Annotated in this window: 53 protein-coding genes (1 of these 53 cut by a window edge); 17 read left to right on the top strand and 36 right to left on the bottom strand. The window is 72.4% G+C overall.

Going from position 1 to position 54850, the window contains the following annotated elements:
* Positions 1 to 108, top strand: partial view of a LysR family transcriptional regulator gene (locus ACZ6X9_RS25525; protein WP_469780320.1) — the end only. Its footprint begins 756 nt before the window's first position; 108 of the gene's 864 nt are visible here — the last part of the coding sequence; its start codon lies beyond the left edge, outside the window; its stop codon occupies positions 106 to 108.
* Between the two features lie 59 nt (positions 109 to 167).
* Positions 168 to 728: an HXXEE domain-containing protein gene (locus ACZ6X9_RS25520; protein WP_469780319.1), complete on the top strand. Its 561-nt coding sequence runs from the start codon at positions 168 to 170 to the stop codon at positions 726 to 728.
* Positions 729 to 749: 21 nt separating this feature from the next.
* On the opposite strand, the gene ACZ6X9_RS25515 is transcribed toward ACZ6X9_RS25520, so the two are convergent.
* Both ACZ6X9_RS25515 and ACZ6X9_RS25510 read right to left on the bottom strand, forming a co-directional pair.
* A complete protein-coding gene (locus ACZ6X9_RS25515; RefSeq protein ID WP_469780318.1) occupies positions 750 to 1427 on the bottom strand; it encodes a response regulator in 678 nt (225 codons plus the stop codon).
* A gap of 82 nt (positions 1428 to 1509) precedes the next feature.
* Positions 1510 to 2715, bottom strand: a complete 1206-nt coding sequence (locus tag ACZ6X9_RS25510; RefSeq protein ID WP_469780317.1) for a sensor histidine kinase — start codon at positions 2713 to 2715, stop codon at positions 1510 to 1512.
* Between the two features lie 173 nt (positions 2716 to 2888).
* Between ACZ6X9_RS25510 and ACZ6X9_RS25505 the strand changes: the two genes are divergently transcribed.
* Both ACZ6X9_RS25505 and ACZ6X9_RS25500 read left to right on the top strand, forming a co-directional pair.
* The gene (locus tag ACZ6X9_RS25505) at positions 2889 to 3908 is read left to right on the top strand and encodes an SAM-dependent methyltransferase (protein WP_469780316.1); all 1020 of its coding nucleotides are present in this window, start codon (positions 2889 to 2891) and stop codon (positions 3906 to 3908) included.
* 12 nt (positions 3909 to 3920) lie between these two features.
* Positions 3921 to 5063, top strand: a complete 1143-nt coding sequence (locus ACZ6X9_RS25500; RefSeq protein WP_469780315.1) for an NADH-quinone oxidoreductase subunit D — start codon at positions 3921 to 3923, stop codon at positions 5061 to 5063.
* A gap of 136 nt (positions 5064 to 5199) precedes the next feature.
* Here the strand turns inward: ACZ6X9_RS25500 and ACZ6X9_RS25495 are convergent, their stop codons facing one another.
* From ACZ6X9_RS25495 to ACZ6X9_RS25480, 4 genes are all read right to left on the bottom strand, one after another.
* Entirely contained in the window at positions 5200 to 6489 is a 1290-nt protein-coding gene (locus ACZ6X9_RS25495) for a hypothetical protein (protein ID WP_469780314.1), read from the bottom strand.
* Positions 6490 to 6620: 131 nt separating this feature from the next.
* Positions 6621 to 7607: an ABC transporter substrate-binding protein gene (locus ACZ6X9_RS25490; RefSeq protein ID WP_469780313.1), complete on the bottom strand. Its 987-nt coding sequence runs from the start codon at positions 7605 to 7607 to the stop codon at positions 6621 to 6623.
* A 126-nt stretch (positions 7608 to 7733) separates the two neighbouring features.
* Positions 7734 to 8480 (bottom strand): ABC transporter permease, encoded by a 747-nt coding sequence (locus ACZ6X9_RS25485; RefSeq protein ID WP_469780312.1) that lies wholly within the window; start codon positions 8478 to 8480, stop codon positions 7734 to 7736.
* Positions 8480 to 9268: an ABC transporter permease gene (locus tag ACZ6X9_RS25480; RefSeq protein WP_469780311.1), complete on the bottom strand. Its 789-nt coding sequence runs from the start codon at positions 9266 to 9268 to the stop codon at positions 8480 to 8482. Before ACZ6X9_RS25480 ends, ACZ6X9_RS25485 begins: the two co-directional genes overlap by 1 nt.
* A 139-nt stretch (positions 9269 to 9407) precedes the next feature.
* Between ACZ6X9_RS25480 and ACZ6X9_RS25475 the strand changes: the two genes are divergently transcribed.
* Positions 9408 to 10586, top strand: coding sequence for an ABC transporter ATP-binding protein (locus ACZ6X9_RS25475; protein ID WP_469780310.1), 1179 nt, complete (start codon positions 9408 to 9410; stop codon positions 10584 to 10586).
* Positions 10587 to 10624: 38 nt separating this feature from the next.
* On the opposite strand, the gene ACZ6X9_RS25470 is transcribed toward ACZ6X9_RS25475, so the two are convergent.
* The 6 genes from ACZ6X9_RS25470 to ACZ6X9_RS25445 all read right to left on the bottom strand — a co-directional run bounded on the left by ACZ6X9_RS25470 (position 10625) and on the right by ACZ6X9_RS25445 (position 15935).
* Positions 10625 to 11113: a DUF3180 domain-containing protein gene (locus tag ACZ6X9_RS25470; RefSeq protein ID WP_469780309.1), complete on the bottom strand. Its 489-nt coding sequence runs from the start codon at positions 11111 to 11113 to the stop codon at positions 10625 to 10627.
* Between the two features lie 119 nt (positions 11114 to 11232).
* On the bottom strand, positions 11233 to 11826 hold the full coding sequence (folK, locus tag ACZ6X9_RS25465) for a 2-amino-4-hydroxy-6-hydroxymethyldihydropteridine diphosphokinase (protein ID WP_433021857.1): 594 nt from the start codon (positions 11824 to 11826) through the stop codon (positions 11233 to 11235).
* A complete protein-coding gene (gene folB, locus ACZ6X9_RS25460; RefSeq protein ID WP_469780308.1) occupies positions 11823 to 12182 on the bottom strand; it encodes a dihydroneopterin aldolase in 360 nt (119 codons plus the stop codon). Before folB ends, folK begins: the two co-directional genes overlap by 4 nt.
* 387 nt (positions 12183 to 12569) lie before the next feature.
* Positions 12570 to 13079, bottom strand: coding sequence for a nuclear transport factor 2 family protein (locus tag ACZ6X9_RS25455; protein ID WP_469780307.1), 510 nt, complete (start codon positions 13077 to 13079; stop codon positions 12570 to 12572).
* Entirely contained in the window at positions 13076 to 13963 is an 888-nt protein-coding gene (folP, locus tag ACZ6X9_RS25450; protein ID WP_469780306.1) for a dihydropteroate synthase, read from the bottom strand. Before folP ends, ACZ6X9_RS25455 begins: the two co-directional genes overlap by 4 nt.
* 118 nt (positions 13964 to 14081) lie before the next feature.
* Positions 14082 to 15935 carry a phosphatidylglycerol lysyltransferase domain-containing protein gene (locus ACZ6X9_RS25445; protein ID WP_469780305.1) on the bottom strand — a complete coding sequence of 618 codons (1854 nt, stop codon included), beginning with the start codon at positions 15933 to 15935 and terminating at the stop codon, positions 14082 to 14084.
* A gap of 170 nt (positions 15936 to 16105) precedes the next feature.
* Here ACZ6X9_RS25445 and ACZ6X9_RS25440 point away from each other — a divergent pair, with 170 nt between their 5' ends.
* Positions 16106 to 17218 carry an alpha/beta hydrolase gene (locus ACZ6X9_RS25440; protein ID WP_469780304.1) on the top strand — a complete coding sequence of 371 codons (1113 nt, stop codon included), beginning with the start codon at positions 16106 to 16108 and terminating at the stop codon, positions 17216 to 17218.
* A gap of 69 nt (positions 17219 to 17287) precedes the next feature.
* Here the strand turns inward: ACZ6X9_RS25440 and folE are convergent, their stop codons facing one another.
* From folE to dacB, 6 genes are all read right to left on the bottom strand, one after another.
* Entirely contained in the window at positions 17288 to 17896 is a 609-nt protein-coding gene (gene folE / locus ACZ6X9_RS25435) for a GTP cyclohydrolase I FolE (RefSeq protein ID WP_469780303.1), read from the bottom strand.
* A 155-nt stretch (positions 17897 to 18051) separates the two neighbouring features.
* Positions 18052 to 20064: an ATP-dependent zinc metalloprotease FtsH gene (ftsH, locus tag ACZ6X9_RS25430; protein WP_436781622.1), complete on the bottom strand. Its 2013-nt coding sequence runs from the start codon at positions 20062 to 20064 to the stop codon at positions 18052 to 18054.
* Positions 20065 to 20366: 302 nt separating this feature from the next.
* Complete coding sequence (gene hpt, locus ACZ6X9_RS25425) at positions 20367 to 20906, bottom strand: hypoxanthine phosphoribosyltransferase (protein WP_185942466.1); 540 nt, start codon at positions 20904 to 20906, stop codon at positions 20367 to 20369.
* 118 nt (positions 20907 to 21024) lie between these two features.
* On the bottom strand, positions 21025 to 22053 hold the full coding sequence (gene tilS / locus ACZ6X9_RS25420) for a tRNA lysidine(34) synthetase TilS (protein WP_469780302.1): 1029 nt from the start codon (positions 22051 to 22053) through the stop codon (positions 21025 to 21027).
* 194 nt (positions 22054 to 22247) lie between these two features.
* Complete coding sequence (locus ACZ6X9_RS25415; RefSeq protein WP_469780301.1) at positions 22248 to 23375, bottom strand: zinc-dependent metalloprotease; 1128 nt, start codon at positions 23373 to 23375, stop codon at positions 22248 to 22250.
* Positions 23376 to 23581: 206 nt separating this feature from the next.
* Positions 23582 to 25090: a D-alanyl-D-alanine carboxypeptidase/D-alanyl-D-alanine endopeptidase gene (gene dacB / locus ACZ6X9_RS25410; RefSeq protein ID WP_469780300.1), complete on the bottom strand. Its 1509-nt coding sequence runs from the start codon at positions 25088 to 25090 to the stop codon at positions 23582 to 23584.
* An 86-nt stretch (positions 25091 to 25176) separates the two neighbouring features.
* Between dacB and ACZ6X9_RS25405 the strand changes: the two genes are divergently transcribed.
* The gene (locus ACZ6X9_RS25405) at positions 25177 to 25674 is read left to right on the top strand and encodes an inorganic diphosphatase (RefSeq protein ID WP_004940362.1); all 498 of its coding nucleotides are present in this window, start codon (positions 25177 to 25179) and stop codon (positions 25672 to 25674) included.
* 130 nt (positions 25675 to 25804) lie between these two features.
* Here the strand turns inward: ACZ6X9_RS25405 and ACZ6X9_RS25400 are convergent, their stop codons facing one another.
* Both ACZ6X9_RS25400 and ACZ6X9_RS25395 read right to left on the bottom strand, forming a co-directional pair.
* Positions 25805 to 27466: a threonine/serine exporter family protein gene (locus ACZ6X9_RS25400; RefSeq protein WP_469780299.1), complete on the bottom strand. Its 1662-nt coding sequence runs from the start codon at positions 27464 to 27466 to the stop codon at positions 25805 to 25807.
* Between the two features lie 174 nt (positions 27467 to 27640).
* Positions 27641 to 29062 carry a DedA family protein gene (locus ACZ6X9_RS25395; protein ID WP_469780298.1) on the bottom strand — a complete coding sequence of 474 codons (1422 nt, stop codon included), beginning with the start codon at positions 29060 to 29062 and terminating at the stop codon, positions 27641 to 27643.
* 250 nt (positions 29063 to 29312) lie between these two features.
* Between ACZ6X9_RS25395 and ACZ6X9_RS25390 the strand changes: the two genes are divergently transcribed.
* Positions 29313 to 29681: a YbjQ family protein gene (locus ACZ6X9_RS25390; protein WP_004940357.1), complete on the top strand. Its 369-nt coding sequence runs from the start codon at positions 29313 to 29315 to the stop codon at positions 29679 to 29681.
* An 86-nt stretch (positions 29682 to 29767) separates the two neighbouring features.
* Here the strand turns inward: ACZ6X9_RS25390 and ACZ6X9_RS25385 are convergent, their stop codons facing one another.
* A complete protein-coding gene (locus ACZ6X9_RS25385; protein WP_469780297.1) occupies positions 29768 to 30592 on the bottom strand; it encodes a MerR family transcriptional regulator in 825 nt (274 codons plus the stop codon).
* Positions 30593 to 30745: 153 nt separating this feature from the next.
* On the opposite strand from ACZ6X9_RS25385, the gene ACZ6X9_RS25380 reads away from it, so the two are divergent.
* Positions 30746 to 32161, top strand: a complete 1416-nt coding sequence (locus tag ACZ6X9_RS25380; protein WP_469780296.1) for a glutamate decarboxylase — start codon at positions 30746 to 30748, stop codon at positions 32159 to 32161.
* 99 nt (positions 32162 to 32260) lie between these two features.
* Here ACZ6X9_RS25380 and ACZ6X9_RS25375 read toward each other — a convergent pair whose 3' ends face one another.
* The 3 genes from ACZ6X9_RS25375 to ACZ6X9_RS25365 form a co-directional block, all read right to left on the bottom strand.
* Positions 32261 to 32812, bottom strand: a complete 552-nt coding sequence (locus ACZ6X9_RS25375) for a DinB family protein (RefSeq protein ID WP_469780295.1) — start codon at positions 32810 to 32812, stop codon at positions 32261 to 32263.
* A 130-nt stretch (positions 32813 to 32942) separates the two neighbouring features.
* Entirely contained in the window at positions 32943 to 34409 is a 1467-nt protein-coding gene (locus tag ACZ6X9_RS25370) for an aldehyde dehydrogenase family protein (protein WP_469780294.1), read from the bottom strand.
* An 80-nt stretch (positions 34410 to 34489) separates the two neighbouring features.
* Positions 34490 to 35353: a helix-turn-helix domain-containing protein gene (locus tag ACZ6X9_RS25365; protein ID WP_469780293.1), complete on the bottom strand. Its 864-nt coding sequence runs from the start codon at positions 35351 to 35353 to the stop codon at positions 34490 to 34492.
* Between the two features lie 317 nt (positions 35354 to 35670).
* Here ACZ6X9_RS25365 and ACZ6X9_RS25360 point away from each other — a divergent pair, with 317 nt between their 5' ends.
* Positions 35671 to 36159, top strand: coding sequence for an ATP-binding protein (locus ACZ6X9_RS25360; protein ID WP_469780292.1), 489 nt, complete (start codon positions 35671 to 35673; stop codon positions 36157 to 36159).
* Between the two features lie 13 nt (positions 36160 to 36172).
* Here the strand turns inward: ACZ6X9_RS25360 and ACZ6X9_RS25355 are convergent, their stop codons facing one another.
* Together ACZ6X9_RS25355 and ACZ6X9_RS25350 are read right to left on the bottom strand one after the other, a co-directional pair.
* Positions 36173 to 36412 carry a DUF397 domain-containing protein gene (locus tag ACZ6X9_RS25355; RefSeq protein WP_436778620.1) on the bottom strand — a complete coding sequence of 80 codons (240 nt, stop codon included), beginning with the start codon at positions 36410 to 36412 and terminating at the stop codon, positions 36173 to 36175.
* 353 nt (positions 36413 to 36765) lie between these two features.
* A complete protein-coding gene (locus tag ACZ6X9_RS25350) occupies positions 36766 to 37653 on the bottom strand; it encodes an NAD(P)-dependent oxidoreductase (protein WP_469780291.1) in 888 nt (295 codons plus the stop codon).
* A 157-nt stretch (positions 37654 to 37810) separates the two neighbouring features.
* On the opposite strand from ACZ6X9_RS25350, the gene ACZ6X9_RS25345 reads away from it, so the two are divergent.
* Positions 37811 to 37951 (top strand): hypothetical protein, encoded by a 141-nt coding sequence (locus tag ACZ6X9_RS25345; protein WP_469780290.1) that lies wholly within the window; start codon positions 37811 to 37813, stop codon positions 37949 to 37951.
* Here the strand turns inward: ACZ6X9_RS25345 and ACZ6X9_RS25340 are convergent.
* Positions 37918 to 38277: a UBP-type zinc finger domain-containing protein gene (locus tag ACZ6X9_RS25340; RefSeq protein WP_469780289.1), complete on the bottom strand. Its 360-nt coding sequence runs from the start codon at positions 38275 to 38277 to the stop codon at positions 37918 to 37920. The genes ACZ6X9_RS25345 and ACZ6X9_RS25340 overlap by 34 nt on opposite strands.
* Positions 38278 to 38583: 306 nt before the next feature.
* Here ACZ6X9_RS25340 and ACZ6X9_RS25335 point away from each other — a divergent pair, with 306 nt between their 5' ends.
* Positions 38584 to 39618 (top strand): rod shape-determining protein, encoded by a 1035-nt coding sequence (locus tag ACZ6X9_RS25335; RefSeq protein ID WP_469780368.1) that lies wholly within the window; start codon positions 38584 to 38586, stop codon positions 39616 to 39618.
* A 177-nt stretch (positions 39619 to 39795) separates the two neighbouring features.
* Positions 39796 to 40251 (top strand): tellurite resistance TerB family protein, encoded by a 456-nt coding sequence (locus ACZ6X9_RS25330; RefSeq protein WP_469780288.1) that lies wholly within the window; start codon positions 39796 to 39798, stop codon positions 40249 to 40251.
* Between the two features lie 58 nt (positions 40252 to 40309).
* On the opposite strand, the gene ACZ6X9_RS25325 is transcribed toward ACZ6X9_RS25330, so the two are convergent.
* The 6 genes from ACZ6X9_RS25325 to ACZ6X9_RS25300 all read right to left on the bottom strand — a co-directional run bounded on the left by ACZ6X9_RS25325 (position 40310) and on the right by ACZ6X9_RS25300 (position 47795).
* A complete protein-coding gene (locus ACZ6X9_RS25325) occupies positions 40310 to 41428 on the bottom strand; it encodes a type III polyketide synthase (protein ID WP_469780287.1) in 1119 nt (372 codons plus the stop codon).
* Between the two features lie 11 nt (positions 41429 to 41439).
* Positions 41440 to 42648, bottom strand: a complete 1209-nt coding sequence (locus ACZ6X9_RS25320) for a cytochrome P450 (RefSeq protein ID WP_469780286.1) — start codon at positions 42646 to 42648, stop codon at positions 41440 to 41442.
* A 460-nt stretch (positions 42649 to 43108) separates the two neighbouring features.
* A complete protein-coding gene (locus ACZ6X9_RS25315) occupies positions 43109 to 43381 on the bottom strand; it encodes a DUF1876 domain-containing protein (protein ID WP_469780285.1) in 273 nt (90 codons plus the stop codon).
* A gap of 717 nt (positions 43382 to 44098) precedes the next feature.
* The gene (locus ACZ6X9_RS25310; RefSeq protein ID WP_469780284.1) at positions 44099 to 44590 is read right to left on the bottom strand and encodes a GNAT family N-acetyltransferase; all 492 of its coding nucleotides are present in this window, start codon (positions 44588 to 44590) and stop codon (positions 44099 to 44101) included.
* 120 nt (positions 44591 to 44710) lie between these two features.
* Entirely contained in the window at positions 44711 to 45832 is a 1122-nt protein-coding gene (locus ACZ6X9_RS25305) for a cation diffusion facilitator family transporter (RefSeq protein WP_469780283.1), read from the bottom strand.
* Positions 45833 to 45926: 94 nt separating this feature from the next.
* On the bottom strand, positions 45927 to 47795 hold the full coding sequence (locus ACZ6X9_RS25300) for an IucA/IucC family protein (protein ID WP_469780282.1): 1869 nt from the start codon (positions 47793 to 47795) through the stop codon (positions 45927 to 45929).
* A 42-nt stretch (positions 47796 to 47837) separates the two neighbouring features.
* Between ACZ6X9_RS25300 and ACZ6X9_RS25295 the strand changes: the two genes are divergently transcribed.
* Positions 47838 to 49400, top strand: coding sequence for an IucA/IucC family protein (locus ACZ6X9_RS25295; protein ID WP_469780281.1), 1563 nt, complete (start codon positions 47838 to 47840; stop codon positions 49398 to 49400).
* 37 nt (positions 49401 to 49437) lie between these two features.
* Here the strand turns inward: ACZ6X9_RS25295 and sigJ are convergent, their stop codons facing one another.
* Positions 49438 to 50343, bottom strand: a complete 906-nt coding sequence (gene sigJ, locus ACZ6X9_RS25290) for an RNA polymerase sigma factor SigJ (RefSeq protein WP_469780280.1) — start codon at positions 50341 to 50343, stop codon at positions 49438 to 49440.
* Positions 50344 to 50443: 100 nt separating this feature from the next.
* Here sigJ and ACZ6X9_RS25285 point away from each other — a divergent pair, with 100 nt between their 5' ends.
* From ACZ6X9_RS25285 to ACZ6X9_RS25275, 3 genes are all read left to right on the top strand, one after another.
* Positions 50444 to 51217, top strand: coding sequence for an SDR family oxidoreductase (locus tag ACZ6X9_RS25285; protein WP_469780279.1), 774 nt, complete (start codon positions 50444 to 50446; stop codon positions 51215 to 51217).
* Positions 51218 to 51280: 63 nt separating this feature from the next.
* Positions 51281 to 51994, top strand: a complete 714-nt coding sequence (locus tag ACZ6X9_RS25280) for an SMI1/KNR4 family protein (protein ID WP_469780278.1) — start codon at positions 51281 to 51283, stop codon at positions 51992 to 51994.
* Positions 51995 to 52201: 207 nt separating this feature from the next.
* Complete coding sequence (locus ACZ6X9_RS25275) at positions 52202 to 53389, top strand: GDSL-type esterase/lipase family protein (protein WP_469780277.1); 1188 nt, start codon at positions 52202 to 52204, stop codon at positions 53387 to 53389.
* A gap of 165 nt (positions 53390 to 53554) precedes the next feature.
* Here ACZ6X9_RS25275 and ACZ6X9_RS25270 read toward each other — a convergent pair whose 3' ends face one another.
* Both ACZ6X9_RS25270 and ACZ6X9_RS25265 read right to left on the bottom strand, forming a co-directional pair.
* Complete coding sequence (locus ACZ6X9_RS25270) at positions 53555 to 54175, bottom strand: hypothetical protein (protein WP_469780276.1); 621 nt, start codon at positions 54173 to 54175, stop codon at positions 53555 to 53557.
* Positions 54176 to 54286: 111 nt separating this feature from the next.
* Entirely contained in the window at positions 54287 to 54652 is a 366-nt protein-coding gene (locus tag ACZ6X9_RS25265) for a hypothetical protein (protein WP_469780275.1), read from the bottom strand.
* Positions 54653 to 54850: the final 198 nt, after the last annotated feature.

Genomic DNA, 54850 nt, shown 5'->3' with positions numbered 1-54850 from the left:
GCGGAGGCGGCCACCGTGTACCTCGCCCACCCCGCGCAGCCCACGCATCCGAGCACACACGATCTGGTGGTGGCGGTGAAGGAGCTGGTGAGCGGTCCCGTGGTGTGAGCAACGACCGGGACGCCAGGGGATGACGATCCCGAACGGGCTTGCCAGAGTGGCCGTTCATGACGGATCACACCATCAGAACGGACCCGGCGGGAGCCCTCGCCCCCGCGGTCACCCTCGGCCTCCTCGCCGCCTGGGCCGTGCACGACGCCGAGGAACTGGCGACGATGAACCGCTTCGTCCGCGCCCGGATCCCCCGGCTGCGGGCCCGCCACCCGCGCGTACCCGAACGGCTCTGGCGCGCGGCCGGGTCCGCGGGCGGCCGGGAGTTCCCCGTCGCCGTCGCGGCGATGGCCGTGTTCGTCGGCGCCGCGGCGGCCGAAGGACACCGGACGGACGGCCGTTCCGCCTTCTACCAGACCGCTCTGGACGGCTTCGGCCTGCACGGCCTGGTCCACCTGGCCCAGGCGGCGGTCACCCGCGGCTACACGCCCGGCGTCGTCACCACCCCGCTGGTCGTCCTGCCGTTCACGGTGTGGGCCCGGGGGCGGTTGCGCCGGGCGGGGGTGCTGCGGCCGGGGAGCCCCCGGCGCGCGGCGGCCGGCCTGGCCGTCGCCGGGGTGGCGGCCGTCGGCTCGCACGCACTGGCGCGGCGGGTCCTGCGGGCGGCCGGGCGCTGAATCCCGGCCCGGCGGACCGTCTCAGCCCGCGCCCCCGCCGGCCCGCACCAGGCCGCTCTCGTAGGCCATCACCACCACCTGCACCCGGTCCCGCAGCCCGAGCTTGGTCAGGATGCGTCCGACGTGCGTCTTGACCGTGGCCTCCGAGAGGACGAGCCGCGCCGCGATCTCGCCGTTCGACAGCCCCTGGGCGACGAGCAGCATCACCTCGCGCTCACGGCCCGTCAGCCGGTCGAGGTCGGCGTTGGCGGGTTCGCGGGCGGAGCCGGGCAGCATGGGGGTGAAACGGTCCAGCAACCGGCGGGTGGTGCTGGGGGCCACCACCGCGTCGCCGCTGTACACCGAGCGGATGGCGCCCAGCAGCTCGGCGGGCGGCACGTCCTTGAGCATGAAGCCGCTGGCCCCGACCTTGAGCGCCGAGAACGCGTACTCGTCGAGGTCGAAGGTGGTCAGGATCAGCACCTTCGGCGCGCCCTCCCCCTGGGCGCAGATGCGGCGGGTGGCCTCGACGCCGTCCATCCGCGGCATGCGGACGTCCATCAGCACCACGTCCACCTCGCTGCCCGCCAGCACCTCAAGGGCCTCCGCGCCGTCGCCGGCCTCGGCGACGACCTCCATGTCGGGCTGGGCGGCCAGCACCATGCGGAAGCCGGTGCGCAGCAGCACCTGGTCGTCGACGAGCATCACGCGGATCGCCATGCGGGGTCCCTTTCCCAAGGATCGTGCGGAGGTGAAGGCCAGAGGTAAAGATCAGAGGTGAAGCGGAGGGGATGCGGGGCGCTCAGCGGCCCGGTTTCGCGGGCAGGAGCACACTGATCCGGAATCCTCCGCCGGGACGCGGCCCCGCGTCCAGCGTGCCCCCGACCATGCCGACGCGCTCCCGCATCCCGATCAGCCCGTGGCCCATGCCGTCGGCGCCGCCCGACTCGTACAGCTCGTGCTGCGCGCCCCGGCCGTCGTCCTCGACGAGCAGCCCGAGCCCGTCGTCGAAGTAGGTGAGCCGGACGCTGGCGCCGGCGTCGGGACCGCCGTGCTTGCGGGTGTTGGTCAGCGCCTCCTGCACGATGCGGTACGCGGTCAGCTCCACGCCGCTCGGCAGCGGCCGGGCGCTGCCCTCGACCCGGTAGTCGACCGGCAGGCCGGCGCCGCGCACCTGCTCGACGAGTTCCTCGATCTGCTCGACGTCGGGCTGCGGCACGTACTCGCCGGCCGGCGCGGAACCGTCCTCGGTGCGCAGCACGCCCAGCAGCCGGCGCATCTCGGCGAGCGCCTGGCGGCCGGTGCCCGAGATGGTCTCCAGCGCCTGTTTGGCCTGCTCGGGGGAGGAGTCGAGGACGTAGGCGGCGCCGTCCGCCTGCACCACCATGACCGAGACGTTGTGGGCGACGACGTCGTGCAGCTCGCGGGCGATCCGGGCGCGCTCGGCGGTCACCGCCATCTTCGCCTGCTGCTCGCGTTCCTTCTCCAGCCGGGCGGCCCGCTCCTCCAGTTGGTCCCAGTAGGCGCGGCGGGTCCGCATCCGGTCGCCGAGCACCCAGGAGAGCAGGAAGGGGAAGGCGGCGAAGGCGAGCCCTATGAGGTCGTGGGTGACCGAGTCGCTCGACTGGTCGGGCCAGCGCCAGAAGTACAGGACGGGCGCCAGCAGACCGCCGGCCAGCGCCACCCGGGAGGCCCAACGGCGGGTGCCGGACGCCACCGTGTAGACGATCACCAGCATGGGGACGTCGTAGATGCTGACCTCGACGCGGAACGCGAGCTGGAACAGCCCGACGAGGATCGCCAGGACCAGCATCTTCTCCGGCATCCGGCGCCGCAGCGCCAGCACCGTGCACATGAGCAGCGAGACACCGACCGCAGCGGCCCGCTGGGCCGCGCTCGTCGCCCCTTCCTCGGCCAGCGTCAGGGCGCACAGCCCCAGCAGCAACACGGCCCAGAAGCTGTCCACACCTGTGGGGTGTCTGCGGAGGAATTCGTAGAGGCGGTGCACGTCACCCAGCGTAGGCACCCCGCCCGCGTGCCGGGGTCCCTCCGGCGATCGATCCCGGTCCGCCCTGCCTACTCCCCAAGGTGGAGGGAGGCGGGGGGCGGCGGGCGAGGCGCGGAGGAGGCGCAGGGGGACGCGAGGGGATACGGCTCGCCGAAGGCGCATAGCGTGGGGACATGACACCCGGGACGCGCACCTGGCGGGCGGCGGCGGAAGCCGCCCTGTACGGACCCCACGGCTTCTACCGACGCCCCGAGGGCCCCGCCGGTCACTTCCGCACCTCCGTGCACGCCTCCCCGCTGTACGCGGGCGCGGTCGCCGAGCTGCTGCGGAGGGTCGACCATGCCCTGGGCTCGCCGGAGGAACTGGCCTTCGTCGACATGGCCTCCGGGCGCGGCGAGCTCGTCGCCGGGGTGCTCGCCCAGTGCCCGCCCGAACTGGCCGGGCGGCTCCGCCCGTACGCCGTGGAGCGCGCCGCCCGCCCCGAGGGCCTCGACGAGCGCGTCGTCTGGCGGGACGCACCACCCGAAGGGGTGACCGGCCTCCTCTTCGCCAACGAGTGGCTGGACAACGTCCCGGTGGACGTCGTCGAGACGGACGGCGGCGGCACCCCGCGCCAGGTGCTCGTCCAGGAGGACGGCGAGGAGCTGCCGGGCGACCCGGTGACGGGCGCGGACGCCGAGTGGCTCGCCCGCTGGTGGCCGCTGGAGGGCGCGCCGCCGGGCAGCCGCGCGGAGATCGGCCGGACGCGGGACGAGGCGTGGGCCCGCGCGGTCGGCACCCTGCGGTCCGGCCTGGCCGTGGCCGCCGACTACGCGCACGAGCGCGCCACCCGCCCGCCGTTCGGCACCCTCACCGGCTTCCGGGAGGGCCGGGAGGTCCGCCCGGTGCCCGACGGCACCTGCGACATCACCGCGCACGTGGCCCTCGACGCCTGCGCCGGACCCGGCGCGACCCTGCTCAGCCAGCGCGCCGCGCTCCGCGCCCTCGGCGTGGACGGCCGCCGGCCGCCGCTCACCCTGGCCTCCTCCGACCCGGCCGGCTACGTCCGCGCCCTGGGCGCGGCGAGCGAGGCGGGCGAACTCACCTCGCCGGGCGGCATGGGCGGCTTCCGCTGGCTGCTCCAGCCCGTCGGCCCGGAGTGCGCGGACCTCCTCACGGAGGACACGAGCGCGCGACCGCCCTGGCCCGGCTGAGAAACTGTTCCCATGACGGAGACGACAGTCGGCATCGGCGGCGCGGCGGAGAGCACCGACATGGTGCTCAACATCGGCCCGCAGCACCCCTCCACCCACGGAGTGCTGCGGCTGCGCCTCGTCCTCGACGGGGAGCGCGTGCGCAGCGCCGAACCGGTGATCGGCTACATGCACCGCGGCGCGGAGAAGCTCTTCGAGGCCCGCGACTACCGCCAGATCGTCATGCTCGCCAACCGCCACGACTGGCTGTCCGCGTTCTCCAACGAGCTCGGCGTCGTCATGGCCGTCGAGCGCATGCTGGGCATGGAGGTGCCCGAGCGCGCGGTGTGGCTCCGCACCCTGCTCGCCGAGCTGAACCGGGTCCTCAACCACCTGATGTTCCTCGGCTCCTACCCGCTGGAGCTCGGCGGCATCACCCCCGTCTTCCACGCCTTCCGCGAGCGCGAGGTGCTCCAGGCGGTACTGGAAGAGGTGTCCGGCGGCCGGATGCACTACATGTTCAACCGCGTCGGCGGCCTCAAGGAGGACCTGCCCGCCAACTGGACGGGCCGCGCCCGGCAGGCGATCGCCGAGGTCCGCTCCCGCATGGACGTCCACGAGCGCCTGGTGCTCGGCAACGAGATCTTCCGCGGCCGGACGCGCGGCGTCGGCGTCCTGTCCCGCGAGGCCGTGCACGCCTACGGGGTGAGCGGCCCCATCGCCCGCGCCTCGGGCGTCGACTTCGACCTCCGGCGCGACGAGCCGTACCTGGCCTACGGGGAGCTGGCCGACGTCCTGAAGGTCGTCACCCGCGAGGAGGGCGACTGCCTGGCCCGCTTCGAGTGCCTCCTGGACCAGACGCACAACGCTCTCGAACTGGCCGACGCCTGCCTCGACCGACTCGCCGACCTCCCGCCCGGCCCGGTCAACCAGCGCCTTCCCAAGGTCCTCAAGGCCCCGGAGGGCGCCACGTACGCCTGGACGGAGAACCCGCTCGGTCTCAACGGGTACTACCTGGTGTCCAAGGGCGAGAAGACGCCGTACCGGCTGAAGCTGCGGTCGGCTTCGTACAACAACATCCAGGCGCTGGTGGAGCTGCTGCCGGGGACGCTGGTGGCGGACATGGTGGCGATTCTGGGGTCGTTGTTCTTCGTGGTGGGGGACATCGACAAGTAGACGGCGAACGCCGGGCGGGCTATTCGGCCCGTCCGGCGTTTGAGGACGAGCGGCGGAGCCGCGATCAGGGGGTCTGGGGCGCAGCCCCAGGAATCGGCGAAGGCGAGGGACCGGGGCACGGCCCGCCGCAGGCACCTCAGATCGCGTCGCGCAGCTCCACCACGTCGATCTGCTCGGTCTCGTCATGAGCCGTCAGATCGATGACCCGCTCGTCGGCGGTCGCCCGCCCGGCACGGCCGCGCTCGGCGGCCAACGCCTCCTCGCCCACCACATCGGCGAGGTCCTGCTCCTCGACAGCCGCCTTCGCCGCGGCAGCGGCCTGCTTGGCCCGGTGCTGCGTACCGAAGAAGTCGAACCCGCCGGTCCGCCGCTGCACGGGCGGCGCCGGACGGCGCACGGGCATGGCCGGCCGGGTGTCCACGACGCCGCCACGGGGATCGCGCACGGCGACGGCCGCCTCGGGCCGCACCTCGGCTTCGGGACCGGCGGCCTCAGGGCGCGCGGTCTCGGGGCCTGCGGTCTCAGGGCCCGTAGGCGCGACGGGCTCGGGCACGACAGGCACCTCGGGCACGACAGGCGCGGAGGCGCCCGCCTCGGACGCGTCAGGCGTGGGAGCGGCCGGCGCGGTCGGCTCGACGTGCTGCGCCGCCGGCACAGTCGGCACGACAGGCCGCGCGGTCGGCACGACGGGCGCCGGCACAGGCCCGAGAGCCGCCGGCCCCGACCCCGCAGAAGCCCGCTCCTCGGCCTCCCGCTGCACGGCCCCGTTCCGCGAGAGATCCCGCAGCGCGTCCGCCGCCCTGCGGTACTCCCGCTCGCCGACCCGCCCGTCCGAACGGGCCCGCACCAGCGTGCGGGCCTGCATCGCGGACTCCAGGGCGCGCGCGGCCTTCGGCACCCCGGCCTTCTCGTCCGTCTCGCCGGCGGGCCCGGCCACGCCGGCTTCCGAGGCCTCGCCCGCGGCGCCGGCGGTGCGGCCGTTCTCCAACAGCCGCCGCCCCTCCAGGGCGCTGGCCCGCTGGGTCTCGGCGGTGGCGTAGCGGCGCAGCAGGTCGGCGTGCTCGGTGCGGAGCCGGGCCAGCTCGGCGCGCTTGCCGCGGAGCTTGGCCTCCAGGCGGGCGCGGGCCTGGCGGGTCTCCTCCAGGTCCGTTTCGAGCTCGGCGAGACGCTCGTCCGTCTTCCACTCGTCGCGGGCGCGGGCCGCGGTGAGCTGGGCGACCCGCTTGCCCGCCGACCGGTCCCAACGGCGCATCAGCACCGAGCCGACCACGGCCGCCACGGCGGCACCCGCGGCGAGCCCGCGTATGACGACCGTTTCGCCCACCGTCCAGGCCCCGGCCGCGCAGGCGACCGAGGTCGCGGCGACCAGCGAAGAGGGAAGAAGCCGATGCAGGGATGTGGAATGGCGGTGGCGTCCTCGTGGCATGGCCAGAAACTTACCGTGCGTTGCGGCGAAAGTGTGACTCCGGCACCAAACCGTTCCCTTCATCTTACTTGTTCCCTACGCGCCTCACCCGGCTCCCACTTGCGCCTCTCTTCTTCCCCGCCACTTCCCGGCTACTTCCCCACCAGCCCCTTGTCCTTGAGGTACCGCGCGGCCACATCCGCCGGCTTGAGCCGCTGGGCGTCCACCTTCTTGTTGAGTTCGGTGAGGTCCTCGGTGGTCAGCACCTTGTTGAGTTTGCCGAGCGCTTCCACGACCTGCGACGAACCCGCCTTCCGCGCATTCACCACCGGCAGCACGTTGTCGGAGTTCTGCAGTTTCTTGTCGTCTTCAAGCACGACAAGACCGAACTGTTCCAGCGTGGCGTCGGTGGTCGTCGTGAGGACCATCTGGTCCTTGCCGTTCCTGACCGCCTGCTTGGCCTGGGTACTGCCGACCTCCAAGGGGTCTATGCCCGTGACGCGGATGCCGTAGGTCTTCTCCAGGCCCGGCTTGCAGAAGGGCCGTCCGGTGCACTCGTCCCCCGCCGCGAGCTTGATCGACTCCTTCGACGCGCCGAGGTCCGAAAGCGTCTTGAGCTGGTGTTTCCTCGCGAAGTCGGCCGACACGGCGAACGCGTTCTGGTCCACGGCCCGGCCGGCGTCCAGCACCTTGAGTCCCCGCGGTTCGGCGAGTTTCCGCAGCGCCTTCAGCGTGGTGTCCGAGTCCGCCGAGGCGACCTGCGGGGCGTCCTTCCCGTTCTGCTTCTTGTTCAGGAATTCGGCGAGCGTCGCCGCGTACTCCGGGACGACATCGATCTGCCCCTTCTCCAGCGCCGGTTCATACAGCTCCCGCGCGTCCACCGTCTTGATCGAGGGGGAATATCCGGCGTCCTTCAACAGGCCCGCGTATATTTCCGCGAGCACCTTCGACTCGGTGAACGAGGCGGATCCGATCACCAGGGATCCCCGGCCCGACGCGGTGGATCCCCCGTCACCGCCCCCGGACTTCTCCAGGCTGTCCCCGCCGCACGCGGCCAGGCCCGCCGTCAGGGCGGCGACTCCCGCCGCCGCCAGCGCTGCGCGCGCGGTCCGCGCGCGGCGGGGGGTGGTGCTGGTCATGGGGCTCTCCATCCATGTCGGCGAACGCCCGGCACGGCCGGCACCCCGGCCGCCGGTACGTCCTCGGTATGACGTTGCATCAGTTGACGGTTCGTCAGCTCACTTGCCCGGCCGGAGCTCCCGCACTCAGGCGGGGCCGCCGGCGGCCGGCAAGGCGTCGGACGAGGCATCGGGGGAGGCGTCCGGTATCCGGCCCGTCCCGGCGGCCGCACGCCGCCGTCGGCGTCCCAGCCACCGCTCCAGCAGCACGAACAATCCCTCCACCATCAGGGCGAGGGCGGCCACCAGCAGGGCGCCGGCCACCACCTGCGGGGTGTCGGTGAGGCGGAAACCGGCGGTGATGATCCGCCCCAGCCCGCCGCCGCCGACCATCGCGGCGATGGAGACGGTCGCCACCACCTGCACGGCTGCCGACCGCACGCCGGTCATCACCATCGGCATCGCCAGCGGCAGTTCGACCCGGCCGATCACCTGCCGCCCCGACATCCCCATCCCCCGGGCGGCCTCCACCACATCGCGGTCCACCTCGCGCATGCCCACGTAGGCGTTCGTCAGCAGCGGGGGTATCGCGAACAGGACGAGGGCGATGACGGTGGGCCATGAGTCGTACGTACCCAGCGGGCCCAGGGTCAGCAGGACCAGCACCGCGAACGTGGGCACCGCCCGGCCCGCGTTGGAGAGGTTGACGGCCAGCGCGCCGCCCCGGCCGGTGTGCCCCAGCACCACGGCGAGGGGCAGGGCGATGGCACAGGAGAGGACCAGGCACACCACGGTCAACTGGAGGTGCTCGGCGAGACGGTGCCAGACCCCGTCCGGGCCGGACCAGTGCGCACCGGTGGAGAGCCACGTCCACGTCCTGGTGACGACGTCCATCAGGCCACCGCCTTCCGCTCGTCACGCGCCGGCCGCGCCGTCCGCGCTTCGCCGGACAGGCCCCGCCGCCCCCGCCCCCACCGTCCCCGTGGTCCACGCGATCCGCGTGACCCACGCTGCTTCCGCGTCCACGGCGTCAGCAGCCGCTGGAGCCCCAGCAGCAGGACGTCCGCCACGACGGCCAGCAGGACGCAGAGCACCGAGGCGGTCAGCACCTGGGCCTTGAAGATGCTGTGCATCCCCTCGTAGATCAGGTTGCCCAGCCCGCCGTAGCCGGTGAGCGCGCCGACGGTGGTCAGTGAGACCGTGGACACGGTGGCGATCCGGACGCCCGCCATCACCGCCGGCAGGGCGAGCGGCAGCTCCACCCCGAACAGCATCCGCACCGGCCCGTACCCCATGCCGCGCGCCGCCTCCCGGGCCTCCTCCGGCACGGCGGCCAGGCCGGCCAGGATGTTCCGCACCAGGATCGTCAGCGAGTAGAGCACCAGACCGGTGACCACCACGGCCGCCGAGAGCCCGAAGACGGGCACCAGCAGCGAGAACATGGCCAGCGAGGGGATCGTGTAGAGCACCGTGGTCAGCCCGAGCACCGGGCCCGCGACACCGCGCCAGCGGCGGGCCGCCAGCGCCAGCGGGAACGCGATGAGCAGCCCGATGCCGACGGACGCCAGCGTGATGCCGATGTGCTGCAGGGTCGCGTCCACGAGCTCCTGGCTCCGCGTCCGCACGTACTCGCCGCAGATCCAGTCATTGTCGATCAGGCAGTTGCCGCCCTGCTCCGCCATGCGCGCTCACCTCCCCCTTGGCCTTCACCGACGGTCACTGGCGACCCTAACGCCCACCACTGACAATCGCCTGTGGGCCGTCGCACAGCCGGGCGGCCGACCCGTCACGACCGGGGAGGTTGTGGCAACAATGGGGGGCGTGATCCGATTCGAGCACGTCACCAAGCGCTACGCCGATGGCACGACCGCCGTGGACGACCTGTCCTTCGAAGTGGCGGAGGGCGAGCTGGTCACGCTCGTCGGGCCGTCCGGCTGCGGCAAGACCACCACGATGAAGATGGTCAACCGGCTGATCGAACCCACCGAGGGCCGCATCCTGCTGGACGGCGCGGACATCGCGGAGACCGACCCGGTCGCCCTCCGCCGGCGCATCGGCTACGTGATCCAGCAGGTCGGGCTGTTCCCGCACAAGACGGTGCTCGACAACACCGCCACCGTGCCGCACCTGCTCGGCTGGCAGCGCAAGAAGGCCCGCGACCGCGCCGCCGAGCTGCTGGAGCTGGTCGGTCTCGACCCCGCCGTGCACGGCGGCCGCTACCCCGACCAGCTCTCCGGCGGTCAGCGGCAGCGCGTCGGCGTCGCCCGGGCCCTCGCCGCCGACCCGCCCGTCCTCCTGATGGACGAACCGTTCGGCGCGGTCGACCCGGTCGTCCGCGAACGCCTCCAGAACGAATTCCTGCGGCTTCAGTCACAGGTGCGCAAGACCGTGCTCTTCGTCACCCATGACATCGAGGAGGCGGTCCGGCTGGGCGACCGCATAGCGGTCTACGGCCACGGCCGCATCGAACAGCTTGACGCGCCCTCGGTGGTGCTCGGCGCCCCCGCCACGCCCTACGTCGCCGACTTCGTCGGTGCCGACCGCGGTCTGAAGCGGCTCTCCGTCACCCCGATCGAACGCGGCGACCTGGAGCAGCCTCCCGTCGTCCACCTGGACGACCCGGTGGAGGCCGCCCTCGGCGTGCTCGCCGGCGAGCACGCCGACTGGGCCGTCGTGCTCGACGACGGAGAGCGGCTGCACGGCTGGGTGGCCGCGGACGCGATCGTCCGGGCGAGCGGCGGCACCGTGCGGGACCACGCCCGGCACATGGACGCCTGGCTGCCGCTGGGGGCCTCGCTGAAGCAGGCGTTCAGCACCATGCTCCAGCACGACGCCGGGTGGATCGCCGTGCTCGACGGCGACCGCAGGGACCACTTCCTCGGCGTCCTCACCCCGACGAGCCTGCACGGCGCCCTGCGCCGCTCGGTCGGGGACGACGCACGGCGGGCCGGCCGGGCAAAGCCGTCCGGCGGGGACCTGCGGGCCGCCTCGCCGAGCTGAGCCCGCCGGAACCCGCCGGACAGGGGAGGAGCGGGAGCCTAGGCGGGCTTCCCCTCCCCCGGCCCCTCGTCGTCGTCCTCCGGCAGCTTGCAGACCCGCTCCATGAAGAACGCCGCGGCCACCACACAGGCACCGGCCAGCACCGAGGCCCCGGCGTAGATCGTCTGCTCCCGTCGGGCATCGGTCTCCATGCCGTCCAGCAGCAGGAAGACCCCCACCCCGCCGTACGCGCCGGACACCAGCGCCGCGACGAGGGCGCTGGCCTGGCCGAACACCACGGCCCTGGCCGCCAGCAGCGGGTCGACGCCCTTGGCGCCGGGACGGCGCTCGCGCTGGGCGCGCAGCCGGGCGCGGAGCGAGACGGCCGTCGCGAAGAGGACGACGGCGATCACGGCCAGCACGATCGGCGCCGCGACCGGCACGCTCGGCAGCGTGTCGAAGGCGTCCCAGAGGCGGGCACCCGCCCAGGACAGCACTCCGGCCGCGGCGAACAGGCCGAGCAGCACCCCGATCCGAAGTTGCTTCACCGAGCCGTCAGCCCCTCGTCGTCTGCGTCGTCTGTGTCGTCTTCATCGGTCTGTATCGGTCTTTACCGGTCATAGCCGTACATACGCCCGTGGCACTCGTGCCGCCACTCGCCCAACGGCTACTCGGGCAGCCGGAGTTCCAGGTCCACCCGCGGCCGTACGCCCTCGCGGGCCAGCCCGGCCAGCAGGTCGGCCACCGGCCCGCGTCCCGGAACAACAGCATCCGGATCCACGTCGTACCACGGAACCAGTACGAAGGCACGCTCGTGCGCGCGCGGATGCGGAAGCGTCAGCAGCGGATCGTCGGAAATCACGTCCTGGTAGGTGACGATGTCCACGTCGATGGTGCGCGGCCCCCAGCGCTCGTCGCGCACCCGCTCGAACGCCTCTTCGATGGCGTGCCCGCGCTCCAGCAGCGAGGCCGGCGGGAGCGTGGTCTTCACCAGCACCACGGCGTTGAAGTAGGCAGGCTGCGAGCCGGGCTCGACACCCCAGGGCTCCGTCTCGTAGACCGGGGAGACCGCCTTCACCCGCAGGCCGGGCGTGTCCTCCAGGGCGTCGACGGCACCCTGCAGCGTCTCCAGGCGGTTGCCCAGGTTGCTGCCGAGCGACAGCACGGCCCACTGCGGGTTGCTCAGGGTCACGTCGGCGGCGTCCACCTGCTCCACCACGGAGGCGGGCACCGGCTGCACGGTCGGGTCGCTGCTGCTCATACTCGGCTCCGGGTGATCGTTACGGTCACGTCGTCGAAGGGCACGGTGATCGGGGCGTCCGGCTTGTGGACGACCACCTCGACCTCCCGCACCGGCTCGTGCTTCAGGCACTGCTCGGCGATCCGCTCGGCGAGGGTCTCGATGAGGTCGACCGGCTCGCCCTGCACGATGCCGACGACCTCCTCGGCCACGATGCCGTAGTGGACGGTCTTCGTGAGGTCGTCGCCGGCCGCGGCGGGCCGGGTGTCCAGGCTCAGCACGAGATCCACGACGAAGGTCTGGCCTTCCTCGCGTTCTCGGGGGAAGACCCCATGGTGCCCGCGAGCCTTCAAGCCGCGCAGCGCGACACGGTCCACACGAATCACTCCTGCTGGTCGTCGGTGACGGGTACCTCCCGTGCCCTCGCGGCCACGGGGGAGGGACGCCCGGCGGCGGCCGGAGCGTCACCCGTCCCCGGCCTTCGACCGGGATACCCAACGTCGAATCTACCTGCGAGCACCGACAGCGTCCGGCCGCGGGGGCTCCGGCCCGGACGCCGCCGTGACGCTGGTCACCGGCGTCCGCCGCGTTCCCCGGCCGGTGTACGAGCACCCATACCCGCCCTGGAAGCAGCTCGAACGAGTGGTCACGGATCCATCACACTGACGCGTGACGATGACGCGCCGGCCCCCGCGCGCCACGGCCGAGCGCCCCCCGCGGGCCCCGGGATCCGGCTCGAACACAACCGTCCGCGCGGGCGGCCCTCAGCCGAGCGGCCCGACCGGCCCGGAGCCGCCGTCCAGGTCCTCCGGACCCTCCTCGCGCTCCGCGTAGTCCTCGTCGTCCCGGCCCGCCAGCACCGGTGAACCGTGGTGCGACCACACCTTCCACTCCGACCCCACCCGGCGGAAGACGTTGGTCGCCACGACCAGTTGGCCCACCAGCGGGCCCAGCTCCCCCTCGGACTCGGCGGGCGCCCCGCTGAGGATGTTCTCGGTGCAGGTCACCAGGGCCGTGTCACCGGCCACCGACACCTCGACATCGGTCAGGAAGAACTGGATGTAGTCGGTGCTCGCCATGATCAGCGCGTAGGACCGCAGTACCTCGCCCCGGCCGCGCAGCACCGGCCAGCCCGGGTGCACGCACGAGACCTCGGTACCGGGGTCGTCCAGCCACATCCGGTGCATGGCCTCGGTGTCGCCGCGCTCCACCGCCTCGTAGAGGGCCGTGTTGGCGAGCTCGACCCGCTCGGCGTCCGTGCGCGCCGAGCTCACACCGCCCCCTCGGGGGCTCCGGTGCGCGCGGCTTCCACGGCGCTCACCACGCGCACGGCGTCCGCGCTCGCGCCCACCTCGTGCACGCGCACCGCCCACGCACCCTCACGCGCGGCCAGCGCGGAGACCGCGGCGGTCGCCGCGTCCCGTTCCCGGGCCGGCGGCGGGGTGCCGTCCGGGCCCGCCAGCACCCGGCCCAGGAAGCGCTTGCGGGAGGCCGCCACCAGCAACGGCAGCCCCAGCTCCGCCCGCAGCCGGTCCAGTCGGGCGACCAGCGCCAGGTCGTGCCCGGCGTTCTTGGCGAAGCCCAGCCCCGGGTCGACCACCAGCCGCTCCGGCTCGACACCGCCCGCCACCACCGCGTCCACCCGCCGCCGCAGCTCGTCGACCACCTCGCCGACCACGTCGTCGTAGACCGCCCGGCTGTTCATGTCCGCGCTGAAGCCGCGCCAGTGCATCACCACGAACGGCACCCGGGCCTGCGCCGCCATCGGGACCATCGCCGGGTCGGCGAGCCCGCCGCTCACGTCGTTGACCAGCCCGGCGCCGGCCTCCAGGGCCGCCTCCGCGACCGAGGCCCGCATGGTGTCGACCGAGACCACGACGCCCTCACCGGCCAGCTCGCGCACCACCGGGACCACCCGGCGCCGCTCCTCGGCCTCGTCCACCCGCGTGGCACCCGGCCGGGTGGACTCGCCGCCCACGTCGACCAGGTCGGCACCCCCGGCGACGAGGTCCAGGCCCCGCTTGACCGCCTCGGCGGGGTCGAACCAGCGGCCCCCGTCGGAGAACGAGTCGGGCGTCACGTTGACCACGCCCATCACCGCGCAGCGGTCCCACCGCGGCAGACCGACGGGCCCGATCCGAGCGTGCAAGGTACTCATGCCCACCAGCGTAGGCCGTGGGCCGGAAGCGGCGACGACCGGCCGACACGGCGAGAGCCCTCCCCGGATGCGGTTCCGGGAAGGGCTCTCGAAGCACCGGCGAAGGGCCGGCGGGCACTCACGCGGCGCGCGTGACCTCCGCCTGCTCCACCGTCGAGTCGTCGTCGACGAAGCTCGGCTTGGGCGGGGCCGGGCGGCGGCGCAGCAGCCGCGGCAGCTCCAGGAAGCCCTCCGCCTGCATCATCGCGAAGCCGATGCGCGGCAGGTCGCGGCTGTTCGGGAAGACGATGAAGCGCGGCTCCCAGCGCGGCCGGAACTTCTCGTTGAACTTGTACAGCGACTCGATCTGGAACCAGCGCGACAGGAAGATCAGCACCCCGCGCTGGATCCGGACGACCGGGCCGGCGCCCAGCTTGCTCCCGCGCTCCAGGGCGGAGCGGAAGAACGCGAAGTTCAGCGACAGGCGCTTGATCTTCAGCTCGGGGGCCGCCTGGAGGAAGGCGACGATCAGCAGCTCGTTCATGCCCGGGTCGGCGCTGCGGTCGCGGCGCATCAGCTCCAGGGAGCTGCCGTCCTTGCCCCACGGCACGTAGTGCTGCATGGCCCGCAGGTCGCCGAAGGGCGCGTTCTCGCCCTCCTCGACGTCCTTGTGGGCGGTGGCGATGATGGCGTCCAGGTCCTTGGGGTCGCCGATGCGGCCGAGCGCCATGGAGAAGCCGCGCTCCTCCTCGGTGTCGCGCCAGGCGTTGGCGGCCTTCTGGACGACCGCGAGCTCCTCGGGGCTCAGGTCGCCGACGCGCCGGACCTTGGTGGTGTAGCCGTTGCGCTCGATGCGCTTGACCATCTGGCGGACGTTGCGCATGGCCCGGCCGCTGAGGCTGAAGTCGGCGACCTCGACGATGGCCTCGTCGCCCATCTCCAGGGCGTCGAGACCGGTCTCGCGGGTCCAGACCTCGCCACCGGTCTCGCTGCATCCGTTGACGGCCGGGGTCCAGGAGTGGCGCTTGGCCAGCTCCATGAACTTCTCGATCGCGCCCGGCCACGCCTCGACGTCGCCGATCGGGTCACCGCTGGCGAGCATGACGCCGGAGACCACGCGGTAGGAGACGGCGGCCTTGCCCGACGGGGAGAAGACGACGCTCTTGTCGCGGCGGAGCGCGAAGTGGCCCAGCGAGTCGCGGTCGCCGTGCTTGGCCAGCAGCTCGCGCAGCCGGTCCTCGTCCTCCTCGGTGAGGACGGCCGCCGGGTACTCCGGTCGGAAGGCCAGGAACGCGGTGGTGGCCACGGTCAGCAGGCCGAGGGCGCCGAGCGAGTAGCCGACGACGTAGTCGACGCCGCCGGTGTAGCGGATCGAGCCCTCGAAGCCGAAGAGGCCCCACAGGACGTGCTCGATCTGCTCGGTGACCGGCGGGTCGCCGACCATCTGATTGGGGTGCGAGCCCACGATCACCCAGCCGAGGGCGAAGCTGGCGCCGCCCATGAGGATGAAGTTGGCCAGCGCCTTCCAGCGGCTGCGCGGGTCGGGCAGCGCGGTGAACGCGTTCCGGTGCCGCACCAGGTAGGCGAAGAGCAGCAGCGAGAAGACGGCGCCCACGATGGAGTGCCGGTAGATCAGGTGGGCGGCGGCGCCCACCGGCAGCACGACGACCGCGGCCCACCAGGCACGCGACTTCGCGCGCTTGAGGCCGTGGGCGAGCAGCAGCAGCAGGATGCCGACGACGATCGACGCCGCGGCGGCCAGTTGGGTGACCGCGCCGGGCAGCACCTCGGCCAGCGTGTGAATCTTGCTGAAGCGGAACCTCGGGATGACGCCGGCGACGATGTCCATCAGACCGATGACCGCCGCGACCGTGCCTACGACGGCCGGAACACGCTCCGGCCGAGGCCCCTTGGCCATGCGGGCAAGCACCGACAGCCACTTCGGACCCGAAGGAACCTCATCGGACTTTTTGCCATCTTCCCTGACAGACATCTCTTCCCGTCGTCCATGTCGAGTGGGCATACGGCATCTGGCCGTACCGCTCCGGACAATGTGCGCCCTGTAGGACGACGGTTTCGGGGCGGAGGTTCCGCCGTCGGCGGGCCCGGATAGAAGTAACCATTCCGCGACCCGGCGCCGGGTCGCTCGGCAGAAAGCACCTCATGGGTCTCACCAGCAAGACAGTCCTGCTGTTGGCCGCTGTGCTGGCGGTCGTGCTCTTCGCGCTGACCGTCTGGCTCTGGCCGCGGCTCGGCAAGCGGAGCGTGGGCTCCATCCTGGGCCGCGTCGGCATGCTGCTCGTCACCCAGTTGTCCCTGTTCGCCGCCATCGGCCTCTACGCGAACTACTCCTTCGGCTTCTACGCCTCCTGGGCCGACCTCTTCGGCCAGGAGCAGGACCAGGGCGTCGTGGTCGACCACAGCTCCGGCGCCCACCGGGTCCAGGTGGTGGGCACCCAGCAGGTGAACGTGCCCCGGGCCTCGGTGCCCCGGGTGGCCGGCCGGATCGAGAAGGTGAACATCCAGGGCCCCGAGTCGCGGATCGCCAGCCCGGCCTACGTGTACCTGCCGCCGGAGTACTTCCAGCCGGAGTTCGCCCACCGCAAGTTTCCGGCCTCCGTCGTGCTGACCGGCTACCCGGGCACCGCCGAAGCGCTGATCAAGGGCCTGCACTACCCGCAGACGGCGCACAAGCTGGCCAAGGACAAGAAGATGCAGCCCACCATCCTCGTGATGATGCGGCCGACCGTCGCCCCGCCCCGGGACACCGAGTGCATGGACATACCCGACGGCCCCAAGACCGAGACCTTCTTCACCAAGGACCTCCGCAAGGCGCTCTCGCAGCAGTACCGGATCGGCACCAAGGCCGCCAACTGGGGCATGATCGGCGACTCGACCGGCGGCTACTGCGCGCTGAAGCTCGCCATGCGCCACCCGGAGGCGTACGGCGCCGCCGCCGCGCTGTCCGGTTACTACAAGGCCCCTCAGGACCCCACCACCGGTTCCCTCTTCGGCGGCAGCAAGAAGCTGGAGCAGGAGAACAACCTGATCTGGCGGCTGAAGCACAAGCCGCTGCCCAAGATCTCGATGCTGGTCACCAGCAGCAAGCAGGGCGAGCACAACTACAAGGACACGATGAAGTTCATCGACCTCGCCGCGAAGCACCCCACCCGGGTCTCCTCGATGATCCTGGAGAGCGGCGGTCACAACTTCAACACCTGGCGCCGTGAGATCCCCGGCACCCTGCAGTGGATGGGCAGCCGCCTCAGCGCGTGACGCCCGCCCGACTCCCCCCAGGCCGCCCGCGGAGCAGCGGGCGGCCTTCGTGTTCCCGGAGCCGGAGGCTCAGCGGCCCGCCATGATGAGGCTCATGGCCTCCGCCCGGGACGCCGGGTCCCGCAACTGGCCCCGCACCGCGGACGTGATCGTCTTCGCGCCGGGCTTCCGGATCCCCCGCATCGACATGCACATGTGCTCGCACTCGATCACCACGACGACGCCCCGCGCCTCCAGGATCTCCACCAGCGAGTCCGCGATCTGCGTGGTGAGCCGCTCCTGCACCTGCGGGCGGCGGGCGTAGACGTCCACCAGCCGGGCCAGCTTCGACAGGCCGGTGATCTTCCCGCTGGTCGCGGGGATGTAGCCGATGTGCGCCACGCCGTGGAACGGGACGAGGTGGTGCTCGCAGGTGCTGTAGACCTCGATGTCCCGGACCAGCACCATCTCGTCGTGGCCCAGATCGAAGGTGGTGGTCAGCACGTCGGCCGGCTCCTGCCGCAGGCCCGCGAATATCTCCTTGTAGGCGCGCGCCACACGGGCGGGGGTCTCCCGCAGGCCCTCCCGGTCCGGGTCCTCGCCGACGGCGATGAGCAGTTCGCGGACGGCCTGCTCGGCCCGCTTCTCGTCGAACGGCCCGATGGTTCGCTCGCCGTCCAGGGTCACCGGATCGATCATGTTGCCTCGTTCTCTCGTGCGTACGCGCCGTTCGGCGGCCCTCCCCCGTTCACCCGGCGGTTCACCCGACCGGAGGAGCGCGCACATGCGCGAATGCCGCGCCCCCAGGCTAGAACCTGGGAGACGCGGCATCCATTCCGGGCCCCGCGGCCCTGCTACTCGGGGCGGATGTCCTCCGGGAGGTCCACCGAGTCGACGCCGGTGGCACCGGCGGCACCGTTGCTGCTCGGGGCGAGCTCCTTGGGAGAGAGCACCGGCGGGCGGCTGGACGGCGTACGCCGCGAGGAGCCGGTCCACGCCGGGCGGGCCGGGCGCTTCACGACGTGCTTGAAGATCTCGGCGATCTCCTCCTTGTTCAGCGTCTCCTTCTCCAGGAGGGCCAGAACCAGGTTGTCGAGGATGTCGCGGTTCTCGACCAGGATCTCCCACGCCTCGTTGTGCGCGGTCTCGATCAGCTTCTTGACCTCTTCGTCGACCAGCGCGGCGACCTCTTCCGAGTAGTCCCGCTGGTGCGACATCTCGCGGCCCAGGAAGGGCTCGGAGTTGTCGGAGCCGAACTTGATCGCGCCGAGCCGCTCGGTCATGCCGTACTGGGTGACCATCGCGCGGGCCGTGGCGGTGGCCTTCTCGATGTCGTTCGCGGCGCCCGTGGTCGGGTCGTGGAAGACCAGCTCCTCGGCCGCGCGGCCGCCCAGCATGTAGGCCAACTGGTCGAGCATCTCGTTGCGCGTGGTCGAGTACTTGTCCTCGTCCGGCAGCACCATGGTGTAGCCGAGCGCGCGGCCCCGGGACAGGATGGTGATCTTGTGGACCGGGTCGGAGTTGGGGGAAGCCGCCGCGACCAGGGCGTGTCCGCCCTCGTGGTACGCGGTGATCTTCTTCTCCTTGTCGCTCATGATCCGGGTCCGCTTCTGCGGTCCGGCCACGACACGGTCGATCGCCTCGTCCAGCATGTGGTTGTCGATCAGTTTCTTGTCGCTGCGGGCCGTCAGCAGGGCGGCCTCGTTCAGCACGTTGGAGAGATCGGCACCGGTGAAGCCGGGGGTGCGGCGGGCGACGGCCGCGAGGTCGACGTCCGGGGCGACCGGCTTGCCCTTCTGGTGGACCTTGAGGATCTCCAGACGGCCCTGCATGTCCGGGCGGTCGACGGCGATCTGCCGGTCGAAGCGGCCCGGGCGGAGCAGCGCCGGGTCGAGGATGTCGGGCCGGTTGGTGGCCGCGATCAGGATGACGCCGCCCTTGACGTCGAAGCCGTCCATCTCCACCAGGAGCTGGTTCAGCGTCTGCTCGCGCTCGTCGTGACCGCCGCCGAGGCCCGCGCCGCGGTGCCGGCCGACGGCGTCGATCTCGTCGACGAAGACGATGGCCGGGGCGTTGGCCTTGGCCTGCTCGAACAGGTCACGGACCCGGGAGGCACCGACACCGACGAACATCTCGACGAAGTCGGAACCGGAGATCGAGTAGAACGGGACCCCGGCCTCACCCGCGACGGCGCGCGCCAGCAGCGTCTTGCCGGTACCGGGCGGGCCGTAGAGCAGCACACCCTTGGGGATCTTGGCGCCGACGGCCTGGAACTTGGCGGGCTCCTGGAGGAACTCCTTGATCTCGTGGAGCTCCTCGACGGCCTCGTCGGACCCGGCCACGTCGGCGAACGTCGTCTTCGGCGTGTCCTTGGTGATCAGCTTGGCCTTGGACTTCCCGAAGTTCATCACCCGGGAGCCGCCGCCCTGCATCTGATTCATCAGGAACAGGAAGACGACGACGATGAGAACGAAGGGCAGCAGAGACAGCAGGACCCCGATGAAGGGGTTCTGCTTGGACGTCGCCACGTTGTAGCCCTCGGGGAGGACGTCCTTGTTCTTCTGGTCGACCGCGTCCTGCAGCATCTTGGAGAGCTGGACGCCCTGGTCGCCGATGTAGTTGGCCTGGACCTTGCTGCTGCCCTTGATCTTCTGGCCGCTCTTGAGCTCGACCTTGATCTTGTTTTCGTCGCCCGTGGTCAGCTCGGCCGATTTCACCCTGTCGTCACGGATGGCCGCGACGACCTGACTGGTGTCCACCGACTTGTAGCCGCCGGACGAACCGACGACCTGCATCAACACGACCACGGCGAGGACGGCCAGCACGATCCACATGACCGGCCCACGGAAGTAGCGCTTCACGTCCATCCATACGGGGCGCGAGCGCCCCGTCCCTCCTGCCACAGTGAGGCACGGTGCCCCTCGATCGGGGTTCCTGTGCGTACGGTGTTCTGCTCGACCTTGCAGTGCTTGCTTGCGGTGCTTGCTAAAGAATGCTTGAAAAGACTGACCTTCGGACGGTACCCCAGCATTGTCACCCGACGCCGCCACAGACGGTCAACAAATCCGTCTTCCCCTCCTCCAACGGCGGAAAACCGTGAAGGGTTCCCGGTGGCCCGGCAATCGCCGGGCCCTTCGGGGGCAATACCGTCCTCCCAGGTCGGGGAGGGTCAGCCGCCGTAGACGTGCGGCGCCAGGGTGCCCACGAAGGGCAGGTTGCGGTACTTCTCCGCGAAGTCGAGACCGTAACCGACGACGAACTCGTTCGGGATGTCGAAACCGACCCACTTCACGTCGATGGCGACCTTGGCCGCCTCCGGCTTGCGCAGCAGGGTGACGACGTTGAGGGACGCCGGCTCGCGGGAGCCGAGGTTCGACAGCAGCCACGACAGGGTCAGGCCGGAGTCGATGATGTCCTCGACGATCAGGACGTGCTTGCCCTTGATGTCGGTGTCGAGGTCCTTGAGGATGCGGACCACGCCGGAGGACTGGGTGCCCGCGCCGTAGGAGGACACGGCCATCCAGTCCATGGTGACGGGGGTGGACAGCGCGCGCGCCAGGTCCGCCATCACCATCACGGCGCCCTTGAGGACACCGACGATGAGCAGGTCCTTGCCCGCGTACTCCGCGTCGATCTTCGCGGCCAGCTCGGCCAGCTTCGCGTCGATCTCTTCCTTGGTGATGAGCACCGACTTGAGGTCGGTGCCCATGTCCTTCTCGTCCACCCGCGCCACTCTCGTTCGATTGGGGCTCATCCGGCCGTCCGGGCGCCTGCCGCCCGGCCAGGTTCCGGCCGGGCCGGCCCGCGGTCACCCACGGTCGTTCGATTCAGCCCTGCCGAAGGACCAGTCTGCCACCATGCCGGTGGACCGCGACGCGCCCGGGGAGGTTGATGGCCCGCTGACCGCGCCAGCCGGTGATCAGACGGTCGACCTCCTCGATGTGCCGCGCGAAGAGGGACCCGGCCGGGGAACCGGCCTCGATGGCCGCCCGGCGCAGCACCCGACGGCGGACGGCGGGCGGCAGCGCGTAGAGCTTGGCGACCTCCAGGGCGCCCGTGTCGTCCCGCACGGACGGCTCCACGGCGACGGCCCAGGAGTCGAGGGCGTCCGCGTCGTCGCGGGACAACTGGGCGGTCCGGGCCAGCGCCTCGACGACGCCCTTGCCCAGCGCCTTCTCCAGGACCGGCAGGGCCTCGTGGCGGACCCGGGAGCGGGTGTAAGCCGGGTCGGTGTTGTGCGGGTCGTCCCAGACGGGCAGCGACTGCACCATGCACGCCTTGCGGGCGGTCTGCCGGTCGAGGCCCAGGAACGGCCTGCGGTAGCGGCCCCCGACACCGGAGGCCACGGCCATCCCGGACAGCGAGCGGGTGCCGGAGCCGCGGGCCAGCCCCAGGAGCACGGTCTCGGCCTGGTCGTCCCGGGTGTGACCGAGGAGCACGGCCGCGGCGCCGTGGCGCTCGGCGGCCTCGTCCAGGGCGGCGTAGCGGGCGTAGCGGGCGGCGGCCTCGGGACCGCCCTCCCGGCCGACGGTCACGGGGAGCGCCTCGACGGGATCGAGGCCGAGGGCGAGGAGGCGGCTGACCACCTCGGCGGCGCGGAGGTCGGAGCCCTCCTGGAGGCCGTGGTCGACGGTGACGCCGCCGGCGCGGAGGCCGAGCCGGGGGGCCTCGAAGGCGAGGGCGGAGGCGAGCGCCATGGAGTCGGCGCCGCCTGAACAGGCGGCCAGGACGAGCGGGGGCCTGGAGGCGCCGGAGGCGCTTGCGGTTGCGGTTTCGGACGGAGCGAGGGTGAGGACGTCGTGGAGTACGCGGCGGACCGCCAGGCGTATCGCCGCGACCGCGGGGTGTGGACCCATGTCCGAGTGTCCAATCGTTCCAACGAGGAGCTGACGGGAAGGGGTTGTGGGGACGTGCGGGCTGCGCCGTCACGCTGTGTGCGTAGATGGTGACAGAGACGAGCCTTTACCCGAGCATCGCACGCCCACCCCTGGCACACGGTCCCTCGGACGGGTGATTACGGGAGCGTTCGTCCGTCAGGGGCGTGGGGCCGTCACCCGTCGGCCCGGCTGTGCACCCGCGCGACCCAGTCCGCGGGTTTGGCGATCTCGGCCTTGGTCGGCAGGGTGTTCGGCGAGGTCCAGACCCTGTTGAAGCCCTCCATGCCGACCTGGTCCACCACCGCCCGGACGAACCGCTCGCCATCACGGTACTGCCGCAGCTTGGCGTCCAGGCCCAGCAGCTTGCGCAGCGCCTGGTCCAGCTTGCCCGCGCCGCTGGCCCGGCGCTGCTGGAACTTCTCGCGGATCTCGGTGACGGACGGCACGACCCGCGGGCCCACCCCGTCCATGACGTAGTCCGCGTGCCCCTCCAGCAGGGACATCACCGCCGTCAGCCGCCCCAGCACCTCCCGCTGGGCGGGGGTCTGCACCAGCTCGACGATGCTGCGCCCGCCCCGCTCCTCGCCGTCCTCCGGCGGCCGCCCGCCGGCCAGCGACTGGAGGGCCTCGCGCAGCCGTTCCAGCAGGGTGGCCGGGTCGATGTCGGTCTCGGCGAGGAACGCCTGGACCTCGCCCTCGATATGGTCGCGCAGCCACGGCACACCGGTGAACTGGGTGCGGTGGGTCTCCTCGTGCAGGCACACCCACAGCCTGAAGTCGTGCGGGTCGACCTCCAGTTCGCGCTCCACGTGCACGATGTTCGGCGCCACCAGCAGCAGCCGGCCGCCGCCCGCACCGCCCGGCAGGTCGCGGGTGGCCGGCGCGAACGTCTCGTACTGGCCCAGCACCCGCGAGGCCAGGAACGACAGCAGCATGCCCAGCTCCACGCCGGTCACCTTGCCGCCGACCGCCCCCAGCACGGCGCCGCCCGGCAGACCGCCCCGGCGCTTCTCCATCTTCTCCAGCAGCGGCCCGAGCACCGCGCGGAACCCGGCCACGTTCGCCCGGATCCAGCCCGCCCGGTCCACCACCAGCACCGGGGTGTCCGATCCGGCACCCGACGGCGTCATCCCGGTGAACTCCCGGACGTGCTCCTCCGACGCCTTGGCGTGCCGCCGCAACTCCGCGACCACCGCGCGGGCCTCGTCCCGGCTGACCTCCGGCCCCGGCCGCACAAGCCGCGTCGCGGTCGCCACCGCGAGCTTCCAGTCGACCATCTCCGCACCACCGATGCTCGTCATGAGTTCACGGTACGTGGTGCGGCGCGGTTGCGGAGGGGGGCGGTTGCCCCGGCCCCACCCCTTCGCCGCTTCCCGGGGGCTGCGCCCCAGACCCCCTGATCGCGGCTCCGCCGCTCGTCCTCAAACGCCGGACGGGCTGAATCGGCCCGCCCGGGGGCGCGGGGGCCGGCCCGCAGGAAACGGGAAGGGGCGGGACAGGGGCACCCTTAACGGGCGGCGGCGACCGCCGCCGCCAGCGCGTCCAGCGCCCACTGCGCGCCCTCCGATTCCGACGTCGCGTCCGCCAGGAAAGCGAACGTCAGCAACCGTCCGCCCCCTGTGACGGCCGTCCCGGCCAAGGCGTTCACCCCAGTCAACGTGCCCGTCTTGGCCCGCACCACCCCCCGGCCACCGGCCACACGCCCCTGAAGCGTCCCGTTGAACCCGGCCACCGGCAGCCCCGTGAGCACCGCCCGCAACCCTGGCGATCCCCGGTCGCCGGCACGCGCCAGCAGTTGGGCCAAGAGGTCGGCGGACACGCGATCGGCCCGGTCGAGGCCGCTGCCGTCGGCGAAGTGAGCGCCGGCCGTCGGCAGGCCGAGCCGCGCCAGCCGGGCGGCCACCGCCCGCCCCGCGCCCTCGAAGCTCGCGGGCTGCCCGTCGGCGAGGGCGGTCTGCCGGGCCAGCGCCTCGGCGATGTCGTTGTCGCTGTGGGTCAGGGCCCGCTCGACGAGGTCGGAGAGCGGGGCGGAGGAGACGGCGGCCAGCCGCCGGGCGCCGGCGGGCGAGCGGCCCTCGGCGGGCTCGCCCTCGACGCGTACGCCCCGCTCCCCCAGCAGGGCGGCGAACTTCCGTGCGGCGTCCCCGGCGGGGTCGGCCGTCCGGTCCGCGGGGCCGTGGTCGCTGTCGTCCAGCCGGCCCTCGTCCACCATGAGGGCGCTGACCGGTGCGAGGTTCTCGTTGGGGCCGATCGCGTGTGCCACGGGCCCGGTGTAGCGCGAGACGTCGTAACGGAGCGCCGTGTGGTCGGTGCCGAGGGCCTTCACGGCGCGGGCCGTGGCGTCGGCGAGGGCCGGGAGGCCGGTCGGCTCCCGGCCGGGAAGGGAGGGGCGGGCGGTGAGGGTGGGGTCGCCGCCGCCGACGAGGACGATGCCGTCGGTGCCGAGCGTCACCGAGGTCTCGATGCGGTGGTCCGGACCGAGTGCCGAGAGCGCCGCGACGGAGGTGGCGAGCTTGACGGTGGAGGCGGGAGTGACCGCCGCCCCCTCGTTCGCCCCGAACAGCCGGTCGCCGGTGGCCACGTCGACGACGGACGCCGATACACGGGGCCCCAGCGCGTCGTCGGCGAGCAGCGGTTCGAGCGCGGCGGCGAGGCCGGCCGCTCCCACCGGACTCCCCGGCCCGCCGGCCCCGGAATTCCCGGAAGCCCCCGCGGAACCCGCCGCCCCATCGGACTCCGCCGCCCCCGCGGCCGTCCCGGGCACCCCGGCGAGCACGGCCCCGGCCCGGGAGGACCCGTGAGGGGCGTCCCCCAGGGACGACGCCCGGTCGGCGGCTGCGGCACGGACCCGTTCGGCCGTACGCTGTCCGCCGTCCCAGGGCCCGGAAACGGCCACCGCCCCGGTCGCGGCCAGCAGTCCCACCACGGTGGAGACCGCGACCAACCGCCCGGTGGCGGACAGCGGAGGCAGGGCGCCGGGCCGCCACCGGCCCGGCCGCCGGACGCTCTCGGGCATGACGGACCAGCCCCTTTCGCCACCACACACCTGCGTAGGGGACACTTAATCACCAGACGTATGTGTTGATCATGAAGGAGCCACTCGTGGAGTTCGACGTCACCATCGAGATTCCGAAGGGTTCGCGGAACAAGTACGAGGTGGACCACGAGACCGGTCGCATCCGTCTGGACCGCCGTCTCTTCACCTCCACCAGCTACCCCGCCGACTACGGATTCGTCGAGAACACCCTCGGCGAGGACGGCGACCCGCTGGACGCCCTTGTCATCCTGGACGAGCCCACCTTCCCGGGCTGCCTCATCACCTGCCGCGCCATCGGCATGTTCCGCATGACGGACGAGGCGGGCGGCGACGACAAGCTGCTCTGCGTCCCGGCCAACGACCCGCGCGTCGAGCACCTGCGCGACATCCACCACGTGTCGGAGTTCGACCGCCTGGAGATCCAGCACTTCTTCGAGGTCTACAAGGACCTGGAGCCGGGCAAGTCGGTCGAGGGCGCCGAGTGGGTCGGCCGCGCGGAGGCCGAGGCCGAGATCGAGGCGTCCTACAAGCGCCTGGAGGCCGCGGGCGGCTCCCACCACTGATCCGTGGTGATCTAGACGCGCCGAACGGAACGCGCGGCTCCTGAGGGCCCCTGACGGGCTCCTCGGCGGCCGCGCGTCCGCGTTCCCGGCCCCGGCCCCGGCCGCCTGGTGCGACCGACGGCCGGGCGGTTCAGAACCCGCGCGTCCGCTTCGCCGCGCGCCGCGACGCCGCACCGCCCGGCACCACCAGGAACATCCGGGCCATCTCCGACCCGAGATTCACCCCGATGGCGATGGCGAGGGCCAGGGCCGCCGCCTTGGTGAGGCTGGCCATGCCGGTGTCCAGCTCGTTCTGGGCGAAGTTCAGCAGCGCGAAGTACACCGCGCTACCGGGCAGCAGCGGCCCGATCGCCGCCGTGACGTACGGCAGCGCGGACGTGTGCTGGTAGCGCGAGAACAACTGGCCGAACAGGCCGACCAGCCCGGCGGCGATGGCCGTGGCGGGCACCGGGTCGAGGCCGCCGGTGTCGGCGAGCGCCCCGTAGACCACCCAGGCGACGCCGCCGTTCAGCGTCGCGTAGAGCACGGTGTGACGTTCCTGCTGGAGCAGCAGCGCGAACGCGAAGACCAGCAGCATCGAGGCGATGATCTGGATCACCGGACGTTCCTGGCGCTGGAGGGCCGCTTCCGGGTCGAGCGTGGTCCCGCCCACCCGGACGCCGCCGTAAAGCACCATCATCACGCCGCAGACGATGCCGACGATCAGGTACATCACTTCCAGCAGCCGGGCCGAGGCGGTGATGTAGTAACCGGTCAGGCCGTCCTGGACGCCCGCGACCAGCGCCCGCCCGGGGATTAGCGCGAACAGCCCACCCGTGATCACGGCGGACGCCTGGACGTGCACCTGGTCCTGGGCCGTGCTCAGCGCCACGCCCATCGCCGCGGGCGGCATCGCGGCCACCACGAACTGGTAGAACTCCGGCAGTCCGCGCCCCGAGGCGAGCCAGGCCAGCCGGTCGCCCAGCATCGCGCCGGCCGCCGCGGCCAGGAACACCACCACCCCGCCGCCGACCAGCATGCTCGCCGCGCCGGCGAGCAGCCCGGCGGCCAAGGTCAGTGTCCAGCCGGGGTACGGGTGCCGGTTGCGACGGATCTCCGCGAGGCCGCGGTACGCCTCCTCCAGGGTGAGCCCGTGGGACGTGATGTCGTGGACGAGCCGGAAGACGGCCGAGAGCCGGGTGTAGTCCGTGCCACGCCTGCGCACCGTACGGCTGGCCGTGACGGGATCGTCCACGAGGGACGGCTGGTAGCTGACGGACAGCAGGGTGAACGTCACGTTCGGCTCGCACCGGTGCAGCCCGTAGGCGTGCGCGACGCCGTACATCGCCGCCTCGACGTCCTCGGCGCCCTCGCCGCCCGCGAGCAGCAGCTCGCCGATGCGCAGGGTCAGGTCGAGCACGCGCGGGACGGCAGGACCGGTCTCCTCTTCCTCCTTGACCGCGCGCTCGGGCAGCGGCCGCTCGCCGACCGGCATCCGGACCATGGTCCGCATCCGGTCCTGCCAGGACGCGTCCTTCGTGAGGCTGACGAGGGGCGTACCGAGCGGCGGGGTGATCTCCGGGTACGACAGGGAGGCGGGCCGGCTGAAGGCCGACCCTTCCGGACGCCGGTCCTCCGGCTCCGCCACGCCGTCCGGAACGGCGAACTCCGACGTAGGGTGCTCGTCCTCCGGCGGCGCCGGCATGGGCACCCCGAGGGGCGGCGTGAACGCGCTGCGCGCCTCGTCGCTCTGCGGTTTGCGGTCCTCGCCGGGATCCGGTGGGCCGCCGCCCCGCTGCCGATCAGCCACCACGCGCTCCTCCACGCCTCCTGCCCAGGTCAACCATGCCCGATCAGGAGTACGAGTGCCCAGCGGGGGTGGCGAGACGCGTGTGAACTCAGGTGGCCCTGTGGGTGAAGGTTTTCTCGCGGGCGGACGGGCGGGCGCCCGGACGGCGGAGCGGCCGCGGAGGCGACGGGACGGACGTCAGCGGCGCGCGTGCCGCCCGCGCTGACCGTGGTTCGGGTCCTGTGCGTCCGGGTCCTGTGCGGCCGGATCCGCCGGATCCGAATAGGCGGCCGGACCCTGCAAGGCCGGATCCTGAAGGGCCGGACCCTGAAGGGTCGGATCCGAAAAGGCGGCCGGATCCTGAAGGGCCGAACCCTGCGGGGGCCCGGGGTACGGGGAGTACAGGGGGTCCACCGCGTGCTGCGGCTGCGGCTGCCCGTAGTGCGGCTGCTGCGAGTACGGAGTCTGCTGCGGCTGCTGCGCGGCCTGGGGGTACGGGGAGTACGGGGGGTTCTGGAGGTGCTGAGGGCTCTGCGGGACCTGCGGAATCGGCGCGGTCGGTGCAGTCGGCGCGTAGGGGTACTGGCCGGCCTGCGGAGGCTGCGGGGGCCGGGATGACTGCGGGTGCCGAGGCGCCTGCGGGTGCGGCTGCCCGCCCGCCTGCGGGTAGGGGGCGGTCTGCGGGGGCTGCCCCGCCTGCGGCCGTCGCACGTCGCGGACGTCGTCCGGCACCGGCCCGGGCTGTCGAGCCCCTCCCGGCCGCGACTGCGGCGCGGCCCCCGGCTGCTGCTGCGGCGCGTCCTGCCGCTTCCCCGGCCGCCGCCGGTCGGCCCGCTCCTGCTCCGGCTCGGCCTCCCGCAGCGGGTACGGCTGCACGTCCTGGTAGTGCGGCGGCACCTCGGTGTACCGGCGGGGCGGCTGCGGCCCGCTGGGCACCCCTCCGGCGTCGGGCGCCGGTCCGGCCTTGCGCGACTTGGACCGGGCGCGCAGCAGTTCGATCGCCACCGGCACGACCGAGACCAGCACGATCGCGACCAGCATCAGCTCGATGTTGGTCCGCACGAACTCGATCTTGCCGAGCACCGCGCCCAGCAGCGTCACACCGGCGCCCCACAGGGTGCCGCCGATGATGTTGAAGATCAGGAAGGAGCGGTAGTTCATCCGGCTCACACCGGCGATGATCGGCGTGAAGGTCCGGATGATCGGCACGAAACGGGCCAGGACCAGTGATTTCGGGCCGTACTTCTCGAAGAACTCGTGCGCCTTCTCGACGTTCTCCTGCTTGAAGAGCCGGGAGTCCGGACGCCGGAAGAGGGCCGGGCCCACCTTCCGCCCGAAGAGGTACCCCGCCTGGTCACCGAGGACCGCCGCGAGCACCACCATGGCGCAGACCGCCCACAGGGGGTAGTCGTCGAGCTTGCCGGTGGTCACCAGCAGACCGGTGGTGAAGAGGAGCGAGTCGCCCGGGAGGAAGAAACCGATCAGCAGGCCGGACTCGGCGAAGACGATCGCCAACACACCGAGCAGGCCGAACTGGCCGATCAGATAATCCGCGTCCAGCCACTGGGGGCCGAGCGCGAGTGTGGTCACGGGGGTCACGGTGACAGGCTCCTGGGTCATGGGCGCAGGCTCGTGCGAGGCCCGGGCACAGGCGGGGGGAGAAGGCGTGCCGCTCAACGGTAGCAACGCGACCGGTACTCCCCCGGTTCCAGGCGCCGCCGCCCACGCTCCCCCGCTCGTCCCTCCCGGGCCGCGCCCCCGCCCTTCCGCGCGCGTCCCCCGGTCGGGGCAACTGGGTGACCCCTGGGTGCGTCCCGCTCCTCAGGCGGAAGAATTTCCGTACGGACCGAACGGACGAAGGTGGGCTGGGATGGGGATCGACGAGTACGGCGGCGGTCAGCACGAGCAGGCGGATGTGCTGGTGGTCACGACGAACGACGTGCCCGGTTACCGGGTCGAGCGCGTCATCGGTGAGGTGTTCGGCCTCACGGTGCGTTCGCGGCACGTCGGCAGCCAGATCGGCGCCGGCCTGAAGTCACTGATCGGCGGCGAGCTCAAGGGGCTCACCAAGACCCTCGTCCAGACCCGCAACCAGGCGATGGAGCGCCTGGTCGAGCAGGCCAGGGCCCGGGGCGCCAACGCGGTGCTGATGTTCCGCTTCGACGTCACCGAGGCGGCGGACGTCGGCACCGAGGTGTGCGCGTACGGGACGGCAGTGGTGATCGCACCGCATTCGTGACGGCGGCGGGCGGGCGGGGGCGGTCACGGCACCGGACCACGCCCGCCCCTCCCCCTCGGCCCCCTTCAGCCCCTCTCAGCGCTTCCTCAGGCCGTCGACTCCTCCTCTGCACCTCGGGCCCCCTCAGCTCTCGTCAGCCCTTCGTCGACCCTCCCCGCCTGCCGGACCGCGTTGGCGAGGATCGCGTCCCGGAGGAAGGCCGCCATCCCCGGCCGGACGGCCTCGTACGTCGCGCGGAAGCGCTCGTCCGCGACGTACATGTCCGCCAGCCCGGTGTGGATCTCGTACGAGCACGCGTAGAAATACCGGCCGATCAGCCTCCGGTGCTCCTCGGCGAGGTCCATGGCGGCCTCGGACTCCGGGGCGGCGCCCTCGTCGGCCAAGGCGGCGATCCGGGCGTCGAGCTCGTCCGTCTCACCCCTGATCCGCAGCCAGTCCTCCTTGCCGTACGCGGCGGCCCTGCGCCGGGACTCGCGGTAGGGGTCGCCGCCGCCCCAGCGCCGTTCCGCCTCCGCCGTATGCGCGTCGGGGTCGAAGCCGCCGAAGACCTCGAACTTCTCCTCGGGGGTCAGTCTGATGCCCATCTTCCGTGCCTCCATGGCGTGTTCCACGGCGGCGGCCATCTTCCGGAGCCGGGCGATCCGCTCGGTCAGCAGCCCGTGCTGCCGCCTCAGGTGTGCCATCGGATCGGCGCCCGGGTCGTCCAGGAGTTCCGCGACCTCGTCGAGCGGGAACCCCAGCTCCCGGTAGAACAGGATCCGCTGCAGCCGGTCGAGATCGGCGTCCTCGTACCGCCGGTGCCCCGCGGGGCTGCGCCCGCTCGGCACCAGCAGCCCGATCTCGTCGTAGTGGTGCAGTGTCCGCTTGGTCACGCCGGCGACGGCGGCGACCTGTCCCACGCTGTAGCTCACGTCCGCGCTCCTTCTTCCTTCCGGGCTCCACGGTGGGGGATCACGTGGCGTGACGTGCAAGCCGAGGGCGCGGCGCGCCGGGCGCGCGCCCTTCCGCGCCGGTCTCCCCGCCGTCCGAGCGTGGCGCGGGCCGGTGAGTGGTACGTCTCCGGCATGGCACTCCACCAGGGCGGAAACGAGCGCGCGCCACGTCGCGGCCACTCCCTCAACCCCTTCTACGGCGAGGCCGACCCCGTCGCGGACATGGCGCTGGAGCCGCCGCGCCACCGACTGCCCGACGGTCCCATGCCGCCGCACGCCGCCTACCAGCTCGTCCACGACGAGCTGATGCTGGACGGCAACGCCCGGCTCAACCTGGCCACCTTCGTCACCACCTGGATGGAACCGCAGGCCGGGGTGGTGATGAGCGAGTGCCGGGACAAGAACATGATCGACAAGGACGAGTACCCGCGGACCACCGAGCTGGAGCGGCGGTGCGTGGCGATGCTCGCCGACCTCTGGCACGCGCCGGACCCGACGGCCGCCGTCGGCTGCTCCACGACCGGGTCGAGCGAGGCGTGCATGCTCGCCGGGCTGGCGTTCAAACGGCGCTGGGCGCTGCGGAACGCGGACCGCTACCCGTCGGCGGAGGCCCGGCCGAACCTGGTGATGGGGGCGAACGTCCAGGTCTGCTGGGAGAAGTTCTGCGCCTACTGGGAGGTGGAGGCGCGGCAGGTGCCGATGGAGGGGGAGCGCTTCCACCTCGACCCGGAGGCCGCGGCGGCGCTCTGCGACGAGAACACCATCGGTGTCGTCACCGTCCTGGGGTCCACCTTCGACGGCTCGTACGAGCCGGTGGCGGAGGTCTGCGCGGCCCTGGACGCGCTGCGGGAGCGGACCGGGCTGGACGTCCCGGTGCACGTGGACGGCGCGTCCGGCGCGATGATCGCGCCGTTCCTCGACGAGGACCTGGTCTGGGACTTCCGGCTGCCGCGCGTCGCGTCGGTCAACACGTCGGGGCACAAGTACGGGCTGGTGTACCCGGGCGTGGGCTGGGCGCTGTGGCGTGACGCCGAGGCGCTGCCGGAGGAGCTGGTGTTCCGGGTGAACTACCTCGGCGGGGACATGCCCACCTTCGCGCTCAACTTCTCCCGGCCGGGCGCCCAGGTGGCCGCGCAGTACTACACGTTCCTGCGGCTGGGACGGGACGGCTACCGCGCGGTGCAGCGCAACGCCCGCCGGGTGGCCCGCTCGCTCGCCGAACGCATCGGCGAGCTCGGCGACTTCCGGCTGCTGACGCGCGGGGACGAGCTGCCGGTGTTCGCCTTCACGACGGCCGAGGACGTGTCGAACTTCGACGTCTTCGACGTGTCGCGACGAATGCGGGAGAAGGGGTGGCTGGTGCCCGCCTACACCTTCCCGCCGCACCGGGAAGACCTGTCGGTCCTGCGGATCGTGTGCCGGAACGGCTTCTCGATGGATCTGGCCGATCTGTTCGTGGACGACCTGACGGCGTTGCTGCCGGAGCTGCGGCGGCAGCCGGCTCCACTCGGGAGGCCGCAGGGGGTGGCCACGGCGTTCCACCACTGAGGGGGCCGCCCCCTTTCCCCCCCGCCCCCCTTTCCCCTCCGCCGCCCGGCCCGACGTTCCGGGACGGGCGGCGTACCCCGGGGGAGCCGCGGCCGGCCGTCAGCCCGCCTGCTTCCGCTCCTCGTCGACCAGCTCGAACGCGGTCCTGCCGTCGATCGACTCCCGAATGATGTCGGCGTGCCCGGCGTGCCGGGCGATCTCCTCGATCAGGTGCAGCACCAGCCACCGCATCGACACCCGGGCGCCCTTGGGGAACCAGGGGGCGTCCGGGAGGGCGAACGTGTCTTCCAGCGAGGGCACGGCGCGGACGAAACGCTCCACCTCGGCGGCCGTCTCCTCCCAGCGGGCGAGGAGCGCGGGAACGGTCTCGCGCTCCTCCGGGCGCCAGCCCCCCTCGAAACGCTTCATCGCCTCGTCGAAGCTGATGTCGGGAACGTCACCGCCCGCGAGTTGCAGCCAGTTGCGCTCCGCCTGGTCGACGTGCTTGAGCAGGCCCGCCAGGGACATCTCGCTGGCGCTCGGCCGGGACAGCGCCTGCTCGGCCGTCAGGCCGAGGAGCGCCCGGCGGATGCCGCCGCGCTGGGCGTCCAGGAAAGCGAGCAGGGTGCCGCGCTCGTCACTGACGTCCTTTTCCACCACATGAGTAGGCATGATTCCGTCGTTCCTTCCGTCGCTCCCGTTACTCCCTGCTGACAGGCCGACAGTAGGACCCCAGTAGGTCAATATGTGACCTACTGGGGGACGGGACCCCGGCCGCATCGCGACGGGACGGGACCGGCGGTCAGAACGGGAACGTGCTGCGCCCGTGCTGCACCGAGATCCACTTCGTGGTCGTGAAGGCGTCCACCATGGCGTCACCGTTGAGCCGTCCGAGGCCCGAGTGCTTCTCGCCGCCGAACGGCACGATCGCCTCGTCGTGCACGGTGCCGTCGTTGACGTGCATCATCCCGGTGTCCACCCGCTTGGCGAAGCGGACGCCACGCTCGACGTCCCCTGTGTGGACGGCGCCGCTCAGCCCGTACGGCGTGGCGTTGGCGATCCGCAGGGCCTCCTCCTCGCCGGAGAACGGGATGATCAGCGCGACCGGCCCGAAGATCTCCTGGCGGAGGACGGCGGAGTCCTCGGGCAGGTCGGTGAGGACGCTCGGTTCCACGAGGGTGCCCACCGTGCGGCCCCGGACGAGTGCGGTCGCGCCACCCGCGACGGTCTGTTCCACAAGGGACGTGATGGCTTCGGCCTGACCGGAGTTGATCAGGGGGCCGATGTGGGTGGCGGGGTCGGCCGGGTCGCCGACCTTGAGGGACTTCACTCTCGCCACGAACTTCTCGGTGAACTCCTCCGCCAGGGAACGGTCCACGAGCACCCGGTTCGCGGCCATGCAGACCTGCCCCTGGTGGATGAACCGGCTGAAGACCGCCGCGTCCACCGCGTAGTCCACGTCGGCGTCGTCGAGGACCACCAGCGCGCTGTTGCCGCCCAGTTCGAGCACCACCCGCTTGAAGTGGGAGGCGGCGACCGTCGCCACATGCCGGCCGACCTTGTCGGAGCCGGTGAACGACAGCACCTTGGGCACCGGGTGTTCGATGAGCGCGTCGCCGATCTCCGCGATGTCGGTCACCAGGACGTTGAGCACGCCGGGCGGCAGCCCCGCGTCCTCCAGCACCTTGGCGAGCAGTCCGCCGCCGCTGACGGGCGTGTTCTGGTGCGGCTTGAGCACCACCGCGTTCCCCAGCGCCAGCGCGGGCGCGACGGACTTCAGCGACAGCAGGAACGGGAAGTTGAACGGGCTGATCACGCCGACCACGCCGACCGGCACCCGGTAGAGCCGGTTCTCGCGGGTGTCGTCCGGCGAGGGCAGGATGCGGCCCTCGGGGCGCAGGGCGATCTGGACGGCGTCCCGGAGGAACTCGCGCGCCAGGTGGAGTTCGAAGGCGGCCTTGAGCGCCGTCCCGCCGCACTCCGACATGATCACCGCGCTGAGCTCGTCCTCGTGGTCGTCGATGATCCGCAGCGCGCGTTCGAAGACCAGCCGGCGGGTGTACGGGTTGGTGTCCCCCCACGCCGCCTGGGCGCGCTCGGCCGCCCGGTAGGCCTCGTCGACCTCGTCCACGCCGGCCACCGTGATGGAGGCGAGCTTCTCCCCGTCGTACGGGTTGAAGTCGACGATGTCCCACGAGCCGGTACCGGGCCGCCACCGGCCGTCGATGTACTGGCACGCGAGATCCCTGAACGCGGAGGAGTACGACATGCGTCATCCCTGTCTGCCGGAGCCCGGCCGCCGGCCGGACTGGTCCAGACGTGCTGATTGCGCGCCATCGTACTGATGCGCTAGGCGAGTTGGAGCAGACGGCGCATGAGGTCGCGCGTTCCCGACGGGGAGAGACTGTCCGCCCGCAGCCGGCCCATCACGCGCTCGTACTGGTCGACCTCGTCCGGCTTGTCCAGGTAGAGCGCGCCCGTGAGGTGCTCCAGGTACACCACGTCCGGCAGGTCCGACTCCGGGAAGCGGAGCACGGTGAACGCCCCGCTCTCACCGGCGTGACCACCGTGCCGGAAGGGCATCACCTGGAGGGTCACATTCGGCTGTTCGGAGAGGTCGATGAGGTGCTGGAGCTGTCCGCGCATCACCTCCGCGTCGCCGTACGGGCGGTGCAGCGCGGCCTCGTCGAGTACGGCGTGGAAGTGCGGCGCCCGCTCGGAGAACAGCAGCTTCTGCCGCTCCATCCGCAGCGACACCCGGCGTTCCACCTCGGCGGCGTCGGCCTTGGGCTGGCCCCGGACCACCACGGCGTGCGCGTAGCCCTCGGTCTGGAGCAGGCCGTGCACGAACTGCACCTCGTAGATCCCGATGTGCGAGGCGGCTCCCTCCAGACCGACGTAGGTCTGGAACCAACTGGGCAGCACGTCGCCGTAGCTGTGCCACCAGCCGGTGACGTTGGCCTCCCTGGCCAGACCGAGCAGCGCCTCCCGTTCGCTCTCCCGCGTGATGCCGTAGAGGGTGAGCAGGTCCTCCACGTCCCGCCTCTTGAAGCTCACCCGCCCGAGCTCCATGCGGCTGATCTTCGACTCGGACGCGCGGATCGAGTACCCGGCCGCCTCGCGGGTGATGCCCCGGGACTCCCGCAACTTCCTGAGCTGGGAGCCGAGGAGTATGCGGCGTACCACGGAACCGCTCGACTCGCTCGTGGTCATCTCGTCGACCCTTCCTTCCGGTCTGGTCCGGCCTGCCCGTCCGCCGTGTCGCTCACCCTTCCGAGGGTGACCCCCGCTGCCCCCGGCGCCGAAGTCTGCCACCCCGGGGCTCCGTTGTGTGCACACCCGGTTACGGATACCGGCCATCGACGGACGCGCCGCCGCGGGGAGCGTAGGAATAATTGCTCACCAATCCTCTTGTGCGCCCCCAAATCCTTCACGTGCACGTGCATCTGCCCTTGCATCCGCACTGCGCATCGGAAACGATGGACCCCGCACACGTGCACGTCACGTCCACGATTGCAGGAGTGCCTCGGATGGGTACCGAAGGATCGACTGTGCTCTCCCCCGTCTGGCGGGGGCTGCCCCGGTTCGACTCATCCGCGGTGTCGAACTCCGCTTCCTGCGCTCTTCCACCGCGTTTCGAGGCCGTGCGCACGGCCCGGCGCTTTACCGGAACCACCCTGTCCCATTGGGGGGTTCAGCACCTTTTCGACAGCGTGGCACTGGTGGTCTCCGAACTGGTGACCAATTCCCTGCGCTACGCCGTACCGACCGGCCGCATGGACGGAGGGTATGAGCCTCCCGTACGCCTGCATCTGATGCGGTGGACCACGCGACTGGTATGCGCGGTACGCGATCCGAGTGAGGAGGGGCCGCTCACGGGGGAGGCGGCCCCTGGCGACGAGCACGGGCGCGGACTGCTGCTGGTGGATTCGTTCAGTGACGCCTGGGGCTGGCACCCGCTGGCGGGCGCGCTGCACGGCAAGGTCGTCTGGGCGCTGTTCCGGCTGCGGTGCGAATAACCGCATCGCGCGGTCACTCGCCCACCAGGTAGTCGAATTCACCGTCCTTGACGCCCAAGAGCATGGCCTCGATCTCCGCGGGGGTGTAGATGAGAGCGGGGCCATCCGGGTGGCGGGAGTTGCGAACGGCGACCCCGCCACCCGGCAACTTCGCGAACTCCACGCAGGAGCCCTGGGAGTTGGAGTGCCGGCTCTTCCGCCAGACGGCCCCGTCGATGCCCGATGCAACCATGCCGTTGTAGACGTGTGGCACTGGAGTCTCCCGGATCGCCGCAGGGGGCATCCCCATTCGTCTACGGGGATGGCAACTTCTTCGGATCATAGCCGCGGTTCACATTCCCCGGCACGAGCAGATGCACGTGCACTGAGGGTGGTGCCGCCACTACGTCGCGGGGCCGATTTCCCCCTCGCATTTCCGCTTGCCCGGGACAATTGCCGCTGTCGCGTCCGTCATTGACGCGAATCCTCCGCATAGCCCGCGGAACCACGCCGAGTGCACCGCGTCCGCCCGCCCGCCTTTTCCGGCGCTTCGTCCCCGGGCCGCTCTTTTCCCGGCGCTTCCCGCCCCTCCCGCCCCGGGATCACGCTCTCCGGGCCGGACGGACGTCACCGACGCCCGGCGTCGCGCCGGACGTAGTCGATCAGGCGCGCATAACCGTCGCCCCCGTGCCCGTCCGCCACCGCCCGCCCGGCCAGCCCGAGGAACGCCTCCGGAAGGCCGGATTCCACCCCTCGCAGCTCACCGGCGTGCGCCAGCAGCCCCATCAGCATCAGGTGCAGGTCCAGGGGGAACTCCCCGTCCTGGTACTCCCCCGCGTCGACCCGCCGGGCACATTCGTCCATCAGCCGGCCGACGGTCGCCATCCAGCGGCGCGCGACCGCCGTGTACGCCGTCGCGGACACCCCGCCGCCCGGCCCGTCCGCGCCGACGAGCGCGACCCCGTGCAGCCAGCCGGTCAGCGTGGACCACAACTGGCCGAGCAGCGCGACGTCGTGGACGGCGGGCAGGGCCGTGTCGTCCCCCAGGTGCACGGGGTCGCCGAGGGCGGCCAGGGTGCCGCGGTATGCGTCGAAGGCGGTCCGCGAGCCGCCGTAGAGCTGGAGGGCGTCCGGCCGGCCCACACCGGACGGCGTCGCGAGGATCGCGCCGTCGAGGTAGCGGACACCCCGTTCCCGGGCCCGGCCGGCGGCCTCCCGGGCGTGCACCGGCGAGCCGGAGGTGAGGTTGACCAGCGTCCGGCCGGTGAGCCCGGCGGCGCACGGCGACAGCACCTCGCGCACGACGTCGTACGTCGACAGGCAGACGACGACGAGCGGACTCGCGTTGACGGCCGCACCGGGCGAGACGGCCTCCGCCGCTCCCCGCTCGACGAGCGGCAGCGCCTTGCCGCGCGTACGGTTCCAGACCGTCGTCGAGTGCCCCGCGGCGAGGAACGCGCCGGCCAGCGCAGCGCCCATCGCCCCCAGACCGACGACGCTCACCTCGGTGTCCATGCCCGCCCCCGCCCCCGTCCCCGGGACGCCCGCCCGCGCGTCCGCTTTGGTGCCCGATTGTCGGAGGCGGAGCCTTCCACCCGCAATGGCGCCTCTCAGCCATATGTCCGGTACGCACCAGGGTGAGCGGCGCGGGGATCATGGGTACGATGTGAAAATGGTTTTCAACAGTGCTGAGGGTGCCACCTCGCGGGACCGCTCCCTGCTCCGTGACCTGGCGGTCGTCCGCTGTCTGTGCCGGCGCGCCCTCCTGAAGGCCGTCACCTACGACGGCAGGAGCAGCAGCTCGTCCGCGTAACACCAGGCCCAGTCCTCACCCGGCTCGATGGAGCGGGCGAGGTCGTGACCCGGCGTCCCGTGCGCGTGCGCGCTCGCGTGCCGGTGCGGCGAACTGTCACAGCAGCCCACGTGGCCGCAGACCAGGCACTCCCGGAGATGCACCCAGGTGCTCCCGATGCGCAGGCACTCCTCGCAGCCCTCCGGGGTGTTCGGCGTCACCGGGCGGACCTGGGCCAGGTGACCGCAGTCGCGGCCGGCGGGACGGCCCTCGACGTCCGCGGCGACCCGCCACCCCGCCGGCCCGTTCCCTCCGCCCGGTCCCGTTTCCCTCTTCGATGCGCTCATGCTCCGAGCGTAGGCCGGACGGGGACCGGGCGCGCGTCGGGACAACGGCTGCGCGACGACGGCGAACCCGCAGGCCAGAAGCGTTGTCAGACCCCCCTGGCAGACTTCTTCGCACCGGGGCCGCGGAGGTGGGCGACGGGGGTGTGCACCTCCGTGTGCCCCGGTGCGCCCGCCCGCCGACGAGGCCACTCCTCCGAGTGGCGCACTCCGGCGGGCGGCGCGCCGTGCCGCACCGCACGATGGCCGCAGGGGCCGCCGTTCGGCGGTCCCGCGCCACCGCACCGCCGCCGGGGAGATGAACCCGTGATGACCCTCAGCCTCGCCACGCTGAGCCGCTGCACCATCGCCTTCGACCTCGGCGCGTCCCGCACGCGCGTCTACGCCCGCAACACCGGCCTGATCGTCGACGAGCCCAGCATCGCCGCGGTCAACACCAGGACGGGCTCGCTCATCGCCGTCGGCGCCCTCGCCGAGGGCATGGCCGGCCGGACGCCGGCCCACATCCGCGTCGTCCGCCCGGTCTCCGGGGGCACGGTCGTCGACATCGACATGGCCCAGCGCATGCTGCGCCACCTGATCAGCGACAAGGTCCGCCGCGCCTGGCGGCGCAAGCCGCTGCTGCGGGCCGCGGTCTGCCTGCCGCACGACGCCGAGCCGATCGCCCAGCGCGCGGCGGTGGAGACGCTGACCGGGCTCGGCGCCCGCCGGGTGGAGCTGGTGGACACGCTCGTCGCGGCGGCCGTCGGCTGCGGACTGCCGGTCGAGCTGCCCGAGGCCACGATGATCATCGTCTGCGGGGCGGCCTCGACCCAGGTGGCCGTGCTCTCCCTGGGCTCCATCGTGGCGGCCGAGAAGGTACAGGTCGGCGGGGACGCCATCGACTACGCGATCGTCCAGCACCTGCGCAGCGAGCACGAGTTGATGCTGCCCACGCAGGGCCTCTACCCGCTGCACATGGCCCTCCGCGCGGACCGGATGGGCGGCGGAACGGAGACCGAGGTCCGCGGCCGCGACGTGGCGACGGGCCTCTCCCGCACCGTCCTGGTGAGCACGGCGCATGTGCGCCAGGCCGTACGCACCCCGCTCACCGTCGTCCTGGACGCCATAGGGCGCGTGCTGCGGGAGTGCCCGCCGGACCTGGTGGCCGACTTGGGGACGCGCGGTGTGATGCTCGCCGGCGGCAGCGCGCTGATGCCGGGGCTCGACACGATGATCGAGGACGCGACGGGGATGACCGTGCACATCGCGGCCAACCCTGACCACTGCTCGGTGATGGGCCTGGGCGCCATGATGGAGGGCAAGGTCAAGCCGATGGTGCTGGACCCGCTGGCGGCCGGGTGACGGACGGGGGGCGGGCGGGGACGGGGACGGTCCGAGGGCGGTGAGGTCCGTCGGCTGACGGGGGGGTCGGGGCGGTCCGCGGGAATCCGCGAGCGGGTGACGCCCCAGGGGGAACTTCCGCGCGTTCCGGACAGTTCTGCCAGTGCAACCCCCGTTTTCACAAGGAGATACACGCACATGGCGCTCTGGGACCGGCTCAAGGAATCGGCCACGACGATGCAGGGCCAGCTCGTCGCGAAGAAGAACGATCTCAAGAGCGGCGCCTTCCGCGACGCCAGCATGGCGATGTGCGCGCTGGTGGCCGCGGCCGACGGGACGGTGGACGCGTCGGAGCGGCAGCGTGTTGCCTCACTGATCGCCACCAACGAGGTGCTGCAGAACTTCCCGGCGGACGACCTGCACGCCAGGTTCACCGACTACTGCCAGAAGCTGGCCGTCGACTTCGACTTCGGCAAGGTGAGCCTCCTCCAGACCATCGGCAAGGTCCAGAAGAAGCCCACCGAGGCGCGTGCCGTCATCCAGATCGGCATCGTGATCGGCGGCGCGGACGGCGACTTCGACAAGGAGGAGCAGGCCGTCGTGCGGGAGGCGTGCTTCGCGCTGGGCATCGCGCCCTCCGAGTTCGACCTGTAAGCGCGCGACGAGGAGCGCGGGCCACCGGTGGGAAGGTGGCCCGCGCTCCCGCGTCCGCTCAGGCCGGCAGTGTCACGGAAGAGTTCCGGTCGGCGGACGTCTTCCGGGCGCGGTGACCGTTGCCGGTGACCGCGCCCGACCAGGTGCCCAGGGCGATCTCGGCGGTGATGCCGGGCCCGAAGCCGGCGATCACCCCGCGCGCCGCGTGCTCGGCGCCGCCGTCCTGGAACAGCCGCTCCAGCGCGTCGAAGACGACCGCGCTGGCGATGTTGCCCCGCTCGACCAGCGTCTGCCGGCTGTAGCGGAACATCGACTGCTCCAGCCGCAGGTACTTGCCGAGGTCATCGAGGATGCGGGGGCCGCCCGCGTGCACGATGTAGAAGTCCAGTCGCGAGACGTCCCACTCGTACGGCTCGGCCATCTCCCGCATCGCGGGGGCCAGCATCGCCATCGTGCCGGGCACCCGTTTGTCCAGGATGAAGTGGAACCCGGTGTCCTTCACCCCGTAGGAGATCCACTCCTCGGTGTCCGGCACCAGGTGCGAGCCGTTGCGTTCGAGCTTCACTCCCGTACCGCCGTCCCCGCGGACCACGGCGCAGGCGATGGCGTCGCCGAACAGACCGTTGGAGAGCAGGTTGCCGACCCCCAGGTCGGTGGGCTGGTAGAGCAGGGAGCAGAACTCACACGCCACGATGAGCACATTGGCCCCGGGGTAGGCGCTGCAGAAGTCATGGGCGCGGTTGACGGCCGCCCCTCCCGCCGCGCATCCCAGTTGGGCGATGGGCAGTTGGCGGGTCTCGCTCCGGAACCCCATGGTGTTGATGAGCCACGCGGTCATCGAGGGCATCATGAAGCCGGTACAGGACACGTACACGATCATGTCGATGTCCTGGACGGTCAGTTCCGCGTGCTCCAGCGCCCGGTTCACCACATCGGGCACCCGCGCCTTGGCCTCCGCCTCGTAGAGGTTGTTCCGGGCGGTGAAGCCCGGATGCTTGAGGGTGGCCTCGATCGGCTGCACCAGGTGCCGGGTCTGGACCCCGGTGTTGCCGATGAGGCGCAGCGCCAGCTCCAACTGCGGGTGGTCCGCGTGCAGGGTGCGCGCCAGTTCCAGGGTCTCTTCCCTGGTGATGACGTGCTCGGGAACGGCGATGGCCGGTCTGCAGAGAGTCGCCATGGTCGGCCTCCTCACCAGGCGACCGGCAGGGTGAGCGGGTAGCGCCAGATCGACACGGTGTTCCACTGCACCTCCTCCGCCGGTACGGCCAAGCGCAGTTCGGGGAAACGGGCGATGAGCGTGCCGATGGCGATCTGGAGCTCCATCCGGGCCAGATGCGCCCCGAGGCAGTGGTGCGAGCCGTGACCGAAGGTCATGTGCGGTGCCGGGTCGTCCCGGTCGAAGTCGAGCTCGTCCGCGCGTTCGTAGACCGATTCGTCGCGGTTGGCGCACAGGTACGAGACGTGGACGACGTCGCCGGCCGGGATCGTCACGCCGTTGAACGTGACGTCCTCCAGGGCCACCCGGGGAATGCCGACGCCTTGGCGGAACGGGATGTACCGCAGCAGCTCCTCCAGGGCTCGCGGCATGATCTCGGGCCGCTCACGCAACCGGGCCAGGTGCTTCGGGTGGGTCAGCAGCGTGTAGATGATGTTGCAGATCTCGTAGGTGCTGGTGTCGTGCCCGGTGACGAGCAGGAGCATGCCCATGACGGCGAGCTCCTTCTCGTCCAGCATCTCGTCGCCGACCCGCGCCGTGGCGAGGGAGCTCAGCAGGTCGCTGCCGGGATTGCGGCGCCGCTCGGAGGTCAGCCCGGCGAAGTACCGGCGGAGCCCGGCCTTGGCCTCGGCCGCCGCCTCCTTGTCCGCGGGCTTCATGGACATCATGGCCATGGCCCAGGCACGCAACTGCGGCCGGTCCTCCATGGGGACCGCCAGCAGCTCGCAGATGGTCATCAGCGGGAGCTTCCCCGCCAGGTGGTGGGCCACGTCCGCGGGCGACCCCTCGTCCTCCATGGCGTCCAGCAGCTTGTCGACGAGCTGCTGCGTCTTGGGCCGCAGCTCCTCCACCTGCTTGTTGCTGAACCCGGTGGTCACCAGGCGGCGGAGCCGGCTCAGCGCCGGCGGGTCCATGAGGTTGATCGCCTCCGACTGGGCGATCGGTGCCGGAGTGATGCGCGGAAAGTCCTTCCCGATCAGCGCGGCCCGGCTGAAGCGTCGGTCCTGGGTGACCGTACGAACGTCCTCGTACCGCGTCACCAGCCAGCACTCGCCCTCGCCGTACGGCATGCGGACCTTGGCGACCGGGGCCTCGGTGCGCATCCGCTCCATGAACGGGTCAGGTTCCAGCGCTTCATCGTGACGGAAGGGACACGTCCGTTCGGATTCCTCAGTGGTCATGCGAAGCACTCCCCATACCCAAGGGCACGGCCTTGGTGGCGCGCCGATATCTACAGACCGATTCCGCAGGGGCAAGCACGCCACACCTATACCCGGATGATTCACTCAATTTGTGGACTTACCCGTGTAAATCAAACAGGTCTCTGCCGAACACACCAGAGGTGTTCACCCATGTAGGTGACCCACAGTGGAAGCGCGCCGGAGGCGTACCGGGGGCGCGCGGACGAGCGCGCGATGGGCTCGGCGGGGCGGGGGCGGGAGGGAGCGCGGGCTCGCTCTCGTTCGCGGGAAGCGGGGGCGCGGGAAGCGGGGACGCCGGAAGTGCGACCGCGGGAAGCAGGGCCGTAGGAGAGGACGCCACCGGGAACCGGCTGCCTGAGCCGGCGGGGGCGCCCTCGGAACATTTCGGGAAGGTGGTGGGGCCGCCGGTGTGAGGTCCGGGATCGCGGACCACCGGCGGTCAGACCGTGAGCCCCCGGACCGGCTTGTGCGTGTGGCGCTCGATATCCGTGGCGGCCGTGTTCACCAACTGGTGGGACAGCGAGGACATGGCACGGGCCACGGCGAGCTCGTCGCCGATCTCCGGCACGTTCTCGTCGGCGGGATTGCGGCGCGCCACGCCCTCGCCGACCATCGTCCCGGCGGCGGCTCCGCTCAACCGGGCCTCCGCGTTCACCGTCTCGGCGTTCTCCTTGATGCTGATCTGTACGTTCCAGCTCTTCATGCCGGTCATCGGAACACCCTCTTCCAGCCGTTCAGCATGAACACATCCGGAAAACACCCCCGATCACCATCGTCACACCGCGTCGCACCGGTTGCACGCGGGCGGCGGGGCCGGGCGCGCCTTCGCGCCACGGCCCCCGCGGTCGCCCCGGTGGCCGCGGCGGCCGCGGCGGCCGCGGCCACCGGGGTCACCGGGGAAGCGCGCCGCCGCCCGTTCCCGGCAGGCGGAAAGGGATCACTGTCGCCGAGCCCCGGGAAGCCCTCCCGGGGAGGGCCACCGCCCCGGCGCCGGCCGCCGGGCGCGGGCTCGCCCGGCGTACCGGTCCCTGCCGGGCACGGGCGGCCCCCCGGGCGGGCGCGGACGCGATCCCGCCCCGCAGGGCCACGAGACCGCCGCCCGGGCCCGTGCTCGTGCTCGGGCTCCGGTTCGGGCCGGGGTTGGCGTGCAGGTAGGAGACAGGGGGCAGGGACATGGCCGTCCTCCGGTGCCGGTCGATTACGGAAGGTGAAGCTCTGGTGACCAACCTTCCCCTCGTACAGGTCTTCCCCTCATGAGGGAGGGGGTTGTGCGGAGGTGCGCCACGAGCGCGCCACGGGCCCCCCAAGGCGTACCGGCATCCACAAGCGCCAACGGCACTCCGGGGGCGCCCCGCCACCCCTGCCCGGTCCCTTGCCCCTCTGCCCGACCCTTGCCCGACCCCCTGGCCGTCCGCCCCCGACCCGCGGCTCAGCCGCTCTCGGGCCGCCACACGTAGCGGACGTCCGGCTCCCGCTCCTCGTTCCCCGCGCCGTCGGTGCGCTCGACGGCGACGAAACCGTGGCGTTCGTAGAAGGCCCTGGCCGGGGCGTTGATCTCGAAGGTCCACAGCGACAGGCCGTCCGGCCGGCGTTCCTTGGCCAGCGCGACGAGCCGGCCGCCGAGACCGCGCCGCTGCCAGGGCGGGGCGAGGTAGAGCTGGTCGAGTTCGTCGCCCTTGAGGACCATCACGCCGACGACCGTCCCACCGGCCACCGCCACCCAGGTCTCCCGGTGCGGCACCACCAGGTCCCGGAACCAGGCCCTGACCTCGTCGTCGTCATGCGCCCGGCGCACCGAGGGCAGCGCCGCGCCGTACGAGCCGATCCAGACCTCCGCGGCCGCCGCCGCGTCCGCGCCGACCGCGCGACGTATCTCCACGGGGGTGTCGTGAGCGTCGTGGTGCGTGTCGTCCGTCGTCATGACAGCGCATCATCGCAGGGGCGGGCGGCCCGCCGCACCGGCGTTTTCGCGGGCTTCCGAGGCTCCCGGAGGAGCGGGACAGGGGTCACACGGAGGTAAAAAAAGGGGGGGCGACGGGGCCTACGCCGTGAGGTGGTGGGCGAGGACGGCGTGCGGGTCGGCGCCGGCCCCCGCCTCGGCACACGGGGTGTGGTCGATGTGGACGGTCGCGGCGACCAGCCGGGGCACGGCGTGGAGGAGCGCGTGTTCGGCCGCGACCGCCCGCTCGTGGGCCCGCACCACGCTCAGTCCGGCGTCCACGACGATGTCCACCTCGGCCCGCAGCGTGTGCCCGACCCACCGCAGCCGGACCTGACCCACCTCACGGACCCCCTCGACCTCACGGAGCGCACGCGTTGCCCGGTCCACCAGTGCCGGGTCGACGGAGTCCATCAGCCGCCGGAACACTTCGCGGGCGGCGTCCCGCAGGACGAGCAGGATCGCGACGGTGATGAGCAGTCCGACCACCGGGTCCGCCGCGGGCCACCCGAGGGCGGTGCCGCCGGCCCCGAACAGGACGGCGAGGGAGGTGAAGCCGTCGGTCCGGGCGTGCAGCCCGTCGGCCACCAGCGCCGCCGAGCCGATCCGCCGTCCGGTGCGGACCCGGTACCGGGCCACCCCCTCGTTGCCGACGAACCCCACCAGGGCCGCCGCCGTCACGGCCCACGGGTGGTCGAGGGGGCGGGGATGCAGCAGGCGGGAGAACGCCTCGTAGGCGGCGAGCGCCGACGAGGCGGCGACGGTGAGGACGATGGCGACGCCGGCCAGGTCCTCCGCGCGGCCGTAGCCGTAGGTGTAACGCCGGTTCGCCGCCCGCCGCCCGAGCACGAAGGCGATGCCCAGCGGGACGGCGGTCAGCGCGTCCGCGCCGTTGTGGATCGCGTCCCCGAGCAGCGCCACGGACCCGGACGCCGCCGCGACCACCGCCTGGACCAGCGACGTCACGCCCAGGACCGCCAGCGACCACCACAGGGTGCGCATCCCTTCACGGGACGTCTCCATGGCCGGGTCGACCTTCTCCGCGGCGTCGTGGTGGTGGGGGGCCAGGACGTGGGCCAGACGGTGCCGCGCTCGGCGGACGCGGTCGCCGAAGGAGCGGCGCTCGTGGGGCGGGCGGTCGTGAAGGGGGTGGCCGTGAGGCGAATGGTCATGGCCGTGAGGCGGATGGTCGTGGCCGTGCGCGTGGGCGTGGGAACGAGCCATGAGGCCCACCATGGCACGTGAATTCGATTGCGGCTACAACCGTCATACCGCACCCCATCAGGTGCGATTCCCTTGCACCTGCGCCCGGTTGGAGTCACGGGGGCGACGGGTGGGGACGGCTGCCCGAGGCGGCGCGTGCCGGGTCCGGTGCGGTACCGGAGGGGGAGGCGAGCGGATTGGGGACGGGGAGATAGCGAGGGTCGGTGCCGTCCGCACCGATCCAGCGGGAGAGCAGGTTGGCCTTGCCGGGAAGGGTCGGTGAGGCGAGCAGGGCGCCGAGTTCGGGGAGGGCGGCAGGCGCGGGCAGTGCGTCACAGCGCTCGAACTCGGCTCGGGCCACGGCCCACAACTCCGTACCGGACCACGGGAAGCGGTGCGCGAGAGCCCCGGCGATCTCACTGAGGTTGTTGACGACGAGGCAGTAGGCGAGCCGCCGCCAGGCCGGCGCGCGCGGCATCTCGTCGAGCGCCTTGGCCCCTTCCGCGTCCCGGAAGACGGCCTGGACCGGTGTGCCCCGCGTGTCCACGGCGACCAGCGTGTTCTGGAGGTGGCACTCGACCACCACGCCGTACCGCGCGAACGCCTCCAGCACGGGCGGCACGACACACCGCACGTACGCCGTCCACCAGCGCAGCGGATCCGTGACGCGGTCGAGGGGGTTGCCGTCGAAGCCCTCGGCGAGCGCCGCGGCCAGCACGGCGGTCGTCCCGGGCAGGAGGTGCCGGGACAGCCCGTCCCGGACGAGGACGGCGCAGGTCTCGAAGAGGCCGTCCACCGTGCGGTAGCAGCGCTCGCTGAGCCAGGCCGCCGGCCCGCCCATCGCCGCGAAGGCGGCGGTGACCAGGGGATCGGTGCGGCGGACGTGGTGGAGTTCGTGCCGGCGCATACGGCGCACGTCGTTCGTGATCTGGACGTCCAGGCTGAACTTCAGGAACAGGTCCCCGGCGGCCGGCGGGAGCACGGTTGCGCCACCGGCCCCGCCCGGTACGTATACCGTGCGCACCGACGCGGTGGGCCGGGCCTGCCGGGCCGTACGGCCGAGACGGATCAGCCGCCCGTCGGCGAACGCCGCGCGCATCTCCGGTCCGCCGGCGGCGAGTTCGAGTTGCCAGGGGTGGGCGGGGAGGAGGCGGTAGCCGGCCGGTGCCTCGCCGAGGGCGTCCAGCGCGCGTGTGTCGCCGTCCTCCACCACCGCGTCCTCCCGGACGCCGAGCAGGACGAGCGGGAAACGGGCGTACGCCTCGGGCGCGTACCGCAACCAGGTGGCGGGCGGCCCGCCCCCGCTCCGCGCCTTCGGCGCCGGATGGAAGGGATGCCCCATGACCAGCGCCTGCTCGGACCGCAGCCACGGGTCCCGGGGTGGCGCGGCGCGGGCCCGGGCCGCGAGCACCGCCTCCACCGCGGCTCTGCTGGCGGCCATCTCGGCAGGCAGCGCGTGGTTCGGCCGTCCGGTGACAGCGCGCATCTCCTGAGCCGCGAGGGACACCAGGCCGGCGTGCGACAGAGACCGCCACACACGTCCCGTCCACAGCTCGGGCGCGGAAGGGCGGTGACCAGCGGACACACGCAGCAGACGGCCGGTGACACGGAGCCGGTGGACCGCGTAAGAGGGGGAAGGGGAGGGGAGCGGAACGGAACGGCCGGCGCGGAGCGGCTGTCCGTCGGGCGAGGAACCCGCGGGTATCGAGGGCGCGCGCGGTGACGCGGTGAGCGCCGCGACCGGGCGGGCGGCCGTCGCGGGAGCCGCGGGCACCGGCGCGGCGCCCTGGGGGGCCGCCGCCGGCACACCGTTCACGGCCCCCCGCGCCTCGTCCGGCGCCGCGCGCGGGAAGGCGGCGGGCCCGGCCGGCGCGACGGAGGCTCCGGCGTCGGGGGCGTCGGCAGGATCGGCTGCCTCTCTGATCAGGCAGTTGAGTAACGGCGTCACGGCCAGTGCGTCAGCGGCCCGGGTGAAGGCATTCATCGGCCATCAGTATGTGTGGAGGGCGTTCCCCTGCGGTAGGACATGCGCGTGTGCCGGACCTCCGCCGAGCGAATCCTCGCCAGCGAACTGAGAGCGGTCCGACCGGACTTGCTCGCCCCCTACCGCGCGCTGCTCCCCGGCGCGAGAGCGTCCGTACTGACCCGCCTGTGGCGTGGGTTCGTCCACGAGCCCCTGCCCTGGATCGCCGCCCGCACCGGCGACCGCGACGGCGTCACCCTGCGCCTGTCCGACGGCCGCCGGCTGCACGGTCCGCCGTCCGACCCCTGGTCGACGGCCACGACCGTCACCGCGCTGGAGTTGCAAGGCGTTCGCCACGACCACCCGGCCCGGCTCATGGCCGACCTGTCGACCCGTCTCGGCCTGCCGAACGGGCCGCGTTTCACCGCCGAACTCGCCCACAGCGTCGCGTCGTTGGCCCTCTCCCGCGCCGCACGCGGCGAACCCGACGCGGCACCTCCACCGGGCGGCCCGCCGACCGCCCCCTGGGCATGGGAACAGTGGCCGACGGACGGCCATCCGTACCACCCCACCTGCCGCGCCCGGCCGGGATTCTCGGCCGCCGAGCAGCTCGCCTACGCGCCGGAGCACCGGCCGACGGTGACCCTGCGGCTGGCGGCCGTGGAGGGCGGAACGGTGACCGGCACCTGGCCGGAGGAACTGCGCGACGGCTCGGCGGTGTTGCTGCCCGTCCATCCCTGGCAGGCCGAGCACATACTTCCCGGCCGCCCGCTGCGCCCGGGCCCGGCGGCCCACCCCCTGCTGTCCCTCCGCACCCTCGACCTGGGCGAGAGCGTCCACGTCAAGACGGCGCTGAGCACCCGCTTGACGTCGGCCGTCCGGGACATCTCGCCGTACTCCGTGACCCACGCGCTCACCACCTCCGACCTGGCCGAACGCGTCGCCCACCGGCTGGACGGCCGGCTGCGCATCGCCCGCACGCTCGCGGCGGCGGGAGCGGGCACGGCCGACCTGGCGGCGGTGCTGCGCGAATCGCCGTACGGGTACGGGGACCCGGCAGCCGGCGAACGGGTCGTCCCGGTGGCCGTCCTCCCGGCCCTGCTGTCCTCGCACCCGCCCGACGGACGGCTCACGCGCGCCGTCGGCTTCGCCCGCCTGGCGCTCGGCGTCTGCCTCGACCTGCTCGACCTCGGGGTGGCCCTGGAGGCGCACGGCCAGAACCTCCTCGTGGTCGTCGACCGCGCCGACCACCCACTGCGCCTCGTCTACCGCGACCTCGCCGACATCCGCGTCAGCCCGAAGAGGCTGGCCCGGCACGGGATCCCGGAGCCCGCGCTGACCGGCCGGCTGCTGACCGACGACCCGGTCACCCTCCGCCGAAAGGTCATCGCATGCCTGGTCACCGGAGCCCTGGCCCCGGTGGCGGGCGATGCCCGCACGCTCGGCACCCTCCTCCGCGCCGCCACCGACGCCCTCCCCCGCACCCCCGAGACCCACGCCCTCCGCACCGCCCCGCTCCCCGCGAAGGCCCTGACCGCCATGCGCCTCTCCCCGCACACCCAGGGCGACCTGTGGACGCGCCTGCCCAACCCGGCGTGCGGCGACGGGACGGCGTTCGTGCCGTAGCGGGGCTCCGGGCGCGGCGAGAGAGCCGCGCCCGTCCTCACACCTCGGTTTCCCCCACACCGGCCGGCCCGGCCAGCCGTTCCGGATCCATCAGCACGTCCACCGCCACGATCCGTCCGCCCACCACCGTGAAGGCCATGACCGACAGCGGCCGCCCCTTCACGACGACCATGACGCCGGCGGCGCCGTTGACCAGGACCGGGCGGACGAACGGCGAGAGCTTCGAGAAGGTGAGCGCCTGCGAGGCCACCGTGCGGGCGCCGTGGAGGGTCGTCGTACGGCGGGCCCGGGCGGTGCCGCCGTCGGAGCGCAGGACGACGTCGGGGTGGAGGACGGCGACGAGCGCGTCGAAGTCGCCGTCCCGTGCCGCGGCGAAGAACGCGTCCACCGCCTTCCGCTGGTGGGCGAGGTCGCGGTCGGGCGCCGGCGCCTGGCCCTGGACGCGCCGGCGGGCCCGGCTGGCGAGCTGGCGCGTCGCCGCGGCGGAACGTTCGACCAATGGCGCGATCTCGTCGAAGGGCACGGCGAACATGTCGTGGAGGACGAACGCGAGCCGTTCCACCGGGGCCAGCGACTCCAGCACGACCATCAGCGCCAGGCCCACCGAGTCGGCCAGCAGCGCCTCCTGCTCGGGGTCGGACACGTCCTCGCGGCGGATGAGCGGATCGGGGAGGGGAAGGGCGTCGAGCGGGTCCTCACGCCGGTGCTCACGGGCGCGCAGGGCGTTCAGGCAGACGCGCGCGACGACGGTCGTCAGCCATCCGCCGAGGTTCTCCACCTCGGCGAGGTCCGTCCGGTCGAAGCGCAGCCACGCCTCCTGAACGGCGTCTTCGGCCTCGCTGACCGAGCCCAGCATGCGGTAGGCCACCGCCCGCAACCGGCCTCGGTGCTCCTCGAACCGGTCGGCTGAGGACCGGTCGGCTGAGAAATCGTGCTCGTTCACCTGTCACATTCCCTTTCCCCCGCGGGTCAGAGCAGTAGATCACCGAAACCGGCGCACCCGCCCGGGGCTTCCCTCCGGGCCCGAACACAGTGGAGCAGTCATGTCGTCACCCATCCTCGTCACCGGCGGCACGGGCGTCCTGGGCGGCCATGTCGTCCCTCTCCTGCGACAGGAGGGCCGCGAGGTACGCGTGGTGAGCAGGAACGGCCGCGAGCCGGCGGACGGCGTCGAGTACGTCACCTGTGACCTGCTCGCACAGGACGGCGGCCGGGCGCTCGCCCCGGCGCTGGCGGGGGTCGAGACCGTCCTCCACCTCGCGGGCGGGCCGAAGGGCGACGACATCGCGACCCGCAACCTCGTCCGAGCCGCTGCCGAGGCCCGGGTGCGGCACTTCGTGTACATCTCGGTGATCGGCGCGGACCGGATCCCGCTGGGGTACTTCCGGTCCAAGCTGGGCGCGGAGCAGGCCGTGGCGGAATCGGGCCTGCCGTGGACGACGCTGCGGGCGGCGCAGTTCCACGACCTCGTCCTGAAGGTGGTGCGCACGATGACGAAGATGCCGGTGGTGCCCGTACCCGGCGGGCTCCGCATGCAGCCCGTCGACGCGCGCGAGGTCGCCGAGCGGCTCGTGGAACTGGCCCTCGGCGAACCCGCCGGGCTCGTCCCCGACCTGGCCGGTCCGACCGTCCACGGCATGGGCGACCTCGCCCGCGGCTACCTCCGGGCAACCGGCAAGCACCGGCCGATGCTGCCGGTGCGCCTGCCCGGAAAGGTCGGCAGGGCGTACCGGGCCGCCGAGAACCTGGCGTCCGAGGAAGCCACGTTCGGCATCCGCACGTGGGAGGAGTTCCTGGACGACCGGGTCGGACGCTGACTGTCGGACGGCCGGCGAAATCGGGATGTGAGGGGCCGGCGGGTCCCGGTAGCGTCGGCCGGCATGACAGGCATATGGGCGGGCGTGCGCGAGAGGGTGCTGGCCCTCCGGTCGACGCCGGAGGTGATGGACCGCGTCTTCGGAGCCGTGTGGCTCGACGGCGGTCACCGCTTCGAACTGGCGCCGCCCCTCACCGAGACCGAAATGGCCCGCGTCGAGGAGCGCCTGACCGTCCCCCTCCCCGCCGACTACCGCTCGTTCCTCCTGGAGGTGGCGGCGAGCGGGGCGGGGCCCGACTACGGCCTGTTCCCCCTGAGCCCCCGGCTGACCGGTCCCCAGGGCGAGGCGTCGGGCTTGGTGTCCCGGCCCTTCCGGCCCGCGTCCGTCCGGGAACGGCTCGACGAGCACGAGGAGAACGAGCCGCGCCGGGCGTCGTACCCCGACGACGAGACGTACTGGCGGGCCTGGAACGCCTGGGACGCGCGGTGGGACGAGATCGACGCCGAACTGACCTGGGGAACGCTGCCCATGACCCACCAGGGCTGCGGCTACTACTCGTTGCTGGCCGTGACCGGTGAGGAGCGGGGGACCATGTGGGACGACGTACGGGCGGTCGGGGAAGGCGTGGTGCGCATGCGGCGGCACGGGGTCGACCGGCTGACCTTCGCCGACTGGTACCTGGGCTGGCTGGACCGGGCCGAGTCGGAGATCGGGGACCCGGCGCGCGCGGACGCCGGGGGGACGAGTGCGGGTGACGGGTCGCAAGCGACGGGGTGACGCGGATGAGGCTCCGGTGACCGAAGGGGCGCCAGGTCCCTGACCTCCGCGGGCACTTAGGGTGGGTACGTCCCGCTCATCGCGGTCGGCCGGGCGGCCGGCCGCCCGTGATCCCGTGAGACCGCGCCACCGCGCGGTGACCACCCGGCCGGCGACCCGACGGGACGCCGGCCCCCAGGTGACGTGCAGCCCCATGAGGAGTCCGACATGACCGACTGGATCACCACCCCGCTCGACGACCGCTTCCTGCGCGGCGCCCTGGAGTGGGAGCGCACCGAACACGGCCTGATGCCGCACCGGTTGCCCACCCCGGTCCGGCAGCGGTATCCGGACGCGCACCTGATGACCATGGAGTCCCACCCCTCCGGCGTCCGTGTGGTCTTCCGCACCGAAGCCACCGCCGTCGAGCTGGACGTCCTCCCGACGAAGACGGTCTACCAGGGCTTCCCCGCACGGCCGTCCAGCGTGTACGACCTGGTCGTCGACGGCCGTCCGGCCGGCCGGGCCGGCGTCACGGGCGGCAACGTCCGGACGGTCGACATGTCCACCCAGTCCTCCGTCGTCACACCCGGCCCGCCCGCCACCCTCCGGTTCGACGGGCTGCCCGGCGAGCCGAAGGACGTCGAGATCTGGCTGCCCCACGACGAGACCACGGAACTGGTCGCCCTCCGCACGGACGCGCCCGTGGAACCGGTGCCCGACCGGGGCCGCACGGTCTGGCTGCACCACGGCAGCTCCATCAGCCACGGCTCGGCGGCCACCCACCCCACCGGGACCTGGCCGGCGGTGGCCGCCGCCCTGGGCGGAGTGGACCTGGTCAACCTCGGGCTGGGCGGCAACGCCCTGCTCGACCCGTTCATGGCGCGCACGATGCGCGACCTGCCCGCGGACCTGATCAGCGTCAAAATCGGGATCAACCTCGTCAACACCGACCTGATGCGGCGACGCGCCTTCGCCCCGGCCGTCCACGGCTTCCTCGACACCATCCGCGACGGACACCCCACCACGCCCCTGCTGCTGGTCTCGCCCGTCTACTGCCCGATGCAGGAGAACACCCCGGGGCCGCTCATGCCGGAGTTCGAAGGCGGCCGGATGTCCTTCCGGGCCCTCGGCGACCCGTCGGACCCCACCCGCCTGACACTCACCGTCATCCGGGACGAACTGGCCCGCATCGCCGCGCAACGGGCGACCGAGGACCCCCACCTGCACTACCTGGACGGCCTCGCGCTCTACGGCGAGGCCGACTTCGCCGAGGTGCCGCACCCGGACGGCCTCCACCCGGACGACGACGGCCACCGCCGCATCGGCGAGCGCTTCGCCGAGCGGGCCTTCGGCCCGGCCGGCCTCTTCGCCGCTCGGGACGACCGGGACGCCATGCACGCCCGGACGCCCTGAGGGCCGGGGTGGTCGGTCACGACGACGCGTGGCGGAACGCGCCCGCCGGGGCGATCACCCGATGGGTCCGGGCGGGCAGGCGCTCACCATGCGGCCGGCCAGGACGGGCCGAGCCGGGCCGAGCCGGGCCGAGCCGGGCCAGGACGGGCCGAGCCGGCGCGGTCGTCACATCCACGTCGTGGCCGTGGCGACCACTTCCGCCGCGCGAGGCCGGTCCGGGTTGCCGTAGCGGATCTCGACGCGCGGGTTCCGGCGGGTGAAGTCACTGTCGACCAGCCGGACCTGCCGCGGGTCCCTCACCGTGCGCCGGACGATGTCGGCGTCGACGAAGAAGCCGAACTCGCCGCGCGCCGGCGCGTAGGCGAAGAACTCACCACCCCGGTACTGCCGCTTGAGACGGTCCTCGGTGAGGGCGAGCGACCAGTACCCCACACAGTGCCCCGCCGGGCACATGAAGCGGTATTCCGCCTTCAGGCCCGCCAACTCCATGGCGCGGAAGGGGTTGTCGTCGGCCGGATCCGTCCGCTGCGCCGGGGCCGTCCGCTGTGCCGGGGCCGTCCGCTGTGCCGGGGCGGTCGCGGTGGCGGCGGCGATGGAGGCGGTGACAGAGGCGCTCGTACCCGCGTGCGCGCTCGTACCCGGGCGCGCGCTCAGGGCCGTGTGCGCCGGTATGGCCGCTTGGTGGCCGGGCGCCGCGGACGCCGGGGCGCCCTGGGCCATGGTGAGGCCCAGCGCGGCGGCGGCCAGGGCGGGGGCGACGGCGCGGAGCGTGATGCGGAATGCCATGTCCGATCTCCAGTCCTCTGCGTGATCGATGCACTGCGAGACGTGATCATCGCGTGGGAGGGAGTACCGGGCAACGGGGAGGAGAGGAATCCGGCCGACTCACGGAACGACTCAGACGACGCCCTGCAGCGGGTTGTCGAGATGGAGGAGATCGATACGGAGTACCTGCACGCTGATGGTTCCGTTCATCCCCACGCCGGCCACGCCGCCCAGGAGATTCAGGTCGACCTCCGCTTGCGCCGGGGCCGCGAGCGCGACGCCGGCCAGACCGAGCAGCGCGGTCGCGGCGGCCGTCGCCAGCACGCGGTGGAAGGAGCGGGTGCCGCCGACGCGCGGGGAGCGACGGGTACGTGAGATGCGTCGGGCGGGCGTCGTGTCCTGTTCCCCGCGGACGCATGGGTCGGGGTGGACGGAGAGGGCGCGGAATACGCGGAAGAAGCGGGGCGAACGGTGAAGGATGCGTGGACCGCGCTGCATGGTGGGCTCCTCTCGCGGCGCTGCCGGATCTTTCGTATGCCGCCCCGCCGATCTGCCCCGGACCGGTGACCGCCACTCCGCACGTGCGCTGATGCGCCGGTCCCCGCGCCGCCACCCGGCGCACGCGCCCCTCACCTCACGCCGCCACCACGCCGGGCGACGCACTGCCCGCCCCTACGCCGGTGCCTCGGTCATCTC

The sequence above is a fragment of the Streptomyces sp. NPDC052910 genome (assembly GCF_055585605.1).
Note: the sequence above shows the minus strand (reverse complement) of the source record. Positions and strands in the feature narration are given on the sequence as shown.

Coding starts and splice junctions, on each gene's coding strand:
- ACZ6X9_RS25520 (WP_469780319.1), top strand. CDS start 168: ATGACGGATCACACCATCAGAACGGACCCGGCGGGAGCCCTCGCCCCC.
- ACZ6X9_RS25515 (WP_469780318.1), bottom strand. CDS start 1,427: ATGGCGATCCGCGTGATGCTCGTCGACGACCAGGTGCTGCTGCGCACC.
- ACZ6X9_RS25505 (WP_469780316.1), top strand. CDS start 2,889: ATGACACCCGGGACGCGCACCTGGCGGGCGGCGGCGGAAGCCGCCCTG.
- ACZ6X9_RS25500 (WP_469780315.1), top strand. CDS start 3,921: ATGACGGAGACGACAGTCGGCATCGGCGGCGCGGCGGAGAGCACCGAC.
- ACZ6X9_RS25495 (WP_469780314.1), bottom strand. CDS start 6,489: ATGCCACGAGGACGCCACCGCCATTCCACATCCCTGCATCGGCTTCTT.
- ACZ6X9_RS25490 (WP_469780313.1), bottom strand. CDS start 7,607: ATGACCAGCACCACCCCCCGCCGCGCGCGGACCGCGCGCGCAGCGCTG.
- ACZ6X9_RS25485 (WP_469780312.1), bottom strand. CDS start 8,480: ATGGACGTCGTCACCAGGACGTGGACGTGGCTCTCCACCGGTGCGCAC.
- ACZ6X9_RS25480 (WP_469780311.1), bottom strand. CDS start 9,268: ATGGCGGAGCAGGGCGGCAACTGCCTGATCGACAATGACTGGATCTGC.
- folK (WP_433021857.1), bottom strand. CDS start 11,826: ATGAGCAGCAGCGACCCGACCGTGCAGCCGGTGCCCGCCTCCGTGGTG.
- folP (WP_469780306.1), bottom strand. CDS start 13,963: ATGAGTACCTTGCACGCTCGGATCGGGCCCGTCGGTCTGCCGCGGTGG.
- ACZ6X9_RS25445 (WP_469780305.1), bottom strand. CDS start 15,935: ATGTCTGTCAGGGAAGATGGCAAAAAGTCCGATGAGGTTCCTTCGGGT.
- ACZ6X9_RS25440 (WP_469780304.1), top strand. CDS start 16,106: ATGGGTCTCACCAGCAAGACAGTCCTGCTGTTGGCCGCTGTGCTGGCG.
- folE (WP_469780303.1), bottom strand. CDS start 17,896: ATGATCGATCCGGTGACCCTGGACGGCGAGCGAACCATCGGGCCGTTC.
- ftsH (WP_436781622.1), bottom strand. CDS start 20,064: ATGGACGTGAAGCGCTACTTCCGTGGGCCGGTCATGTGGATCGTGCTG.
- hpt (WP_185942466.1), bottom strand. CDS start 20,906: ATGGGCACCGACCTCAAGTCGGTGCTCATCACCAAGGAAGAGATCGAC.
- tilS (WP_469780302.1), bottom strand. CDS start 22,053: ATGGGTCCACACCCCGCGGTCGCGGCGATACGCCTGGCGGTCCGCCGC.
- ACZ6X9_RS25415 (WP_469780301.1), bottom strand. CDS start 23,375: ATGACGAGCATCGGTGGTGCGGAGATGGTCGACTGGAAGCTCGCGGTG.
- dacB (WP_469780300.1), bottom strand. CDS start 25,090: ATGCCCGAGAGCGTCCGGCGGCCGGGCCGGTGGCGGCCCGGCGCCCTG.
- ACZ6X9_RS25395 (WP_469780298.1), bottom strand. CDS start 29,062: ATGACCCAGGAGCCTGTCACCGTGACCCCCGTGACCACACTCGCGCTC.
- ACZ6X9_RS25390 (WP_004940357.1), top strand. CDS start 29,313: ATGGGGATCGACGAGTACGGCGGCGGTCAGCACGAGCAGGCGGATGTG.
- ACZ6X9_RS25380 (WP_469780296.1), top strand. CDS start 30,746: ATGGCACTCCACCAGGGCGGAAACGAGCGCGCGCCACGTCGCGGCCAC.
- ACZ6X9_RS25375 (WP_469780295.1), bottom strand. CDS start 32,812: ATGCCTACTCATGTGGTGGAAAAGGACGTCAGTGACGAGCGCGGCACC.
- ACZ6X9_RS25370 (WP_469780294.1), bottom strand. CDS start 34,409: ATGTCGTACTCCTCCGCGTTCAGGGATCTCGCGTGCCAGTACATCGAC.
- ACZ6X9_RS25365 (WP_469780293.1), bottom strand. CDS start 35,353: ATGACCACGAGCGAGTCGAGCGGTTCCGTGGTACGCCGCATACTCCTC.
- ACZ6X9_RS25360 (WP_469780292.1), top strand. CDS start 35,671: ATGGGTACCGAAGGATCGACTGTGCTCTCCCCCGTCTGGCGGGGGCTG.
- ACZ6X9_RS25350 (WP_469780291.1), bottom strand. CDS start 37,653: ATGGACACCGAGGTGAGCGTCGTCGGTCTGGGGGCGATGGGCGCTGCG.
- ACZ6X9_RS25345 (WP_469780290.1), top strand. CDS start 37,811: ATGGTTTTCAACAGTGCTGAGGGTGCCACCTCGCGGGACCGCTCCCTG.
- ACZ6X9_RS25340 (WP_469780289.1), bottom strand. CDS start 38,277: ATGAGCGCATCGAAGAGGGAAACGGGACCGGGCGGAGGGAACGGGCCG.
- ACZ6X9_RS25335 (WP_469780368.1), top strand. CDS start 38,584: ATGACCCTCAGCCTCGCCACGCTGAGCCGCTGCACCATCGCCTTCGAC.
- ACZ6X9_RS25330 (WP_469780288.1), top strand. CDS start 39,796: ATGGCGCTCTGGGACCGGCTCAAGGAATCGGCCACGACGATGCAGGGC.
- ACZ6X9_RS25325 (WP_469780287.1), bottom strand. CDS start 41,428: ATGGCGACTCTCTGCAGACCGGCCATCGCCGTTCCCGAGCACGTCATC.
- ACZ6X9_RS25320 (WP_469780286.1), bottom strand. CDS start 42,648: ATGACCACTGAGGAATCCGAACGGACGTGTCCCTTCCGTCACGATGAA.
- ACZ6X9_RS25315 (WP_469780285.1), bottom strand. CDS start 43,381: ATGACCGGCATGAAGAGCTGGAACGTACAGATCAGCATCAAGGAGAAC.
- ACZ6X9_RS25310 (WP_469780284.1), bottom strand. CDS start 44,590: ATGACGACGGACGACACGCACCACGACGCTCACGACACCCCCGTGGAG.
- ACZ6X9_RS25305 (WP_469780283.1), bottom strand. CDS start 45,832: ATGGCTCGTTCCCACGCCCACGCGCACGGCCACGACCATCCGCCTCAC.
- ACZ6X9_RS25300 (WP_469780282.1), bottom strand. CDS start 47,795: ATGAATGCCTTCACCCGGGCCGCTGACGCACTGGCCGTGACGCCGTTA.
- ACZ6X9_RS25295 (WP_469780281.1), top strand. CDS start 47,838: ATGCGCGTGTGCCGGACCTCCGCCGAGCGAATCCTCGCCAGCGAACTG.
- ACZ6X9_RS25285 (WP_469780279.1), top strand. CDS start 50,444: ATGTCGTCACCCATCCTCGTCACCGGCGGCACGGGCGTCCTGGGCGGC.
- ACZ6X9_RS25280 (WP_469780278.1), top strand. CDS start 51,281: ATGACAGGCATATGGGCGGGCGTGCGCGAGAGGGTGCTGGCCCTCCGG.
- ACZ6X9_RS25275 (WP_469780277.1), top strand. CDS start 52,202: ATGACCGACTGGATCACCACCCCGCTCGACGACCGCTTCCTGCGCGGC.
- ACZ6X9_RS25270 (WP_469780276.1), bottom strand. CDS start 54,175: ATGGCATTCCGCATCACGCTCCGCGCCGTCGCCCCCGCCCTGGCCGCC.
- ACZ6X9_RS25265 (WP_469780275.1), bottom strand. CDS start 54,652: ATGCAGCGCGGTCCACGCATCCTTCACCGTTCGCCCCGCTTCTTCCGC.